The following is a 57,671-nucleotide window of genomic DNA, read 5'->3' as shown; positions in this document are numbered from 1 at the left end:
AACGTTTCTGTGTAATCTGATGTTTGCAGTTACTTTACCAGTTCTCTTAATAGTGTTCCCTGGGATTTTGATGTATTTCTTCTCTACAGAAACTCCAGCTTTAGCAAGAGCAGCAGAAAGATCTGCATTGTTGATAGATCCGAATAATTTATCACCAGAACCTACTTTTGCAGGAATAGTGATAGAAGTTTTCTTCAATTGATCTACTACAGCGTTAGCAGCAGCGATTAATTTAGCTTCTTCTTCTTTTCTAGCTTCCAAAGTTGCTTCAAGAGCTGCTTTGTTTTTAGGGGTAGCCAAAAGTGCAATTCCCTGAGGAAGTAAGAAGTTTCTAGCATAACCTGGCTTTACGCTTACTGTATCAAACTCAAGTCCTAAGTTTTCTACGTCTTGTTTTAGGATGATATCCATTGTTGTTGTCCTTTTTTAAGATTTTAGAGTTGTGTCTAAAATCAAGTTAGAATTAATTATTTATTCAGCAACAAAAGAAGAGATTGCTCTCTTCTTTTATTTATTTTTTGTCTTATTTCAATAAGTCAGCTACGTAAGGTAGTAAAGAAAGGTGTCTTGCTCTTTTGATAGCAGCAGAAACTTTTCTTTGGTATTTTAAAGAAGTTCCAGTGTATCTTCTTGGTAAGATTTTACCTTGCTCGTTTACAAACTGTAATAAGAAATCAGCATCTTTGTAATCAACGTGCTTAATTCCGTATTTTTTGAATCTACAATATTTCTTTTCAGATTTTGTGTTGATATCAAGTGGAGTAAGGAATTTTACTTCTGATTCTCCTCCAGCTGAGGCTTGTTTAGCCATTTCATCTATTGCCATGTCTTGTCTTTTTTAAAAAATAGGGTTAATTAATTAAGCTTTAGCTGCTTTTACTTTAGCTCTTCTTGTTACAGCGTACTCAATAGCATGCTTGTCAAGTTTTGTAGTAAGGTAACGGATTACTCTCTCGTCACGCTTGAATGCTAATTCTAAGTCAGCTACTACAGAACCTTCTCCTTTAAATTCGATTAAAGTATAGAACCCATTCTTTTTCAATTGGATTGGGTAAGCTAATTTTTTTAATCCCCAGTTTTCTTTAGCAACGATTTCGCAGTTCTTTTCTTTGATAAGATCTACATACTTGTTCACTGCTTCCTCTACCTGTGACTCAGATAGAACGGGAGTTAAAATGAAAACAGTTTCGTAATTGTTCATAATGTTAAAATATTTGTTAATTATTTCGAGGTGCAAAATTAGAGAATATATTTGTAATATGCAATAGTTTCTATCGAATAGTTAAAGGTTAAGTGGGATAGATTAAAAGTTGCCCGGTATTAATAAGGGATAATATTATTGAACTATAAAACATTTAAACCAAGGATAATAAATATTGAAATAGTGTAAACACTTATTATCATTGACTTTTTTTTTAAAAAAAAATATGATTTTTTTAATGCTGATTTGCAGGATTTTAAAAGCATACTTTTATTTCTAATTTAATATAGCCAGATTTGCGATTGCTTTTTGTTGTTGAGGACTGATTTTTGCATTCTGGTTTTGACTTTTAATCAGAAAAACAAATTTATCATACAATGAAAATTAATTATTACGTATTACCATTACTCCTGGCGGGAAGTTTATTTTATTCTCAGGACAAAATCACCAAAAAGAACGGAAATTCTGTAGATGTTAAACTTATAGAAATTGGCCCTTCTAATATTACTTATAAGGAATTGGATAATCCTGATGGTCCAAACCATTCTATGGATAAATCGGAAGTCTACGAAATAACCTATAGCAATGGAAAAACTGAAATTTTAGGAAAATATAAAACCGTAGATGAAGCCAAAAGCCTGATCATTGCGAAGATCAATGAGTACGGAATTGACCGTGACAGAAATGATTTGTCTCTGAATGCTGAGTTTGATGGAGAAAATATTAAGATCAATTCATTGAATGCTAAAGGTAAGATTATTCATGCAGGTGACTTTTGGGATCTTAGCAAAGTAGTGGCTTTTCATGACCCGTCAAAAAGAAAAGATAATATTGCATATTTAAATATTGTTACCTATAAAATTACAAAATCTAAAAGAGAATTGAGTAAGTTGGTGATTAAACTTACTGATTATGAAGTGGCAGCTGATGTTTTAGAGGCCATGAAAGATTTAAAGATAATGCTTAAAAAAGACCTGTAAAACAGGTCTTTTTTAATTAATATGTTTAGTCTTTCCGGAGTTCTGTTAGAAAATTTACTTTTAATACATCATATAAGGAATGTCTGCTTACCAAGATTGAAGCAATAGAAGAAACCATGCCGGCAAGCATTAAATGAAAAATTAAAGAATGCCTGTCAGTCATTTCTAGTACAATGATGGCTGATGTAAATGGGGCACGTGTAATTCCGGTAAGAAAAGCTACCATTCCACCTAAAATGACTACATTGGTTTCATTGGGAGTTAAATGAATAACCCCTGAAATAACAGAACCAATACTTGCTCCGGCAGTCAGGGCTGGTGCAAAAATACCACCGGCTCCTCCGGAAGTAAAAGATAGGGCAGGACCAAGCATTCTTAAAATGGGAACATACCAGTCTTCATGTTTATCTTTTGTAAAAAGTACCCGTTCCATAATTTCTTTTCCTGATCCTAGAATTTCCCTATTGATAAAATAGGCGATCGATGCAATGATTAAAGCACATACAATCAAAAATACAACATTCGCTTTATCTGTTTTCAGTGTTTTCTTTTTCCAGCCATTAATTTTTAGCATAATAACGGAAAGCTGGCTGGCCATAATTCCGGCTGTAGCTGCTACAAGTACGATGGGAAACATCACCATTAGAGAAACGTCATTGGTTTTTGGATAGCCTAAATATAAATAAGATCCAGCTAACGTTTGGGCCGTGAGACCAGCAATAATAACCGCTGTAAATAAAGCTGTTTTAAAGTAGTTGATGTGTGTTTTGGATAATTCCTCTACTGCAAATACAATTCCTCCAAGAGGAGTGTTAAAAGCTGCGGCAAGTCCGGCCGCGGCACCTGTCATGATCATGTTTTTCTTAGAGATCTTAGGCCACCAATCAGGAAGGTATTCATTAACCTTTCTGAAAACAGAACCCGCGATCTGAATTGTAGGTCCTTCACGACCTACAGCACCACCACCAATCACCAAAACAACAGAAGAAATAATTTTAAAGAAGATGATTTTTAAGCTTAAAAGGCTTCTGATTTTGTTATGTTCTTTAGGATTGGCAAGTTCCACAGCCGCCATCACCTGCGGAATACCGCTTCCTTTAGCATTGGGTGCAAATTCTTTAACCAACCACCAGGAAAGCACAAATCCAATAGGAGCAATAATGAAGATCATCCATGCATGCCAGTCAAAGATAAAATTCATAAGGTTTTCACCCCAGGCAAATATCTGAGCATATAATACTGCAAAAAAACCTGTAATCACAGACCCTATCCAGAAAGGAATAGCCTGAAGAAGGTTGTTTTTCAACTGTTCATTCCGGATATTATCAAATGATTTTTTCAGGGATGTTCGAATAAGGACAAGGATTTTCAGCATTTGTTGGTTTTGAGGGATGAAATTACGGCAAATAAACTAACATTTAGGGCTCTTCTAAAAAATTGAAACTATTAAAGCATTATCAATGTTCAACATCTTAGGTGTTCTTAAGTCCGCAATATTATTTTTAATCTCTATTTTGAAACCTAATTCCACTCCTAATAGTTTGTTTAAAGATAAAATTTTAAGACAGAAATCCAACAAAAAACCTTCGATTAAAAACCGAAGGATTGCTATTTTAAATATACTAACGGGTTCTAATCAGCTATTGTCAATGCAATACAATAATACTTAGACAAAGTTCTGATCGAGATAAAGCAGAAATTATTTCTTTTTTATCAGGTCTTCTATTGTATGAATCATTTTTTCAGCATTGGTATTTTCAGGATTTATTGCTAATGATTTTTTATAATTATCTAAAGCCAAAACGTAATTCTTAGCATAAAAATAGCCTTCACCCAAACTATCAAAAGCATTTGCCGACTGTGGATTTTCCTTAGCATTTAAAGCAAAAACCTTAACAGCCTCATCAATTCTTGAATTTCTCAGTAAAATATAACCTATATCATTCAGGGTGTTCTCAAAATTCCACTTTGGATTTTTTACTTTTATGGAATAATAGATTTTCTCCGCATCAGGATTATTCTTTTTAGAAAATTCAGAAATAATGGTTTCATCTGCCAATGAATAATCATCTGTTAGATTTTTATCAATCATAGAAGCAATATGATTAATGATCCTATACTGAATAGGGAATAAGTTATATCCGTTAGACATCATGATGATAGCCATATTATTCTGTGGGTAAATTTTATAGGCGCTTACATTTCCACCAGAAAAAGCGTAAGAAGTGATATTGTTTACCTTATTGATATCCCAGCCATAAGCAAAAACATCTTTTTTATTGCCAAAATCAAAGGGCTGCCACATCATTTCCTTTGTTTTTTGATTTAATAAATCATTTTTACTAAGATGAATGCTCCATTTTAAAAATGCAGGAAGTGTTATCGCTATTCCGTTGGCCGAATGAGCTCTTGTTCCGCTAATATCAGTAGATTTTTCGTATTGCTTCTTCTCGGGATTGTAATTGTATTTTACAACACGTTTAGGTATTTTTTCGATAGCGTTTGAAGAAAAAACAATTTCGTTTTTAGAATCGGAAAACTGATTGTTCAGGATGAAATTTTCAAAAGACTGTCCCGTTATTTTTTCAATAATCATGGTAAGAAGAAGGTAATTTGTCTGATTATACCTGAATTGATTTCCTGTTTTAAATTCCATTTTTTCTTTTGTCAGCCGTTCAAAAACTTTAGCATTAGAATCATCTGCTGAAAGATCATTAAAAGCAATAAGATTAGGAATTCCCGAAGAATGAGTCAATAAATTTTTTATCTTCACCTCCTGCCATTCTTTAGGTAAATTTTCAAGATGCTTTGAGAGGTTGTCTTCCAAAGATAACTGACCTTTTTCAATCAATTGAAAAATACCAATATTTGACATTAACTTTGATGTAGAATATATTCTGAACATTGAATTTGAATCAACCTTTTTGTTATTTTCAAGGGTCTCCGTACCATAATACTGTTGAAAAATGATCTTGTCATCTTTTATAATACCAATAGCCAAACCGGGAATCTGGTTGATTTTAATAACTTCTTTTACGTATTGATCTATTAATGCTGATGAAACAGCTTTCTGAGAATAGGCTGTCACCGAAATGCTTAAAGCGAATGTGACCAAAATGAATTGTTTCATAAGTAATTGTAATGGGTTCTGTTCTATATAAGACAATTCAACCTACAGTTGTATTACTCTTCAATTCAAAGATACTTAGTGAGAAATAAAAAAAACCTCCGATCAAAAATCGAAGGTTTTATATCTGGTATATAATCAGCATCAAGTAAACTACCCATTGCTGATTACTTATTACTTATATTTCCGTGTTCAGATCCCAGTTTTCAAGATAGTCGTGAACATGTTTCAACATCATTCCTCCTAAAGATCCATCTACCACTCTGTGGTCATAAGAATGAGACATAAACATTAAGTTTCTGATAGCAATTACATCACCATCTGCTGTTTCAAGAACCGCAGGCTTCTTAACGATAGCTCCAATGGCAAGGATCGCAACCTGTGGTTGAGGAATAATTGGAGTTCCCATAAGGTTCCCAAAGCTTCCTACGTTAGAAATAGTATACGTTGCTCCTTGAGTATCTTCTGGTCTTAATTTCTTATTTCTTGCTCTGTAAGCTAAATCATTGATGGCTTTAGCAAGACCCGAAAGAGATAACTGGTCTGCATTTTTGATTACAGGAACAATAAGGTTTCCGTCTGGCAGAGCGGTTGCCATACCGATGTTGATATTTTTCTTTTTGATGATATTTTCACCACTTACAGAAACATTGATCATTGGGAAATCCTGAATTGCTTTTACTACAGCTTTTACGAAAATAGGCATGAAAGTAAGTTTTTCACCTTCACGCTTTTCGAAGATCGCTTTGTTTTTGTTTCTCCATTTTACAACGTTGGTAACGTCTGTTTCAATGAAAGAAGTAACGTGGGGAGCAATTTGTTTTGCTTTTACCATGTTTTCAGCGATGATCTTTCTCATTCTGTCCATAGGAATGATCTCATCACCTGCGCCTGCAGAAATTGTCGCTGCCGGAGCAGAAACTGCAGGTTTTGGAGTAGAGGCTGCCTGTGCCGGAGCTGCTTGCTGAGCAGGCTGGCTTCCTCTGTTAGCAACATATGCTAATATATCTTCCTTAGTAATTCTTCCTTCTAAACCGTTTCCTTTGATGGATTTTAGTTCGGTTTCAGAAATATTTTCCTGTTGTGCAATTGATTTTACAAGTGGAGATAGATAAAGATCTCCTGAGAATTCTACATTGGATGTAGCAGTAGTTTGTAAAGGCTGCTCAATGGCTTTTAAAGTTTCAGTATCCGGAGTAGCTGCCGGTGTTTCAGTGGTTACTTCCTCAGAAGCAGACCCTTCTCCTTCAATTTCTAAAATAGCAATGGCCTCACCTACTTTTGCAACTTCATCTTTTTGCTTTAAAATTTTTACGATTTTCCCCGAAACTGGTGTCGGAACGTCTGAATCTACTTTATCTGTTGCAATTTCTACTACAGAGTCATCCTCTTTTACGTTATCACCTTCATTGAATAACCAAGTGATAATTGTCGCTTCCATAACCCCTTCTCCCATGGAAGGAAGCAATAATTTGTATTCTGCCATTTTTGATTTTTAGATTTTGACAAATATATAAAAAAAATCGGTTTTTTTATGAAATATATAATTTTACATGAATTCAATATAGATATTTTCACCTACATTCAATCCAAACAGGCTTTTAGCTCCGTTTTTCTTGCTTCCTTTATAGATTGTAAGTTCCAATAGCTGGCTGTCATTGAAGATTGCTGCAGACTGCCCATGGAATTCCGTCTCCCTTTCCCAGTCTGAAACTACTTCTGTATGGCTGGAAAATATTCTTGAAAGGCTTAGGTTTCTGAATTTTATAGTAAAACCACTGTATCCCTTGCTGATATTTTCAAAGAAATCTTGATTGATATTTGAGATTATATTTCCGAAATTATCAATGTAAGTTACTTCACCAATAATCATTCCTTCAGATTCATTATAAACAGCCCTTGGGAACATCAGTTGCTTAGCAGTATCTATCTTTCTTCCAATTACTTCAGGAAGACCTCCGTTGGCAAGATGTACAGCTGCCGGTACAAAAATATCCGTAGAAGTGAAATTAATAATATCATCAAAACGGTTATTCAGTGTGATTTCGTAGATTGCCTCCGGTTTAATATCAAAAAAGATCAGACTTAAGAGACCGTTGTCTGCAGCCAGAAAGTAAGAACCATCAGCTTTATAAAGAATATTTTTTCTTGATTTATGGTAAAAACTGTCCACAGAAAGGATATGAATACTTCCTTTTGGGAAATATTTATAAGCATTTCTTACAATATATGAGGTTTGTATAAGATTGAATGCCTGGATGTCGTGGGTTATATCAATAATATTAACCTCAGGATTTAGAGACAGAATTTTACCTTTCACAGCGGCAACTCTGTAATCTAAATTTCCGAAATCCGAAGTAAGGGTAATAATTGACATGAGCAATTTTATAGAATAGTGTAGTCTTGCAAAGTTATTTAAAATAAAAAGAAAGCCCGAAAGATTGTTGAAAAGAATTTGATATAAATTTGAAAAAAAGCTTTAATTTTAAAATCTAAAAATAAAAATACTGCATGTTTGAATTGACCTATGATCTGGAAGATATCGATGCGAAAATCTTCTATGGAGTTAATAACCAATATTTCAACTTATTAAAATCAAGCTTCCCTACGATTAAAATTACGGGAAGAGACCATTATATTTTTGCAATGGGAAATCAGGAAGCTTTAGATATACTGAAGCAAAAACTGGATGATATTGTAAAATTTATTTCGAAAAACAACTCAATAGGGTTGAAAGATGTTGAAAATCTTCTGAATATTAAAGATGAAAATGAAAAACAACTCATCTTTGACCAGGATATCATCGTAAAAGGAGTAAATGGAAAGGTGATTAAAGCAAAAACTACCAATCTTAAAAAATTGGTTAAAGAAACAGAGAAAAAAGATATGGTTTTTGCCATTGGGCCTGCCGGAACAGGAAAAACGTATACCAGTGTAGCATTGGCGGCAAGAGCTTTAAGAGATAAGGAAGTAAAACGGATTATCTTGACAAGACCCGCTGTAGAAGCAGGGGAGAGTCTTGGGTTTTTACCGGGAGACCTTAAAGAGAAGCTGGATCCGTATTTGCAGCCTTTATATGACGCACTTCGTGATATGATTCCGCATGAAAAGCTGGAAGGATTTATGGAGAAGAAAGTAATTGAAGTAGCTCCGCTAGCCTTTATGAGAGGGCGTACCCTTGATGATGCTTTTGTAATTCTTGATGAAGCTCAAAATACAACCCATGCTCAAATGAAAATGTTTCTGACAAGGATGGGAATGAATGCAAAGTTTATCATTACAGGAGATCCAAGCCAGATTGACCTTCCGAAGAATCAACAATCCGGATTGAAAGAAGCTATGAGGATTTTGAATGGAGTGAAAGAAATTGGTTTTGTGCATCTTACAGAAGAAGATGTGGTGAGGCATCCTGTTGTAAGAAAGATTATTCTGGCATATAATGATGAGGATAAAAGGCTGAGAAATGATTAATTCTCGATAGGTAAAAGTTCCGTTAACCTTTTGTTAACCTTCAAAAGTTGTCTTAAAATTTGTTAATTTGAAAAAAATAATTAGTTTTGCAAGCCTTAATTAAAAAAACTAATTAACTAATGAAAAAACTTTTACTTATTGCAGCCGTAGCTGTATTGGGAGTTAATGCAAGTGCACAGTCTCTAAAATTCGGTCCTAAAGCAGGATACTCTTATTCTACTCTAAAACTAAAAGCTGATGGTCATTCTGAAACTTCAGATCCTGTACATACATTTTATGTTGGGGGAATTGTAGAATATAAATTTAATGATAACTTTGGTATCCAAGGAGAGCTTTTATATTCTCCACTAGGAGGTAAAGTGAAAGTAGCTGAAACTGATCCGGATGATCCAACTACATTTTTAAACTTTAAATCAAAGCAAACTCTTCATACCCTATTGATTCCTGTTTCTGCTAAATACTTCATTACTGAAGGGTTATCTGTTTCTGCAGGAGCAAGTTTTGGGGTGATTCTTTCTGCTAAAGCAAAATATACTGCAGATTTCGGAATTGGCCTTCCGGGGTTTGAGATTAATGCTGATCAGGAAGTTGATATTAAAGACCAGACAAGTAGTTTAAATATTGCTCCTTTCTTAGGTGCTGAGTATGCTTTGGAAAATGGTTTATTCTTTGATGCAAGATATAACCTTGGAGTTTCTAACCTGGCAAAACACCCTGAAGGTAATGCGAAAACAACTAACAGCTTCATTCAGGTAGGTGTAGGTTTCAAATTTGGAGGGAACTAACCTAAAGATTTAAAACATTACAATCAAATATAAAGCAGGACAAATTTTGTCCTGCTTTTTTTGTGCCTTAATAAACATGATACATAGAAATAACGTTCTATAATGAAAATAATTAGTATTTTTGGAGCGTAAAATTTAAACTTATAAAATGAAAAAGCTATTATTAGTAGGTGCTTTTGCGCTTTTAGGAGGTGCTGCTCAAGCGCAGGAAGGTTTAAAATTAGGCGGACATATTGGGGTGCCTGTATCTGATGCAAGCAATGTATCTTCATTTACACTAGGGGTAGACGGAGCTTATATGTGGAATATTGCTAAAGGATTTGACCTTGGGGTAGCAACAGGATACTCTCATTTCTTTGGAAAAGATCATTTTGATGATTTTGGATTTATTCCTGTAGCAGTTTCCGGTAAATATAAATTTAAAGGAGCTCCTATCTTCGTAGGGTTAGACCTAGGATATGGCATTTCTACAAAAGATGGTATAGATGGTGGTTTTTATGCGCAACCTAAATTTGGATATCAGATGTCTAAAGGAGAATTGTACATAGGATATCAGTCTGTAAGCAACAGACGTGACTACGGTTGGTACAGAGACAGCTGGAACATTGGTGCTGTTAACTTAGGATACAACTTCTTTATTAAATAAGAACGTACTGAAATAAACATAAGAAACTCTGGTCAAAGGCCAGAGTTTTTTATTGGCCGTCATTTAAAGATCACAGAATCCTGACTATATGCATCTCTATTATATCACTTTGAAAGGCCGAAATTGGTTTTAAATTATAAACATTTGTTTGAGTTTTAAGAGTTAATTCCTTAAAAATTAACATTTTAACAAGAGTGTTTTAGCTGTGTTTTCCCAAATTATGATGATTTTAAGAAAATATATAAATTTCAAAACCTAAACATATTAAGCTCTGGTTAAGGAATTGTGAATTTTTTATTCATAATATTGTGAAAAACCCAAAAGACTCTCTTGGATATGATTTATTTTTATAATACCTTAAATTTTAACAATGATATTAATCACATTAACAAATTTTAATATTAGTGGATACGACTGTAAATTTGTCCTCAGAAAGTATTAAAAATTTTTAAAATGAAAAAAGTATTATTAGCGGGTGCTGTTGCACTTTTTGGTTTATCAAACGCTCAGATTGCTAAAGGAACTACATATTTATCAGGACAAGTTAGTTATTCTCAAACAGAAGATAATAACGATAACAGTAAAGTAGAAAGTATTAAGGTTCTTCCAACTGTAGGTTATTTCGTAAACACGAACTTGGCAGTAGGTTTAGGTTTAGGTTATAAAAACGGTAAAAATACTGACACAACTACAAGCCCAAGTGGAGCAACTGTAACTGAAATTGAAACATCTAAGCCAGCATTTGTTGTAGCTCCTTTCGTAAGAAAGTACTGGACTTTAGCTGACAAATTATATATCTTCGGTCAATTAGAAGTTCCTATGGAGTTTGGTCAAAATAAAGTAGAAGGTACTTCTACAACAACAAACGCGGGAAGCACAACTGTTACTTCTGTTTCTACTAAAAATAACTACACTTCAATTGGTGTTAACGTTAAGCCAGGTTTAGATTATTTCTTAAACAAAAACTGGACTATCGAAGCTACTATCGGTGAATTCGGATACAATACTTCTAAAGTAGATGTTGACGGAGCTAAGAGAGTTAACAATTATGACTTCGGTTTAAACTTGAAGGCTGTAACTTTCGGAGTTAAATATGTATTTGCAAAATAATAAACAAAGCATATAGCTATAGAGCCCTAGGATTATTATCTTAGGGCTTTTTTACCTTATACTATTAAAATATATAATAATCATGAAAAAAATCTTATTAGCATCTGCAATTGCTTTATTTGCAGGGCTTCATGCACAAACAAAATTTGGAGTAAAGGCAGGTTATGCTTTATCAACTTTGAATTCCAATGATGATAATTTTGAAATTGAAGGAATCAAAGCGAGTATGGAGTCAAAATCCGGCTTCTATGTGGGAGGATTGGTAGAACATAAATTCAATAATAAGTTTGCAATACAGGGAGAAGTTGAATATGCAAATTTGGGAGGTAAAGCAGTGGTTAAAGCGTATGGTGTTACGGTAACAGAAAAGCTTAACTTTAACAGAATTGTAATTCCTGTGTCTGCAAGATATTATGCTACACCGGAACTAGGGCTTTATGCGGGTCCATATGTGAGCTTCAGAACCAATACAAAAGTTAAAATGGAAGTTAGTGGAGCACCTTCTAATCAGGCTGCTTTAAATGAAGGAGAGAAATATCTTGAAAAAACCTTTGATGATGGTCTTAAATCTACTGAATTTGGTTTATTCTTAGGAGCAGATTATACCGTTTATAAAGGATTGTTTGTAGATGCTCGTTATAGTTTTGGTCTTACTAATATGATCAAAAACCCTATGGATGGTGAAAAACTAAAAATGAACTTCTTGCAATTAGGGGTAGGATATAAATTTTAATAATTCAATTAATAATCATGAAAAAGCTATTATTAGCAGGTGCTGTAGCACTTTTTGGACTTTCTAATGCTCAAATGACTAAAGGGGATTGGGTAATCAGTGGAAACACAGGAATGGGTTTTAATAACAATACAACTACTGTAAAAGTAGGAGGGAAGTCTACTGACGGTCCAAAAGTAAATACATTCTCAATTACTCCTTCTGTAGGATATTTCGTTATTGATAAATTAGCGGTTGGTATTGACTTAGGATATGTAAATACTACAACTAAATATCAAGGCCTTAAATCTGTAAATTCTACGTTTTCTGTAATGCCTACAGCTACTTATTATTTTACTAATTCTACTAAGTTTGTACCATTCTTAGGAGCAGGGATTGGATATGCATCCAATAAAACAAAGTACTCTTTTTATAAAGACATCAATAATGAAGGGCTTGATCCTTTATTAATGCGAGATACAGAGGTTACTACAGATGGTTTGGCATGGAAAGTAAAAGGAGGGGTAACTTATATGGCTACTTCGTCTTTAGGAGTCAATTTAGGTATTTCTTATGACCAGTTTTCTAATAAGGAAACTATTATGAATACCGATGTTAAAACGAATATTAAAACTTTCGGGGTTAACGTTGGTTTCTCTTATTTTATCAAAGGGAAAGCTCAGAAATCTGATAAATAATCAATTTGTTTAAAGATAAAAGAACAAAAAATCCGACTCAATTTTGAGTCGGATTTTATTTTGATAAGATTGTTCTTGAATTATTTCCCAAACATTCCACCCATTCCAGGCATATTCGGCATTTTGCTCATCATCTGCATCATTTGCTTTCCTTGAGGTCCCTGCATCATCTTCATCATTTTGCCCATCTGATCAAATTGCTTCATCAATTGGTTGACGTCCTCAATTTTTCTTCCTGCACCTCTTGCAATTCTATTTTTTCTCTGAGTATTGATGATAGACGGTTTTCTTCTTTCTTCCGGGGTCATAGAGTAGATGATCGCTTCAATGTGCTTAAATGCATCATCACTGATCTCTACATCCTTGATAGCCTTTCCAACCCCAGGAATCATTCCCATAAGGTCTTTCATATTACCCATCTTCTTGATCTGGTTGATCTGCTTTAAGAAATCATCAAAACCAAACTCATTTTTAGCGATTTTCTTGTGAAGTTTTTTAGCTTCTTCTTCATCAAACTGCTCCTGCGCTCTTTCTACTAAGGAAACAACGTCTCCCATTCCTAGGATTCTGTCGGCCATCCTTTCCGGGTAGAAAAGATCAAGGGCTTCCATTTTCTCTCCTGTAGAAATGAACTTGATAGGTTTTTCAACCACAGAACGGATCGTTAATGCAGCACCCCCTCTTGTATCACCATCTAATTTGGTTAGAACAACTCCGTCAAAGTTCAATGCATCGTTAAATGCTTTTGCAGTATTTACGGCATCCTGACCTGTCATGGAATCCACTACGAAAAGGGTTTCCTGTGGCTTGATGAAGTAATGTACAGACTTGATCTCGTTCATCATCTGCTCATCAATTGCTAAACGACCTGCGGTATCTACGATCACTACATCGTGATTGTTAGCCTTTGCAAAGTTGATTGCATTTTCAGCAATAGTAGAAGGGTTGGTAGCTCCTTCTTCAGTATAAACAGGAACATTGATCTGTCCTCCTAATACTTTTAGCTGGTCAATCGCGGCAGGACGGTAAACATCACATGCTACCAAAAGAGGCTTTTTATTTCTTTTTGTTTGTAAATAATTAGCAAGTTTTCCGGAGAAAGTAGTCTTACCAGAACCCTGGAGACCTGCAATAAGGATAACAGATGGTTTTCCTGAAAGATTAATTCCTTCCTGAGAACCTCCCATCAAATCCACAAGCTCATCATGAACGATTTTCGTCATCAACTGTCCCGGAGTAAGGGAAGTAAGAACATTTTCGCCTAAAGCTTTATCCTGAACTCTTTTAGTAAGATCCTTTGCAACTTTATAGTTAACGTCGGCATCCACCAATGCTCTACGGATTTCCTTTACGGTTTCCGCTACATTGATTTCGGTAATTTTTCCACGTCCGGAAATATTATGTAATGCCTTGTCTAATTTATCCTGTAAACTATTAAACATATTTATTGTAAATTATAGGTTTGCAAAAATAAGGAATTTTTAAGAAACCTGAGTATGATAGACTTAATATTATAAGGATTTGATTAAAGTTGGAAGCTGGAGGCGGGTAGAAGGGACGTTTTTGAGGCCGATAATATAAAAGAAGGCTGTTTTATGGGCTATTTAGATCATCTTAGATGTTTTATAAAAAGATCCAACGAAGGTGGGGAAGTAAGAGAAGAAAGTTTTCCTTAGATATTAAAATACAATATAACCTTCATCCTTTTTTTCTGCTTCCGGCCTCTAATGCATAGAAGAACTCAGAATAGTTTTGTTTCAAAAATTATAATCCTATTTTTGCAGCATGAATTTTCTTGATAGTTTCATTATTGTATTATTAATATCATTACTTAATATAATAGTATATATAATATTTAAAAAGTATTTGTACGGTAAACAGGATGCAGGAATGAAATTTCTTGTCATTAACCTGTCTAAGGATCTGATCTGGCTTATTGTGTCTTTAATAATTATAGACAAGACTAAAGCTAATTTTCTCTTTATAGTGATCTGTTTTCTCATCGCATCATTCCTTATTTATTTACCTATAATAAAACTCATTAATAAGTCTTGATTTTTTTGATGATAAAAATCAATTTTTAGTATTGGTAAAGTTTAATAAAATCGATATATTTGCACACGATTAAAAAAGAGATATGAACAGAAAAATTTCTTCATTATTTTTCGCATTTTTATTTGTGTTTATAAGCAGTTTAGCTGCAGCTCAACACGAATCAGAAGGAGAAGTATCAGCGGAAAAAGTAGAGAACAAAGAAGTGAAAGACGGCTTCAATGCGACCACTATGATCATGGAGCACATTGGTGATTCTAATGAATGGCATTTATGGACTACAAAAGATGAAAGTGGTGAAGAACATCACGTTTCTATCCCTTTGCCTGTTATTATTAAAGATAATGAAGGATGGCATACTTTTCTTTCTAGCAGTATTGCTCACGGACACGAACATGATGGGTATACTTTAGAGCACGGACAGGTAGTTTCTACTAAAGGAGTTGAAAAAGCTACATTATTTTCAATTATCAGTGGAAAGCAAAAATCAAACGAAGTGTTTTTTGATCTTTCAGTAACAAAAAACGCAGCTTCAATGTTCTTGTCAGTAATTTTTATGGCAGTAGTGTTCATAGGAATGGCAAGAAACTATAAAAAATCACAACTTCCAAAAGGTATTGGAAAATTAATGGAGCCGGTGATTGTATTTATCAGAGACGAGGTGGCTATTCCAAATATCGGGTCTGTTAAATATAAAAGATACATGCCTTATTTATTAACTGCATTTTTCTTTATCTGGATTAACAACCTATTTGGATTGATACCTTTCTTTCCTTTCGGGGCAAACCTTACAGGTAACATTGCAATCACAGCGGTATTAGCTATTATTACATTGTTAATTACATTATTCAGTGCGAATAAAGATTACTGGAAACACATCTTTATGCCACCAGTTCCAATCTTATTGTATCCAATTATGGTTCCAATCGAGATTATCGGAATCTTCACAAAGCCTTTCGCTTTAATGATGCGACTTTTCGCTAACGTTACGGCGGGACACATTATGATCTTGGCGATCGTTTCATTGATCTTCATTTTCAAAACTCCATTATTAGGATTTGCATCTGTACCATTAGCATTATTTGTTTCAGTATTGGAATTATTGGTAGCAGCATTGCAAGCATACATCTTCACTGTATTATCCGCATTATTTATCGGAATCGCAGTTGCAGAGCATGAACATGAGCACGGTCACGAAGAGCACGCTCACTAATTAAAAGAAAGAATTTAAAATAATTTTTTAACTAATATAATTTATTTATTATGGATTTATCAACAGGAGCAGGATTAATTTACGTAGGTATCGGTTTAGCAGTACTAGGTGTAGGTCTAGGTATCGGTAAAATCGGTGGTCACGCAATGGACGCTATCGCTAGACAACCAGAACAAGCTGGTAAGATTCAAGGAGCAATGCTTATCGCTGCTGGTCTTATTGAAGGAGCTGGTCTTATCGCGATCATCTTTGGTGCTTTCATCAAGTAATCTATCCTCAAAAAACATTCTTAGCAGTAAAGCGGTTGGCTGCTGCTAAGAATCTTTTAAAAAAACGATCCATAAAATAACATTTAAAAAAAGAATTTACAGATATGGGAATTATTGAACCTGGAATTGGACTTTTGTTTTGGATGACCCTTACTTTTGTTATCCTATTATTTCTTCTAGCTAAATTCGCTTGGAAACCAATTGTAAATGCTGTTAATGAAAGAGAAACTTCTATCATTGATGCATTAAACCAAGCTAAATTGGCTAAAAAAGAGATGGAAGATCTTAAAGCTGACAACGAAAGAATCATTCGTGAAGCTAAAATCGAAAGAGATGCTATCCTTAAAGAAGCCAGAGAAATTAAAGACAGAATCGTAGGTGAAGCTAAAGATGTTGCTAAAGCTGAAGGAGACAAACTTATCGAAGCTGCTAAGCAAACAATCAACGCTGAGAAAAATGCTGCAATGGCAGACATCAAAACTCAGATCGGTGCTTTATCTGTAAACATTGCAGAGTCTATCTTAAAACAAAAGTTAGATAATACAGAAGCTCAAAACGAATTAGTTCAAAATTATATCAACAAATCTAACCTTAACTAAGAATGCTTACATCTAAAGTAGCGAAAAGATACGCACAGGGTTTACTTGATTTCACGAATGAATCAGGTCAGACAGCTGCCGTGTTTTCTGAAATGAAAGATGTAGTGAAGATTATGATTGAATCTAAAGATTTAAACAAGTTCTTCCTTACACCTTACATTGATGCAAAAAAGAAAATAGAGGTAGCAAACGAAATTTTCAAAGGTTTATCAGCATCTTCCCAGAATTTGATCAGATTGGTTATTAAACATGGACGTGAGAACCAATTGAAAAATATCGCTCAGGAATTCATCAACAAAGTTGAAGATATCAACGGAGTACAGAGAGTAACGCTTACAACAGCAACTCAGCTTTCTAAAGAGAATATTGATCAGATCCTAAGATCTACCAACTTGGTGAATGCCAATTCAAACTTCGATTTGAAAGTAAATATCAACCAGGATATTTTAGGTGGATATATCCTAAGAGTGGGAGACCAGCAGGTAGACGCGTCTGTAAAGACCAAATTGAACCAAGTTAAAAAAGATTTCCAATTAAATTAAGAAAAACAACCATACAATGGCAGAAATAAATCCGGCAGAAGTATCTGCGATCTTAAAACAGCAATTGGCCAACTTCGATACTCAATCAAACGTTGAGGAAGTAGGTACAGTTTTAACCATCGGTGATGGTATTGCTCGTGTATACGGGTTAGAAAACGTACAATACGGAGAGTTGGTGAAATTTTCTAGTGATGTAGAAGGTATTGTACTTAACCTTGAAGAAGACAACGTAGGTGTTGCTCTATTGGGTGAAAGTAAATTAGTAAAAGAAGGGGATACAGTAAGAAGAACAAACAGAATCTCTTCTATCAAAGTAGGAGAAGGAATGTTAGGAAGAGTAGTAGATACTCTTGGTAACCCTATCGATGGTAAAGGTCCTATCACAGGAGATTTATACGAAATGCCATTAGAAAGAAAAGCTCCTGGAGTTATCTTCAGACAGCCGGTAACTGAACCTTTACAGTCAGGTATCGTAGCAATTGATGCGATGATTCCTGTAGGAAGAGGACAAAGAGAGCTTATCATTGGTGACAGACAAACAGGTAAAACTACTGTTGCGATTGATACGATCATCAACCAAAAAGAATTCTTTGATGCAGGTAAGCCTGTATATTGTATATATGTTGCAATCGGTCAGAAAGCTTCTACTGTAGCACAAATCGTTAAAACCCTTTCTGATAAAGGAGCTTTAGCTTATACTGTAATCGTTGCAGCTAATGCATCAGATCCAGTTCCAATGCAGGTATATTCTGCAATGGCAGGAGCTTCTATCGGTGAGTTCTTCAGAGACACTGGTAGACCAGCATTGATCGTTTATGATGATTTATCTAAACAAGCTGTTGCTTACCGTGAGCTTTCTCTACTATTAAGAAGACCACCGGGCCGTGAAGCTTACCCTGGAGACGTTTTCTATCTTCACTCAAGACTATTGGAAAGAGCTGCAAAAGTAATCGCTGATGATAACATTGCTAAGCAAATGAATGACTTACCAGAGTCTCTTAAGCCAATCGTGAAAGGAGGTGGTTCATTAACTGCTCTTCCAATCATTGAAACTCAGGCAGGTGACGTTTCTGCGTATATCCCAACTAACGTAATCTCTATTACTGACGGACAGATCTTCTTGGAGTCTGATCTATTCAACTCAGGGGTTCGTCCAGCGATCAACGTAGGTATCTCTGTATCGAGAGTAGGAGGTAACGCTCAGATCAAATCAATGAAAAAAGTATCTGGTACTCTAAAATTAGACCAGGCTCAATATAAAGAACTAGAAGCGTTTGCTAAATTTGGTTCTGACCTTGATGCTTCTACTTTAGCAGTAATCTCTAAAGGAGAAAGAAACGTAGAAATCCTTAAGCAGCCGGTAAATGCACCGCTTCCTGTAGACAGTCAGGTAGCAATCGTATATGCTGGAACAGAAAACTTAATGAGAAACGTTCCATTGAACAAGATTAAAGAATTCCAACACGAATATATCGAGTTCCTAAGATCTAAGCACCCTGATACAATGGCTGCAATTAAGGCTGGGAAAATCGATAACGATATTACAAGCGTTCTTAAGCAGGCAGCTAATGATTTAGCTTCTAAATACAACTAAAAAAATTCAATGTTTAAGGTTTAAAAACATAGCATTTTAAGCCTTAAACTTTAGACCTTAAACTTTGAACCCAAATTAATGGCAAACTTAAAAGAAATACGAGGCAGAATTACGTCAATTTCATCTACGATGCAGATTACACGTGCTATGAAAATGGTTTCCGCTGCGAAACTTAAAAAAGCACAGGACGCAATCGTAATGTTAAGACCTTATTCTGAAAAATTACAGGAGCTTATCCAGAATGTAAATTCTAGCTCAGATCCTGATCAGATTTCTGTATATGCTCAGAAAAGAGAGGTTAAAAGAATACTTTTCATCGCTGTTACTTCAAACAGAGGTCTTGCGGGGGCTTTTAACTCTTCAATTGTAAAAGAGCTTAATCTTCAGTTTCAGAACAATTCTCAGTACGAGATTGAAGTTCTTCCTGTAGGTAAAAAAGTATATGATGCTGTAAGAAGAAATCGTTCAGTATATACTAATGGAAGTTCTGTTTATGATAATTTGAGCTTTGATGCAGTTGCTCATATTACAGAAGGGGTAATGACAAGCTTCAAAGAAGGTAAATTTGACGAAGTTTACGTTATTTATAACAAATTCGTTAACGCTGCCACTCAAGAAGTAACTACAGAACAACTTCTTCCAATCTCAATGCCTGAAACTACAGAGCCACAGGTTGAAACAGATTATATCTTTGAACCTAATAGAGCAGAGATTCTTGATAATTTGATTCCAAAATCAATCAAGACTCAGGTTTTTAAAGCGATCTTAGATTCAGTAGCCTCTGAGCACGGAGCGAGAATGACTGCAATGCACAAAGCAACAGACAACGCAGAAGCGCTTAGAAATGATCTGAAGATCTTCTACAACAAAGCAAGACAGGCTGCAATTACCAACGAAATTTTGGAAATTGTTTCCGGAGCAGAAGCTTTGAAAAATTCATAAAGAATTATTTTAACATACTATCAAAAGCATCGATTAATCGATGCTTTTTTTATTTCTAAAGATTGAAAAAAGCAATTAAGTATCCAAAATTGATTCCTTTATATGAAAATGTAAAGTGTGTCCAATTATTTTTTTTGTTCCGAAATAGATAGGTTTTAAGAAGTTAAATTTTCTTTCAAAAATTCCCTTATTGAAATAATCTATCCTGGATTCAGGTTATTTTTATTTTGCATATCTTTGTACCTAATAAAATTTATACAACTTCTAAATGGACTCGGACATAGTCAGGCTTTTGCTGGCCTTATTTCTTGTTTTACTAAATGGCTTCTTCGTAGCCGCAGAATTTTCAATTGTTAAAGTTCGTTACTCACAAATCCAAATAAAAGCCGCAGAAGGTGATTCTATGGCTAAACAGGCAGAACATATCATCAAACATCTTGATGAATATCTTTCCGCTACACAATTAGGTATTACATTGGCATCGCTTGCCCTTGGATGGGTAGGAGAAAGCGCACTGCATCATATTTTTGAAAATATTTTTACGTCTTTGAACGTTAATTTAACTCAGACAACAATAACTACTATTTCGGTAGCGACCAGTTTTGTACTGATTACTGTTATGCATATTGTATTTGGTGAACTTATTCCTAAATCGATAGCCATCAGGAAATCAGAAGCAACTACTATGGCAACAGCAGTGCCACTGAGAGTTTTTTATACTATTTTCAAGCCATTTATCTGGTTAATGAATCTTATGTCAAACGGTTTCTTAAGACTAATCAAAATTCACCCGGCTTCGGAACAGGAAATCCACTCCACAGAAGAACTTCAGCTTTTGGTAAAGCAAAGTGCAGACAGTGGTGAAATTGAAGAGGAGAACTATGAGATCATTAAAAATGCCTTTGATTTTACAGATCACTCTGCGAAACAAATCATGGTTCCAAGACAGAATATTACTTCCATCGATTTTGAAGAAGATGTGAACGATATCATCAATAAGATTATGGATAGTGGGTATTCACGTATCCCTGTATATATTGATTCTATAGACAATGTAATCGGAATTTTCTATACCAAGGAAATTATAAGAGAATTTGTTAAAAGAAAAGGAGATCTGGATCATGAGGACCTTAAAGATTTAATGCGTGATGCCTTTTTCGTAGTAGGAAGTAAGAAAGTTTCAGACTTATTGAAAACTTTCCAATTGAAAAAACAACACATTGCCGTCGTTATTGACGAATTTGGTGGAACTGAAGGAATTATTACTCTGGAAGATATTCTAGAAGAGCTTGTGGGAGAAATCCAGGATGAAGAAGATGACGAAGAAAAGATTGTTGATAAAATAGCGGATAATACCTATTGGGTACAAGCTACTCAGCCTTTGGAAGAGATCAATGAATTTTTGCCTAAGAAACTCCCTCTTTCAGAAGAAAGTGAATACAACTCGCTGGCCGGGTTTATTCTTTATGAACTGGAAGAAATTCCTGAAGAAAATCAGGAGTTCAATTTAGATGATTATCACTTCAAAATCCTGAAAATGAATAATAAGAGTGTAGAACTTGTTGAATTGATATATCAGGAACCTAATGCTATTGATAGTTTAGCAGAAAAGATTGGTGAAGTTTAAAATAACTAAGAATGAATTTTTATAATACGATAAAGGATTATGAAGATCCGAAACGCCAGTATGAAGAAGAAGTTCTTGTACTGGATGATACGGATGATGTCTACAAATTAGTATTGCATAACGATGATGTTCACACTTTTGATTATGTAATCGACAGCCTGATTGAAATATGCAAACATACGTTAGAACAGGCAGAGCAATGTACAATTCTTGTCCATTATAAGGGCAAATGTACTGTAAAAACAGGCTCATTGGATCTTTTGAAGCCTATGCACGAAAAATTACTTTCACGCGAATTAACAAGTGAAATCGTATAAAATAAAAACCGACAAATAACTTGTCGGTTTTTTTTATTAAATCATGAGCTGAAAGACCTGCAACAATTATAAATGATAAAAGGGAAGAGCTTCATAAAAAACTTGTAATTTTTAAACGTTCTAATCTTTTAATTTCTCAATACTCTTACATTGCTACATTTTATCTAAAATAGTATATTTGTACCAACTATAAAGAAACAAAAAACAATGCTTGTAATAGGAATTGCCGGTGGAACAGGATCTGGCAAAACTACAGTTGTTGATAAGATACTTCAACAGCTTGATATCGAAGGAATGAATATCCTTTCTCAGGATAATTATTATCACGACAACCAAGGTCTTACATTGACAGAAAGAGAGGCTCTAAATTATGACCATCCGAAGTCAATAGATTTTGAACTATTGATAAAACACGTAAAAGCTTTAAAAAATAACGAGCCGATAGAACAGCCAATTTATAGCTTTGTAACGCATTCCAGAACAGGAGATCACGTAACTGTAGAACCTAAGAATGTATTGGTAGTAGAAGGAATTTTGGTTCTTACCAACAAAGAATTACTCAAAGAATTTGACCTGAAGGTTTTTGTTCATGCAGATTCTGATGAAAGGCTGATCAGGAGGATCAGGAGAGATACTCAGGAAAGAGGAAGAGATTTGAGCGAAGTATTACACCGCTATCAGACCACTTTAAAACCAATGCACCAGGAATTCATAGAGCCATCTAAAAATGATGCCGATCTTATTATCCCAAATATGAAGCAGAATTCCGTAGCAATTGATTTTTTAACTACCGTTATTAAGAACTCGTTGAAAAAACATTAAAAAAAATGGAAGAAAATAATCTTATCAAAGACATTCAGCCGAAATCTGAAACATTCAAACTTATCCAAAAATATGTGTTGAATAAGTATACCATTACGATCTGTCTGTTTTTGGTATGGATGATTTTCTTCGACAAAACCTCATTTCTCGTAATTAATGAACTGAATGGGGAGATTCATAAATATGAAGAGCAACTCGACTATTACAAAAAAGAATACGAAAAGAATGATGCTTTTTATAAAAAACTGATGAACAACAAATCAGAAAAAGAGAAATACGCAAGAGAAAATTATTTTATGAAGAAACCGAATGAAGAAATTTTCATTTTGGTGGTTGACAGTACAAAAGTCGCTAAGAAATAAAAGAATGGTAAAAGTGTCAATAGTGAATGGCCAATTAGGATTGTTTGATGGGCACCATTCACTGGCGGAGCAAAATTAATCATTGACGATTCACAATTTAAACAAAACTAATGTCAAATACAGCTACACTTCCAAACTGGGAAAATTTAGTAAAGAAACAACTTAAAACAGAGGATATTTATCCTATTCTGGAAAAGGAAAATCTGGAAGGAATAGAAGTAAGACCTTTTTATACACAGGTTAAAAAGCCTTTGGTAAACTTACCAAAAGTTGAAGAAAGTACCCATTTGGTAGCCAGATATCATGAAAGTCTGGAAGAAGAAGTATTTGCATTTCTACTTGATCAGAATGTGGAACATTTGGATGAGAAGACCATATTTGTTAACAATAAAGATCTTGCAGGGCACATTAGCCCAGAGGAAGAGGATCAATATTTTTCATTGATTGATGTTTTTAATGAAAAAAATGCAACCATTGACGATCAGCTGACAAAAGAATTATTAGCAAAAGGTTTCAAGAGAAGCATTTGTGTAGATATTTCATTGCATCAGAATGCAGGAGCAGCCATCTATCAACAATTAGGGATTGCTTTAGCCAAAACAAAAGAACTGGTAGAAGTATATGGAGCTGAAATTCTCAACCAATTAATCTTCAAAATTGCTGTAGGAGGGAATTATTTCTTCGAAATGGCAAAATTAAGAGCCTTTAAAATGGTTTTTAACCAGTTTTCCAAAGAATATGGATTGGATGAAGTTCCTTATATTTTTGCTGAGACCTCTCTTAGAAATAAGGCTGTTTCTGATAATGAAAACAATCTGATCCGCTCTACATTGGAGCTTGCTTCAGCAATGATTGGCGGAGCAGACGCTGTTTTTACAAACAATTATCTTGTTGACAGAAATACGGATAACTCTGAAGAGATCTCTTTCAAACAACAGATTGTATTGGCGTATGAAAGTATCATCAATGTATTTGAAGATGCTGCTAACGGAAGCTATTATGTTGAAGATATCACTCAACAGATTGCAGACAAGTCATGGGCTTTATTTGTTGAAATGGAAGAAGCAGGAGGCTATCTTGAGCTTTTAAAGCAGGGCGTAGTTCAGAAGAAGATTTATGACCACGCTATTGAAGAACAACAATGGATCGAAGAGGGGAAAATAAAGCTGATCGGAGTTAATTTGTATCCAAAATTAGACGTTAAAAAGTCAATTAATGATCTATATAACGAAAAAGAAATAAAAGCCGTTCGTTGGGCAGGAATGTTTGAATAACACTTAGATATTTCCCACAGATTTCTCAGATAACACAGATTTTACAGATAAAAACTGTGAAATTTAAACATAATACAAATGAATGAAAATGAGATTAGTTTTTATATCAGAAAATCTATTTTTTCTGTATATAATGAATTGGGACCCGGTCTGTTGGAGAAAGTTTATGAAAAAGTTTTGGCTTATGAACTTGAAAATAATGGCTTAAGTGTTAAAACACAAGTTTCTATTCCAATAAAATTTAAAGATATAATTATTGACTCAAGTTTTATAGCAGATATAATCGTAGAAGATAAGGTAATTATCGAAATAAAATCAATCCCAGAAATAGCTAGTGTTCATCACAAACAACTGCTAACTTATTTAAAATTGACTAATCTTAAATTAGGAATCTTAGTCAATTTTAATACAGATTATATTGATAAAAATATTATTCGAAAAATAAACGGAAATATTAACTAAAGTCAAAAAGAATCAGTGTAATTTGTGAGATCTGTGGGAAATATAATATTAAAACAGGACGTTCAAAACTATATCAATGCAAATCTAAAAACAGATCTGCACTCATTGTTATTGAAAAAATCTCCGTTTCCGGAGGTTTCTATGCAGGAGATTGTTCAGCAAATCAAAGGGAAACAAATAGCAGAAAAAAAGTTTCCATTCCTATTGAAAGAGGGTATTATCTTCCCTCCACAACTTAATATGGAGCAGTCATCCTCTGAAAAGACCGCTCTTTATAAATCCAAGATTTTAAAAGGCAAAAAATTTATTGATTTAACCAGCGGTTTTGGAATAGATGCTTATTATCTATCTCAAAACTTTGAAGATATTACTTTAATAGAGCAAAATACAGAGCTTTTAAAGATCGTTGAACACAATTGGACTGCTCTTGGAAAGAAAGCTAGGTTTATCAATCGGGAACTGGAAGATTTTTTGAACGAAAATCAGGAAAGATTTGACACAATTTATCTGGATCCGGCCCGAAGAGATCAAAATAAAAATAAAGTATTTCTCTTGGAGGATCTTTCCCCAAATATTCTTGAAATTCAGAAAAAATTATTGTCAATATCAGATCAGGTAATAATTAAATTATCTCCATTAATTGATCTGAAGTATCTTGTCTCTGTTTTGCCCAATATCTTCAGGATTGATATTATCGCACTTAAAAATGACGTAAAAGAGGTGGTGGTTTTCTTATCTGAGGAAAATAAAAATGAGATTATTTGCAACTGTATGAATCTTGAAAGTGAAGAATCTGCTTTTAGTTTCATGTTTGGGGCAGAAGAAATTGCCCAATCGGAGTATTCTGAACCTGAAAAATTCATTTATATTCCTAATAATACCATTTTAAAAGCTGGAATTTTTAATTTAATTACTGAAAAATTTGAGATTAAAAAACTGCATCCCAATACTCATATTTATACATCTCCTGAAAGGGTTTTAGATTTTCCTGGAAGAGTTTTTGAAATGGAAGCTATTGATTCTAAAAAGATTAAAAAGAAAGGTCAATATAATATCATTTCAAAAAACTACCCGTTAAAACCTGATGAAATCAAAAAGAAATATGGGCTGAAAGATGGTGGAAATGATTACCTTATTTTTACACAATCAAAAAAAGGGAAAATTATTTTAAAATCAGTGTAAAAATGTTGCCAAAAGAAACAGGATTTCTTAATTTTGGGCAATTAAAAATTAGAGCATGAAATCGCTCACTGTTTAGATATTCAAATAGAATGAAATAGTGCGGTTCCATATGACATTAAAAAAATAAATTTTACATATGAAAAAATTAGTTATATGTTTAGCCATTGCAACAGTAGCTGTAAGCTGTAAAAAAGTATCGGCTGGTGGAAATAAAGGTACTTTAAAGCTTGAAGAAGGAGTAGAAAGATATTCTGATGATGCACAGGGTGGAGAAGCTCATGGTACACATGAGGCTGCTGCTGAACACAAAGAAGAAACTGCAAAGCCTGAAGCTGCAGCCCCTAAAACAGATAGTACTGCTGCTACAAAGCCTGCTGAAACAAAAGAAGAGGCTCCAAAAGCTGGACACTAATTAATTAGTATACAATATAAAAATGCTCTGTCCCAAACAGGGCATTTTTTATTTTTAAAAATGACTGGTGGAGCAATCATCAGGAAATAATCTTTTTCTTTAGAAAATCCTGTGTTTTTACTTGGTCCAGCGGTGCATTTTTTTTAATTTTAACAAAATAAAATTTTACAATGCAAGAGACATTAAATTACATTAACGAAAACAAACAGCGTTTCGTGGATGAATTATTTGAGTTATTGAGAATCCCTTCTATTTCTGCAGATCCGGCATATAAAGATGATGTATTGAAGTGTGCGGATGTGTGCGCAGAATACCTTAGAAATGCAGGAGCAGATCATGTTGAAATATGTGAAACTAAAGGGTACCCTATCGTTTTCGGAGAAAAAATTATAGATGCAAACTTGCCAACGGTTTTAGTTTATGGTCATTATGACGTACAGCCGGCAGATCCACTAGAATTATGGAGAAAACCACCTTTCGAACCTTATATTGAGAAAACTGAACTTCACCCAGACGGAGCCATCTTCGCAAGAGGAGCTGCAGATGATAAAGGACAATTCTTTATGCACCTGAAAGCATTTGAAGCAATGATGAAAACAAATACGCTTCCTTGTAACGTTAAATTTATTCTGGAAGGTGAAGAAGAAGTAGGATCTGTAAGTTTAGGTGACTTTGTGAACGAAAACAAAGAAAAACTATCTTGTGATTGTATTTTGATTTCGGATACACATATCTATAGCAACGAGCAACCAACTGTAACCACAGGATTGAGAGGGTTAAGTTATGTAGAAGTAGAAGTGGAGGGACCAAACAGAGACCTGCACTCAGGGCTTTACGGTGGAGCAGTTCCAAACCCGATCCATGTATTGTCAAGAATGATTGCTAATCTTATCGATGAAGATGGTCATATTACAATTGATGGATTCTACGATAATGTTGAGATTGTATCTGATGCAGACAGAACAGAAATGAATAAACTGAAGGATAATCCTGAAGAATTCAAAAAGTCAATCGGATTAAGCAATATTGAAGGAGAGAAAGGATATACAACTCTAGAAAGAGCTTCTATTCGTCCTACTTTAGACTGTAATGGTATTTGGGGTGGATATACTGGAGAAGGAGCTAAAACAGTAATTCCTTCCAAAGCTTTTGCTAAAATTTCAATGCGTTTGGTTCCTTACCAGACTCCTGAAGAAATTACAGAAAAATTTACAAAATATTTCGAAAAAATTGCTCCTGATACGGTAAAGGTAAAAGTAACACCGCATCACGGAGGAATGCCTTACGTACTACAAAGCGATACCAAAGAGTTCTTAGCAGCTAAAAAAGCTATGGAAACTGCATTTGGTAAAGAAGTATTACCATATAGAAGTGGAGGAAGTATTCCAATTACCTCTATGTTTGAGAAGGTTTTAGGAGCTAAATCAGTATTGATGGGCTTCGGATTAGATTCTGATGCGATCCACTCTCCAAACGAGCACTATGGATTATTTAATTTCTATAAAGGAATTGAAAGTATTCCATTGTTTTTTGAAAATTATTCAAAATAAATATTGAACCCTATGATATTCAGATAAGGCACTTCTTGGAAGTGCCTTATTTCTTTTTATATGCTATTGGTCAATGAATTGAGATGAAAAATAATTCTTAAAAAAAGATTTTTTTGAAAAAACTTTATTTTGAATTTAATTAGAATAATAATAAAATACAGTTAATAATAAGTTAAATTCATTGATAATAAGAGCTTTATTTTTTATTTGTAGATAATTATTTCACTATTCAAGGAAAGTTTATATTTTTATTCCAAACTTGAAAACCAATGAAAAAAATTTACTCAATTGCATGCTCCTTATTGGCAGTATTCTTCTTTGCGCAACAAACGATTTCCTTTGAAGATAACGAAGGATTTATGATCGGAAATATTCACGGACAGGGCATGTGGATCAGTACTCCTACAGGAGGAAATCCTGAAAATGTTATCCATCAGACGATCAGTACGGATATTGCCACTGATGGAAGCAGCGCGCTGAAAATTGTCAGGGAATCTATGTATGGAGTCCAGACAGAACCTATTATTGGAGGATTTTATAATCTTGCAGCTCCACTTATCAGCTCCAACTTTTCAGTTTCATTTGATATTAATATGTCACAGTTCAGCGGATCAGTGTTTGGATTCCAGGGAGTAAATAATATGAATGAGCAAACGTTTGTAAGGGTTGATTTTGATAATACAGGAATAATAAACGTTTTAAATAAAGGAATTAATCCCCAGAATATGGTTGCTACTTCTGGATTATGGTCTCCCAATCAATGGTATAGAATAAAGGTTGTAGGGACAGCAATGGAAATCAGATATTATCTGAATGATATCTTGTTTTACACTGAAGCCAATACAAATTCTAATACAATGGATCAATTGCGGTTTGTACACAATAATGGGCTGGGAATGGCTTATTTTGATAATATTAAGATAAATGAAGAATTGGCACTGTCTGTAAAAGAAATAAAAGCGAATGTTAAAGCACTAACAGTATACCCCAACCCAGCGGTAGATATTATAAAAATAAATACTTCAGACCGTATAAAACGTATTGAAGTTTATGATCTCACAGGAAAAAAGATAAACATAACACTGAACGGGGATAAAATAGATGTAAGGGAGTTATCTTCTGGAACTTATTTGCTTAATATAGAGACAGAGGGACAAAATTTCACTAAAAAATTTATTAAAAAATAACTCTTAAGTGAATTTTAATTAGTAAAACGTCACTTTGGGGTGTTTTTTTGTTGATATGAAATCATATTTTTGAATTTTATTCATTGATTTTGTGCTTTTTTATGGGGGTATATTGAGATGTTAGTGTAAAAAAATAAAATTTATAAAAATGATACGTTTTACAATTACGAGTGTTTTTTTTATAACATTTTTTAAATTTTGTTTTAAATCGAATAATTTAAAGTATTAATCATTATGTTATTTTTATTGTGTTTTTGTTAGTTATTTGTTGAATTATCGTTTTTATTGTTGATTAATTGTTGGTTTTTGGTCTTATTTAGTATATTTAAGAAAAATAATTTAACATGAGAAGAATTTTACTATTGAGCGCATTTTTAGGATTAGCCTCTTTAAATGCACAAACAACAATTTTTGAAGACAGTTTTGAAACTTACACGGATTTTGCCTATACAACAGGAACAGTAGGTAACTGGACTTTAAGAGATTTAGATGGAAAACAATCCTATACTATTAATTTAGCAACTTTTCCAAATCAACAAATACCTAAAGCTTTTATAGTTTTTAACAAAGCTGGTATTGTGCCGGCTCCTGCTGCTACTGCAACTCAGTTTAATGCAAAAACAGGAAACAAAGTGATGGCTTGTTTTGATGTGTCAAGCCCAGCTCCTCTAGTGAATAATGACTGGTTAATTAGTCCTAAATTTACTTTAGGATCTAGCGGGAATAATGTAAGCTTTTGGGCTAAATCAATAAATGAATTATATGGTGCAGAAAAGTTTAATGTTTATGTTTCAACAACAGATACACAGACCACAAGTTTTACAAAACTTAATGCAAGTACGATAGTAACACCGTCTGTTGTAGAATGGAATCAGCATACTTTTAATTTAGATGCTTACTCTGGACAGGCTGTTTATTTTGCCATACAATGTGTATCAGATGACCAGTTTGCTCTGTTAATCGATGATTTTAAAGTAACTACAACAGGAACGTTAGCCACTTCTGAAGTATCCAAAAAAGCTTCTTCAGCGTCGTCTGTTTACCCAAATCCTGTATCTGATGTTCTTAATATTAAATCTAAAGAAAAAGTAAACGGAATTGAAATCTATGATATCAGCGGAAGAAAAGTATCAGCCGATCTAGATGGAGATAAAGTAAATACTAAAAACCTGAATCCGGGAAGTTATATTATCAACATTGAAACAAAAGAAGGTAAAACTACCGAGAAATTTATTAAAAAATAATACCTGATAAATGTTAGTATCAGTAAAACGCTCCAATTGGAGCGTTTTTGTTATTTTAGAGAAATAAATTTTAAACAGGATGTTAAAACATAAAACAGCATATATAACAGGAGGAACCAAAGGAGTAGGTTTTGGAATTGCTAAGATTTTGCTTGAAAATGGAATTTCAGTAGCATTTTCGGGAAGGCAGAAAGAAGATGTCATGAGAGCTGAAGATGAACTTAAGCAATATTCACCTAATGTTTTGGGAGTTGTTTCTGATGTGAGAAGCCTGGAAAGCGAAACCGAAGCAGTACAATGTGTTATTGAAAAATTTGGGAGATTAGATTATGTGATTGCCAACGCTGGACTGGGCATATTTAAGCCTGTAGATGAGCTGTCTGCAGAAGAATGGAATGATATGATAGAAACCAATCTTACCGGTGTTTTTTATACTTTAAAAGCTTCAGTAGAAGAACTAAAAAAAACAGAAGGATACTATATTACTATTTCAAGTCTTGCAGGCGCTAATTTCTTTGAAAACGGGACAGGTTATAATGCTTCAAAGTTTGGAGTGGTAGGGTTTACCCAGGCTGCTATGATCGATTTAAGAAAATACAATATCAAATCTACTGTAATTATGCCAGGGTCAGTGGCTACTTATTTTAATGGAAATAAACCTTCAGAAAAAGATAACTGGAAGATTCAACCTGAAGATATGGGGAATCTTGTATTGGATATTTTAAAGATGAATTCAAGAGTTTTGCCTAGTAAAATTGAGTTTAGAGCAACAAATCCAGGTAAATAAGTACTTCTGATGTATTGAATAATAATTTAATAAGTATTATGCATGCATAATATATTTTTTATTTATATTAGCAAAAATTAATTCAAACAAAATCTCTGCATAAACTGTCATGATTTTATGCCTAAAAGAGAAAAAATAAAATAGTACACATGAAAATATTAGTTTGTATTAGTAGTGTTCCGGATACTACTTCCAAAATTAACTTTACAGCAGATAAATCTGCTTTCGACAAAAACGGAATTCAGTGGGTAATCAACCCGCTAGATGAATTTGCGCTAACAAAAGCGGTTAAACTTCAGGAATCTCAGGGAGCAACTGTAACAGTAATCAACGTAGGGGATGCTGCTACAGAACCTGTAATCAGAAAAGCATTAGCAATTGGTGCTAATGATGCAGTAAGAGTAAACCTTGATCCAAAGGATAGCTATTCTACAGCAAAAGAAATTGCTGCTGTAGCACAAAACGGAGGATATGATTTGATCCTTTGTGGTAAAGAATCTATTGATTATAACGGGGGTTCTGTACCAGGAATGGTTGCTCAATTATTGAATCAGCCTTTCGTAAATGCATCTGTAGGATTAGATGTAAACGGAAGTGAAGCTACTGCAGTAAGAGAAATAGAAGGCGGTAAAGAAACTATTTCAGTTAAGTTACCGGCAATTATTGCAGGTCAGAAAGGGTTGGTAGACGAAAAAGATCTTATTATTCCAAATATGAGAGGAATTATGTCTGCAAGAACAAAACCTTTGCAGGTGGTAGAGCCTACTTCTTCAGAAGTTAAAGTTCAGGGAGTATCTTATGACAGCGTTCCACCAAGAGCTGCTGTGAAAATGGTTTCTCCGGACAATCTGGATGAATTGGTAAGATTACTTCACGAAGAAGCTAAAGTGATCTAATCCTAATCCTTTAATTTTTAATCTTTAAATTTAAGAAAATGGCAGTATTCGTATACGCAGAAAATATAAATGGAGTTTACAAAAAAGCAGCTTTTGAAGCAGTTTCTTATGCTAAAGCTGTTGCAGATAAAGCAGGAGATACCGTTACGGCAATCTCTGTAAACCCTACTGATTCTTCAGATTTATTATACAAATATGGAGCATCAAACGTTATCAATATCAAAGACGAAGGTCTTAAAAACTTCTCAGCAAAAGCATTTGCACAGGCTGTAAGTGAAGTAGCTGACGGAAATATTATCGTTTTTCCTCACACTACAGATGCTTCTTCAGTAGCACCAATGTTAGCCGTAATGAAGAATTACTCTTTAATTACTAATGTATTGGAAGCTCCGGAAAGCCTTTCTCCATTCCAGGTGAAGAGAAGAGCTTTCTCAGGAAAAGGTTTTATGCATGCAAAAGCTGAAGGAAACGGAGTCATTGTTACTGTTTCTCAAAATGCTTTTGGTGTTAAAGAAAACGCTGTTTCAGGTTCAGAAGAAGTGAAGAACTTATCAGTAGCTAATGAAGATACTAAAGTAATTTCTCACGAACAAAGTTCAGGTAAACTGGATCTTAAGGAAGCTGAAGTTGTTGTTTCTGCAGGTAGAGGGATGAAAGGTCCTGAAAACTGGGGAATGATCGAAGATTTAGCCAATGTGTTAGGAGCTGCTACAGCTTGTTCTAAGCCGGTTTCTGACATTGGATGGAGACCTCACACAGAACACGTAGGGCAAACTGGGAAAGCAATTTCTCCGAACCTTTACATTGCTGTGGGTATTTCTGGAGCAATTCAGCATTTAGCTGGAGTAAACTCTTCAAAAACGATTGTAGTAATCAATAGTGATCCTGAAGCACCATTCTTCAAGTCTGCTGATTATGGAGTAGTAGGAGATGCTTTCCAGATTATTCCTGCTCTAACAGAGAAAATTAAGGCAATTAAAGGATAAAATTTAATGGTGAATAGTCAATTCGCTTTGTTAGTTAATTTTTAATCATTCACTTGCAACGCAAAATTCACGATTGACCATTGACAATCACATACAGTACAATAAAAGCTCGGCTTTCCGGGCTTTTATTTTTGTCTAAAAAAGTGAAATCACAACAAAAAATTAATCTATATTTGTAGCTATGGATTATAAGCAGCTAATTATTCGCGGAATATCGTACAGTCAGACCCAATCTGGGGCGTACGCATTGTTACTGGAGCATGAGGAAACACACATAAAATTACCTGTTGTTATAGGAAATTTCGAAGCTCAATCTATCTCTCTTGGACTGGAAAAAGACATCCATCCACCGCGGCCACTTACCCACGACTTATTCTCAAAATTTATCGTTTCAACCAATTATGAGTTGGTTTCTGTAATCATTTACCAGATTGTAGATGGGGTATTCTTTTCAAATATCAACTTTAAAAATAAAGCAACTGAAGAAGAACTGATCCTTGATGCAAGAACTTCTGATGCTGTGGCTATGGCTGTAAGATTCGATGCACCTATCTTTACCACACAGCAGGTTTTAAATGAGGCCGGAATCTTATTGGAGCTGGAAGATGTATCAAGAGAAGAGCAGACTTTTTCAGAAACAGTCCAGACTGAAGATAACTTAAAATCCCTTTCTATGGAAGAACTTCAGAAGTTGCTGGATGATGCCGTTAAAGAAGAAGATTATGATACCGCCCTTGAAATTCAAGAAGAAATCAAGAGGAGGAAAAAGAAAATTGACTAAAAGAGATACTTTATATAAAAATGAATTTAAAATTACGACTGACCATCCTCAGTTTTCTCCAGTTTTTTGTGTGGGGAGCATGGCTGATTACGATGGCGAACTTCTGGTTTGGTACTAAACATTGGGAAGGAACACAGTTTGGAGCTGTTTTCGGAACAATGGGAATTGCTTCTATTTTTATGCCAACCATTACTGGGATTATTGCTGACCGTTGGGTAAATGCCGAGCGTATATTTTCAGTATTACATATTCTTTACGGGGCTATGCTTTTCATATTGCCGCATTCTGCAGATCCTAATTCTTTCTTTTCGGTGATGCTTGTTGCAATGTGTTTCTATATGCCTACTATTGCTTTGGCTAATTCAATTTCCTACACTATTCTAAAGAATAATAATATGGATGTAGTGAAAGATTTCCCGCCAATCCGAGTATGGGGTACTATTGGCTTTATTGTAGCCATGTGGATCACTAACCTTAGTGGAAACAAAGCAACAGAAGGACAATTTTATATTGGAGGAGCAGTAGCTATATTCTTAGGAATTTACGCCCTTACTTTACCAAAATGTCCACCACAAAAGCTGATTGATAAAAGTTCACCTTTATCAGAACAATTAGGTTTAAATGCCTTCAAGCTTTTTGGAAACTATAAAATGGCATTATTCTTCTTATTTTCCATGCTTTTGGGAGCGGCTCTTCAGTTAACAAATGCTTACGGAGATGTTTTCTTAAGTGAATTTGCTCACTTCCCGAAATACGCTGATTCATTTGTAGTACAAAGATCTACAATCATTATGTCTATTTCCCAGGTTTCTGAAACCCTGTTTATTTTGGCAATTCCTTTCTTTTTGAAGAAATTTGGGATCAAAAAAGTAATGTTGATGTCCATGCTGGCATGGGTTTTAAGATTCGGTTTCTTTGCTTATGGAGTGCCGGATGGTTTCGGTTTATCCTTAATTATCCTTTCATGTATTGTATACGGAATGGCCTTTGACTTCTTTAATATTTCAGGTTCCCTTTTCGTAGAGACTACGACAGATAAAAATATCCGTTCTTCCGCGCAGGGATTGTTTATGATGATGACCAATGGCTTTGGGGCTGTTTTTGGAAGTTATATCGCAGGATGGGCTATAGATAAGTTCTTTACCTATAAGTTTACAACAGCTACAGATTTATCTACTTATTTGGAGACAACTCCTGATAACCCTACGTTTTTGGAGATTTTGAAAAACAGCTTCAATGCGGCAGTAAACTCTGATGGTACGCTTTCCTCTGTTGTTATGGTCAAAGACTGGCAGCAGATATGGTTATCATTTGCCATCTATTCATTGGTTCTTGCTATATTTTTTGCTGTATTATTCAAGCATAAACATAAGCCTGAAGATGTCTCTTCCGTGAGCCACTAATTCAAATAATAATAAAACAATATAAAATTGCACTTTCCATAAGAAAGTGCAATTTTTTTATTTTAAATCAATTCATTAGTAAGCTAAACCGTTGATAAGCATAAAAGGTGATTTGGAAATTACTATAACGTTCATATGTTGTTTTTAATTCGTTAATATAATTGATGTATTATTGAGAAATATGTAATATTAAAAGTAATTTATTGTAACTAATGACTGTTAGGGAATGAAAATGGATGTTTGATGCCAGATGATTTGAAAATGTGTTTTTTTTTGTATTTTGGCACTTTAGTAAATATGAAAAATATTCAATTATTAGGATTGTTATTAGTGGTGGTAGGGAGTTTTCTGCCTTTGGTACATGTACCTATTATAGGAAACTGGAATTATTGGAAACTAGACCATTATTTAGCCATTACATGCTGGATTTTTGCTGCATGTGCCGTTTTTGGAATTGTCAATAACAGTGCGAAAATCGTAAGGTTTTTTGGATTTCTGCTTATTCTTTTATTTGCATTCACTTTAGTTGCCGTTAAATTACAGTCCTTAGATTACTTCAGTTTTTTACCTTTTAAATCCTGGAGAGAGACTTTTGCAGGAATTGTAAAGATAAAATGGGGGTGGGTAGTAGAATTTTTAGGAGCCTTTCTGATGGTTTTTGCAGGAAATAATAAACAAGTAAATCAACGAACTCAAATATAATATGAACTTTTTAAAAGTATTTTTAGCTGGGATGTTGTTGATGGCTATACAGGTCAAGTCTCAGCAGGCAGTACAGAAAAAACCGGATAACCCGACTAAATGTGTGAATATAAAAGAGGGTAAATTTCTGAGAGCTAATTATCCGGAAGGTATATGGCATATGATAATAAAGGATAATATTCAGACCGAATATTCTAATAATGGGAAAGACTATATAAAATCTACATTGGTTTTCCTGGACGATTGCAATTATAAATCGATTGTTATGGAAAAGTCGGATAAGAATGATCCTATACAGGTTGGAGATGTTTTCAGCAATAAAGTGTTGGCAACTCAGGGCAACCTTTTGAAGATCAATACAAAGATTTCAGGGTCGGAATTTAATGTTGTCTATATAAAAACAAAATAAATTTAATTATAAATATGAAACTTAGGTTTCATTTTAGCTAAAATAAAAATTATATACATGAAAGAAGTATTCATTGTTTCTGCAGTAAGAACACCTATGGGTAGTTTTATGGGTAGTTTATCAACAGTTCCGGCTACTAAATTAGGAGCTACTGCTGTAAAAGGAGCATTAGATAAAATTGGTTTAGATCCTGCTAATGTTCAGGAGATTTATATGGGGAATGTGCTACAGGCAGGAGAAGGACAAGCGCCGGCTCGTCAGGTAGCTTTAGGAGCTGGTCTTTCTATTAATACTCCTTCCACTACTGTCAATAAAGTATGTGCTTCAGGAATGAAGGCTGTAACAATGGCTGCACAAGCAATCAAAGCTGGTGATGCGGAAGTAATTGTTGCAGGGGGTATGGAAAATATGTCTTTGGTTCCTCACTATTATAACGCAAGAGTAGCTACAAAGCTGGGAGATATTAAAATGCAGGATGGTATGGTGTTGGACGGTCTTACAGACGTATACAACAAAGTACATATGGGAGTATGCGCAGAAAAATGTGCAGCTGACTACAGCATTAAAAGAGAAGATCAGGATAACTTCGCTATAGAATCTTATAAAAGATCTGCAAAAGCTTGGAGCGAAGGAAAATTCAACGATGAAATCGTACCGGTTTCTATTCCTCAGAGAAAAGGAGAGCCTGTAATCTTTGCTGAAGACGAAGAGTACAAAGCGGTAAATTTCGACAGAATTACAACACTTCCTACAGTTTTCAAAAAAGAAGAAGGAACGGTAACAGCAGCTAATGCATCTACATTGAATGATGGAGCTTCTGCACTAATCCTTGTTTCTAAAGAGAAAATGGAAGAATTAGGCTTGAAACCATTAGCAAAGATCGTTTCTTACGCTGATGCGGCACAAGAACCTGAAAACTTTACAACTGCTCCGGCTAAGGCATTACCTATTGCCCTTAAAAAAGCAGGATTAGAAGTATCAGATATCGATTTCTTTGAGTTTAATGAAGCTTTTTCAGTAGTAGGATTAGCTAACAATAAAATCTTAGGATTAGACGCTTCTAAAGTAAATGTAAACGGTGGAGCAGTAGCATTAGGACATCCGCTTGGAAGTTCAGGTTCAAGAATCATTGTTACTTTGATCAATGTATTGAAGCAAAATAATGCTAAATACGGTGCTGCAGCAATCTGCAACGGCGGTGGTGGAGCTTCTGCAATCGTGATTGAAAATATCTAATATTCTGTTTCAGAATACATTACCATTAAGGAATCGATAATTTTTTTAAAATCTTATCCATTTCTTAATGGTTTTTCTATTTTTGTGCTACTAATATTTATTTGAAATGTCTGAAACTGAGAATCGACAACCCAACAACATAAAGAATAATCCAAAGATTATGAAAGCCTGGGCAGTATACGACTGGGCAAACTCTGTGTATTCCCTGGTGATTACTTCCACCATTTTTCCCATTTATTACTCTATTCTTACCACAGCGTATGAGAAGAAGGAATATGTGACGGAAACAAAAAGATGGATTGATGTCCCGGTAAGGCACGCCATTAAAATTTTCGGAAACGAATATCAGCCGGATGCAGTATATGGATACTCACTAACAATATCATTCTTTATTGTTGTATTACTGTCTCCATTTTTATCTTCATTGGCGGATACTATTGGAAATAAAAAATCATTCCTGCAGTTTTTCTGTTATCTGGGAGCAACATCATGTATGGGATTAGCAATGTTTACGGGAATGCATAATGTATTTCTGGGGCTTTTATTCAGTATTACAGCGAGTGTCGGTTTCTGGGGGAGTTTGGTGTTTTATAACTCATTCCTTCCGGATATTGCAACACCGGACAGGCAAGATGCACTTTCTGCAAAAGGATATGTGTATGGATATATCGGCTCTGTAGTTTTAGTGGTATTGTGTTTGGTGCTGATTCAGGTTTTTGCTAAAGGAGCAGCACAACAGTTGCTATTTACAAGAATCAGCTTCCTGTTGACTGGAGCATGGTGGTTTGGGTTTTCTCAATATACCTTCAAGCACCTTCCTCAATTTGGAGATGTTAAAGATAAACTTCCTAAAGATCTTGTGTTATTAAATTATAAAAATATCTTCAAAAAGCACGAAGAACAAGGCGGGTTCTTTGAAGTATTAAAAGATAATATGAGCTTTTACAAGGATATTGCCAAAGAAAGCTTTCATGAATTGTTTAAAGTAGGAGGCGAGCTATTCAAAGACAGAAATCTGAAGTTTTTCTTATCAAGTTTCTTCTTTTACAGTGTAGGAATGCAGACGATTTTCCTTATGGCAACCTTATTTGGAAAAAGTGAAATCAATTTAGCTCAGGATAAACTTATCGGAACTCTTTTGGTGATCCAGATTGAAGCTATTATCGGAGCCGTAATTTTCTCAAGATTATCCAAAAGAATAGGAAACAAAAACGTTATTTCAATTGCTATCTTCCTATGGATTGTAGCTTGTTTATGGGCTTATTTCTTAAATAAAGAAAATCCAACCGTAGAATATCAATTCTATGGAGTAGCAGCAGTAGTAGGATTGGTAATGGGAGGTCTTCAGGCAATGTCCAGATCTACATATTCAAAATTACTTCCGGAAAATTCCATGGAAAATACAACGTATTTCAGTTTCTATGATGTATTGGAAAAGATTGCCATTATCATTGGTACATTTATTTTTGCAACGTTAATTGAGCATTTTAATAATATGCGAATTGCAGCCTTGTCCATGACCTTATTCTTCGGTGCAGGATTGATATTGATCCGATTTCTGAAGGTGAAAATGAGAAAAGACAGAGAAACATTATAAAAAGTAAAAGGCGTTATTTTTAACGTCTTTTTTTATTTTTTAACTTAATATTAATTGCCATTCAAAAAATAGGATTGATTATAAATTAAAGAGGAAATGTTACAAATCTCAAGCTTTTTTCGTATTTTTATATAACAATAGTGAGAGGCAGAACTAAAAAACGGAGAATTCGGTCCGGGTTTTGCTTATATTCAGCGGAATAATTTTTAACTTTGCAAAAAGATTTATTGTCAATATGACCAACCCTTTATTTTATGCAAAAATAATCCTGTTTGGAGAATACGGAATGATTGAAGATTCCCAGGGGCTTGTAGTACCTTACAGCTTCTACAAAGGAACTTTAAAATTTTCAGATCTGGCTTCAGAATTTGAACTTAATTCAAACAGACATCTGCAGAAATACTCAGACTTTCTTACAACGCTTGATCTTTCTGATGATTTTACATTGGATATTGAAAGCTTCAAAAAAGATATTGCAGACGGACTTTTCTTTGATTCCAATATTCCACAGGGATATGGTGTAGGAAGTTCAGGCGCTTTAGTGGCTGCTATTTTTGAAAAATATTCGATTAGCAAACTGAATCCAGATAATATATCAAAAGATAATCTTAAAAAACTAAAGGCGGTTTTTGGTGAAATGGAAAGTTATTTCCATGGGAAAAGTTCAGGAATGGATCCGTTGATCTGTTACATGAACCTGCCAATTCTCATCGAGAACAAAGAAAATTTAGACAGGGTATCAATTCCTGAAGGACAAGAAGGGAAAGGAGCTATTTTTCTGATTGATTCCGGAATTACAGGAGAGACAGGACCTATGATTCAGATTTTCTTTGAAAAAATGAAGACAGAAGGGTTCCGTAAAACATTGAAAGAAGAATTCATCCGTTACAACAATGCTTGTATAGAAGCTTTCCTTAAAAAAGACATGAATCCATTCTTCAGAAATCTTAAAAAGCTTTCTCACTGGGCGTATGAACATTTCCGTCCAATGATCCCTGAAAGCATTTTTAATATCTGGAAAAAAGGTCTGGATTCCAACGCTTATTACTTAAAACTCTGCGGAAGTGGTGGTGGTGGCTACATTTTAGGTTTTACTCAGGATTATGAGAAAGCTGAAAAAATGCTTGACGGCTTCCAAAAAGAAGTGATTTACAGATTTTAAACAGGTTGGAAATGAATTCTGAAAAAGAAACTTTCCAATCCAAAAAATATATCTCAAAATCTTTATATTATAGATTTTCACAATTCGTGGGCTTTTTGCTCGGCGCTCGCTTTTTTGTTGCGGCACTCTTAACATTTGCCCTCTATGTTTCCACTTTTTTCCTGTTCAATCAGGAAGAATCGTTCAGAAATTTTGTCTTTGATTTTAAAGTACACGGTATTATTTTCTGTACAGTTCTGACAATTTTAGCAGGGGGAATTATCAATCAATTTTACGATCTGGAGAAAGATCATATTGTAAAGCCTTTCAGAACCAGAATCCAGAGCTTTATCAAACAGAGGTATTTTCTATATGCTTATCTGGGATTAAGTGCTATTTCATTAGGAGTTGCCTGGATGATTTCTCATAATGTTTTCATTTTTTTTGTGGTCTATCAGTTTTTTATGTGGTTTTACAGTCATAAATTAAGCAGAATATTAATACTGAATAACCTCACATTTGTAAGTCTTACCCTGTATCCGTTCTTCGGAATGATGGTGTATTACGAAACCTTTTCCAAAAAGGTTTTCCTGATGGCTGTTTTTCTTTTCCTGATTCTTTTATGTATTGATATTGTAAAAGATACCCTTACCAGAAGTGTAGACAAAGCTTTTGGATATATTACCATCCCTAATTATTTTAAAAGCCGAAATACAAAAATTATCCTCATTTCTCTACTCTTGATAACGATGGGGGTTTCGATGAAAATTATTGCCAAAACCGGAGTCTCAGGATTTATGGCTTACTATTTCGCAGGAGGTTTATTTGTAATGATTCTTTGTATCTACCTTTTTTTAAACTCCACTAGAAAGAGTAACTTTCTCACTCTTAATATCTTACGTTTATGGGTTTTTGTAGGAATTATAGCCATGCTTTTAAATGGAATTGAACATAAATTATAATAAAAATTCTTTAAATAAACTAAGGTTATTATTACCTTTGCGTAACAAAATTTAATAAATAGGAATGCCCATTTTTAATGATACTAAAGTTGCATTTGCAGACAAGACAGATGCGCAGTTGAGAAAGGCTTACTGGATGTTTAAAATGATTGAACAGCCCGCTCTTACCAGCCTTGGAACATCCGTTCTTAATTTTACAGTACACAACAACTTTCCATTCGTTACCGGAATTGTAAAAAGCACTTTGTTTGCACAGTTCTGTGGAGGAGAAACCCGTGAAGAAAGTATGAAGGTTGTAAAACAGCTTTTCAAGAGAGGAGTTGGGAGTATTTTCGATTATTCCATTGAGGGAAAGGAAGATGAAGAAACTTTTGATGCAGTGTGTAAAGAGATCAAAGATATTGTAAGGTTTTCAGTAGGAAATCCGGCGATTCCTTTTATTGTATTCAAACCTACGGCATTCGGAAGAATTGATCTTTATGAAGCTGTTGGAAAGGGAGCAGAACTTACTACGAGTCAGAAGGAAGAATGGGCGAGAGTAGTCAAAAGATTTGATGAAGTGTGTGCTCTTTGTCATGAAAATGACAAAAAAGTGATGGTAGATGCTGAAGAAACCTGGATGCAGGACTCAGCAGATCAACTTTGTGAAGAGATGATGGAGAAATATAACCAGGAAAAACCTATCGTTTGGAACACCATTCAAATGTACAGAACGGGAAGACTGGAATATATGGAGGCTAACCTTCAGAGAGCAAGAGAGAAAAACTATTTTATCGGTTATAAGATCGTTCGTGGGGCTTATATGGAGAAGGAAAGAGCCAGAGCAGCAGAAAAAGGATACGCAGATCCGATTCAGCCTACGAAGGAAGCTTCTGATAAGAATTATAATGCAGGAATTGATTTTGTGATGAATCACCTGGATAAAGTATCTGCATTCTTTGGAACGCACAACGAGATCTCTTCTGAATTGATTATGGATAAAATGAAAGCCAAATCTCTGGAAAATGGAAATCCACACGTTTATTTTGGACAGCTTTACGGTATGAGTGATAATATTACCTTTACCTTGTCTGATAAAGGCTATAATGTGGCTAAATATCTTCCATATGGACCTGTAAAGGATGTTGTTCCCTATCTTACAAGAAGAGCCCAGGAAAACACCTCTGTAGCCGGACAAACAGGAAGAGAACTTGGATTGATCAAAAAAGAGCTTGAAAGAAGAAAAAAACAATAATAATTGTTATCAAAATAAAGATACGACCCGCATATTCTGCGGGTCTTTTTATTTGAGTTATTTTAATTAAAAAATCATATTTGTTATAAATTCTGTAAATTATATAAAATATTAAACATTGTTAATTAAATATTAATCAATCTTAAGTATTAATTATTTGTTAAAATAAATTAATTTTTATTGTTGATTTAATTTTTAATTTCTATATTTGATATAACAGTAAAAAACTAATACATGAAAAAAATCAACGGACGTAATTGCACTACAATGTGACAGGATCTTCCGGTTTCGAAAAAAATCATATTTCTAAAATAGATTCGTAAAGTTCCTGATGTTTATTAATAAATGAATCGTAAAAAGGATAAACGTATCTCAGGAATTCACTAAAATTTAAAAACAAATAAGGCAAATAGCTTTAGTTTTCTTCTTCAAATATTTTTTAGCCTGGCCACTTTTTGTGGTCAGGTTTTTTATGAATGAAGAGAGCTGCATTCAAATAGAAATAGTGAATTAACTTTGTTTTTGTTCTATTAAAAATACTTCAATTCTACTATAAAATCTTTGAATTTAAAAGAAGTTCAATTGGCATTTTTCATAAAGATTTGGCTTCTATTTTCGTATAAATTATAGAGATTTATAGAGTTCAAAGTAGTAGACGGCATCACTGAAAAAGCTAGATTTTTATACGTTCGCTTAGAAAAAATCAATAAAATTGATTCCTTTTTGTTTCCTAAAATGAGCATATATTTTATAAAAACTTTGCGTCAAAGAAAATATTTTTTCGCAGATTAAAAATCCACATAATTGTACAATTAAGTTGAAATTAAACACGAAGAAAAATGATTTTTTATATCCTATATTAGAGGCCAAAGTAGGTTACTTCGTAGCTAAAGAAGCTACATTTTTATACGTTCGATTAGGAAAAATTAATGAAATTGATGAGCTATTTTTAACCTTAAAAAGAGTATAATTTTTCATAAAAACTTTGCGTTCAAAAAATATTAGTTGTGTTTTTCACTAAGAATTAATTTATATTTTCTTGCAAATTCAAGAGATGGAAAAAAGTATATTTGAGATTTATCCAATTGCTTTTGGCCACTAATGCACGAATAAAAATCATTCATGCATTAGTAGCCAACAAAAATATAGCCAGTAGTACTATTTAAAATTTAAGGCTCGAAACTCTCGAATTTTCCGTTTTCATAGAACAAAACAATGCGTTTTATTTTATTGTTTTGATTTCCAATCACTTGGCTTAATATTTCTTCAGGTGAATTTTCTAATCGCTGAGAATCCGATATTTTTTCAGGAGCTTTATCTTTGGTCGATATAACCGATTCTCCAGGAGCTGCCATAGGAATCTCTGTTTCGGTTTCATCCACTCCGAATTCGTCATCTTCATTTATCATGGTAAAAAGATCGGGTAGAGGTGTTGTTCTTACCTGATCTTCTTCAGGCTGCTGTTCCGGAATTGTGGTTTCCGGTAATTCTGATTTTAGCATTTCACCTTCACCGGTAACCAACCAGTCCCAAAGAAGTTCAGGAAAGCGGGATTTTATTTTTATGATAAACTCAAGTGATGGTTTATTTCTTCCTGATGTAATATGCGAAATTGAAGAACGCTGTACGTCGATCTCATCTGCAAATTCAGATGGGGTAAGTTGGGAGTACTCTATAACTTTTGAAATTCTTTCGTTTAAACTCATAAAAATAAGCTTTTAATTATGTTACAAATGTAACTTATAAAATTTACAAAAGCAAAATACAAATGTAAATAATTAAAATAATTATGAATATACAAATGTAACAAGCAGGTAAAATACTGATAGATAGATATTTTATATTGAATTACAAATGTATTTTAATATTGTAATAACGATGTTTAATCAATACTAGGATACAGTTTTTAGGCTATTTTTCTATTAAACAACTTCAAAAACCAGACTAAATAGGTGATTTTTCCATCATAAAGATCCTTTTTTAACCTCAAAATTTTAATACATATCTATTTTACAATGTTAATCGACTAGAAATTGAGAAATAATCACTAATCTTTAAAAATCATAGCCAGAATAGTATACATAGCAGTTTAATACAGCTTTACATAGGTAAGTTACTATTGTAAATCGATTTTATTTAGTATTTTCAACAGATTTTAACAGTAAATTTCTATGAATTGATGAAATTAATTTTCTGTTATCTTTTAAAGCCTTCTCAAAAATAAAATTCATATCAAATTTCGATATTTCTCAGATTTGTATCCGGTTTACATTTATATAAAGCGGTAAATTTCTATTTTAGCCACAACTTATTTGTTTAAAAAAAATATACATATTTGTCCTGTAATAAGCTTTTGAATACTTCAAGTATTCTTATAAATATCATTTAGATGAATTTCGTAACTTATTGAATTTAAATATATTAAATATAGTTAATTAAATTATTCGCAATCCACAATTTTATCAACAGACAATTTGTCAACATAAGCTGTTTAACAATGTTACGTATGTTAATACTCTAATAACAGATAAAATACTGAATTTAACTTTTGTAAACTAAATTTTGTTTACAATAATTTTCGCAATTTTCATTATATTTACAGTGTTTACAAATGTTAATATTTATTGTATGCCTTAAAATGGTTAAATTTGATTCCAGTAAATTATTTTTCCAGCAATGAACTTTGAATCTATTTATTCTCCCAGCCCTGATTTCTCAAATCGCTATATTTCCCCTGAAAAATTATTTTCTTACCTACAGACAAATCTCAGCGATTATATTCAGGAGATCGGAACTTCTTATTTAGAGAAGCCTATTTATCAATTAAGCATAGGAACCGGAAACATTCAGGTGTTGGCTTGGTCACAAATGCACGGAAATGAATCCAATGCTACGCATGCCATGCTTGATCTTTTAACAAGCCTTGATAAGGTTCCCAAAATGAAGGATGACTTATTTAGTAAAATCAGACTAGATTTTATTTTTATGCTCAATCCCGATGGATCTGAAAGATGGACAAGGCTTAATGCAGCAGATATTGATCTTAACCGTGATTTTCATAATGAAGCAAGCAAGGAGATTAAGTTTCTGAAAAAAGCAGCGGCTTCAAAGAAATATGATTATGCCTTAAACCTCCATGAGCAGAGAACCATTTTTACAACAGACGGTATTCATCCGGCTACACTTTCTTTTCTTGCTCCTTCTGAAAATGTAGAACGTACTGTTACTGAAAACAGAAAAAAATGTATGGCTGTAATCGGAAATGTTTATACCCATTTAAAGGAAATGATCCCTAATCAGATCGGAAGATATTCTGATGAATTTTATCCAACTTCAACCGGTGATAATTTTATAAAAGCAGGAATGCCTACCATCTTATTTGAAGGCGGACATTTTATAGATGACTATACCAGAAAAGGAACCAGAAAATATTATACTATTGCTCTATATTATGCATTGAAAGCAATCAGTGAACTGAACTCAGACAGTACCGGATGGGAAGCTTATTTGGACATTCCTGAAAACAAAGAAACCCACTATGATATTATCTATAGAAATGTAAGATTGAATACAGAACATGAATGTATTTTAGATATTGCTGTTCAGTATAGAGAGATGAAAGAAGATGGGAAAGATGAGATTTCTTTTGTCCCTTTTGTGATGGAAGCAGGAGATGTGAAAAAAAGAAAAGGCTGGCTGGAAATAGATTGCACAGGAAAGAAATTTGTTTCGTCTAATAAATATCCGAAGCTGGATGCAGTAGTAGATTTTACAATAGAAGATTAAACAATTTCGGCAACCCAAAGGGTTGCCGAAATTGCTTTTTATATTTTCTACGAATAAAAAATCAGATACATATTGTAATAGGAAAACTATGATTCAGATCCTTAAAAATGAGAAATTATAGATTATCTTTTTCTCAATTTTTTAAATTTATATAATCTGTAAAATCTATGAGGGATTTTAATCTTTTATTCAATTAATAGAAATCTCTAGTTTACCACTTTAATGCCACTAGCCAGGAACCTGATTTCTTCCTTAGGTTGTGTAATGGCATCAATTTCCGATTGAGGTTTCTTAGCATCCTCGGCATAATGTTTTTGTTCATCTACAGAAATTACTTTTCTTTCGGCATTTCCTTCTAAAACTACATTTTTACCTTTTAAAGCTGTAGGTACAAAGAAAGCATAGTCTTTCATTTTTACAAAAAACTGCGAGTTGTCATCAGTTTGAATAGTCAGCCAACATCCTTTTTTCTCACATACATCGGTAACCTTTCCTTTGATGGCTACATTTTCCAACTTCTTATTTTCCTTTTTAAGTTTCTTTCCCAGTTTGTCTACTGTAATCGCTTTAGACTCTGTATTGGCAGCAACTCCCGCTCCGTAAGTGTCACCTAATAAGGCATTCCCAGCAGGTGGTGAAAATTTCTTTTGTGATGTCTCCTGTGCAAACGCCAGGGTAGAAGCGCTTACAGCAACTGCAAATAGAATAGCTCTAAATTTCATGTTTAATATTTTTTTCAAAAATACTAATTAATATTGAATCATAAATCCATAAAAATTAATAATAAATAGGTGCTCATGCAAATTTTTAATAAAATTCAAAATGAAAGGCAGATTTGTTTATATTTGAGGCCTATACTTGACTATGCATAAAAAACTGAAACTATGGGATGCCATCATGCTTGTAATGGGATCTATGATCGGAAGCGGGATCTTTATTGTAAGCGCTGACATGATGCGTAATCTAGGCTCCGGTTATTGGTTAATTGTTGTCTGGATTATAACAGGAGTAATGACTGTTGCCGCAGCGATAAGCTATGGAGAACTTTCCGCTCTGTATCCAAAGGCTGGTGGACAATATACTTATCTGAAAGAGATCTTCGGTAAAAGAATGGGGTTTCTTTATGGTTGGGGACTGTTCACTGTGATACAAACCGGAACAATTGCTGCCGTGGCAATGGCTTTCGGGAAGTTTACAGCGTACCTGATTCCCTCACTTAATGATGCTGCCCCTATCTTCCAAAGTGGAGAATTCAAGATTACATGGATACAAATTTTAGCCATTGCAGTTATCCTTTTGCTTACTTACATCAATACAAGAGGGGTTGAAAGTGGAAAATTTTTGCAGAATATATTTACAGGATCTAAAATTTTAGCTTTATTAGGACTGATTGCTACAGGATTTATCCTGGTTGATTTTTCTCATTTATCTGAAAACTTCAATCTGGGAATGGACTCCTTTAATAATCTGAAAAAAGATCTGAGCGGTAATTTCCTGAAAGAAGGCTGGGAGCCTATTGGCGGAATGACATTAATGGGGGGGATTGCTGCAGCAATGGTAGGTTCAGTTTTCAGTTCTGTAGCTTGGGAAAGCGTAACATTTGTTTCCGGAGAAATTGAAAACCCAAAGAAAAATGTTGTAAAATCAATGATTTACGGAACTTCTGCCGTGATGCTTTTATATATAGCCGTTAATTTTGTGTATTTAAATGCTTTGGACAGAGACAGTATTGCCTTTGCAACCAATGATAGAGTGGCTGTAGCAGCATCACAGAATATTTTTGGAAGTGCAGGAACTATAATCATTGCGGTATTGGTGATGATTTCCACTTTCGGATGTGATAATGGTCTGATCTTAGCCGGAGCAAGGGTATTTCAAACCATGGCAAAAGATGGTATGTTCTTTAAATCTGCAGAAAAAAACAATAAAAATGATGTACCTGAAAATGCATTATGGATGCAGGGAATCTGGGCTTCTTTACTATGCCTGAGCGGACAGTACGGAAACCTGTTGGATATGATTTCGTTTGTAATTGTTCTGTTCTATATGATTACGGTTTTCGGAGTCATTTATTTAAGAATTAAACAGCCAGCTTTGGAAAGACCTTATAAAACATGGCTGTATCCGGTTACTCCAATCATATACCTTATTATAGGAACTGTTTTCTGTATCCTATTATTAATATATAAGCAGCAATATACATGGCCAGGATTCTTACTGGTAATATTAGGACTTCCGGTGTACTATTTCATCAACCGTAAAAAGATAGATCAATAGATTAATATAATATAGATAATGGTTTCAGGGCTTTCAATTCAGTTTGAAGGCCCTCACTTTTGAATAATATTTTAATTTATTATAACAATTATTTAGTGAAAATGTGTATTTTGGTATTTCGTTTTTAAGTAAACGGGACCATGAAGTAAAAAACAAGAAGCTATGGATACACCAAATTACAGAATGCCCTTTGTACCGTCCACTCTAATGACAGAAGGGGGAAGTATCGATACCTGCGATATGGGAGAAAGTATTGCCCACAATATTATGTTGCTGATCACCACCAAAAAAGGAGAGAACAGATATGATGAAAACTATGGAAACGATGTTTGGAACCTGGAATTCGATAATGGAGTAACAAGTGCCATCTGGGAAAATGTTTTTGTCAAAAGCCTTAGAAGACAAATTCTTGAGTATGAACCAAGAATTGTACAGCCACAGATTGATGCCAATATCCAATTTGTAGAACACAGTTACGATACCAAAGAACACACCGAAATTAAAAAGAAAGTAAGAATTGCCATCAATGCGAAGATGGAGGAAACAGGAGAACGTTTCAGTTTTTCAACAGAATTGTTCCTGAGCCCGATGTCTATTGATTAATATTTTTAACAGCGAAAAAAAAATTATGAACCTAGATCAAAATATTTATTCCAAAGAATCTGTAAAAGCAAGAATGCTGCAGAATGCAACCAAAGTATGGGGATTGAAAAGTCCGCAGTCTTTAGATCCATTTGTAAAACTATTGATTGATGCATTCAGTACAGAAGTTTTTAAAGCGAATAATGAAATACAGACAGTAAATGCCCGGATTCTTGAAAAACTGGCTAAGCTGTTAACTCCATCCATTTATACCCATCCCATTCCGGCCCATGCGGTTGCTTTCACACAGCCTTATGATTCTACTGAAGTTTTATTGGAACACACGGAGTTTTTCTTCCGAAAGCAAATGACTTCTACAGTAAAATCGGAATCAGATAAACAGCTGAATATTCCTTTTACCCCGGTGGGAAACGTAAGAATTAATAAAGTTCACACTTCCATAATGTTTGTAGGAAATACTTGTTACAGTATTGATGACAGATTCAATAAAATTCCTATTGCAAGATTTAACGGAAGACCTGAAGATTATAGAAAGGTTACAGTGGGGGTTGATGTAAGCAAATATGTGAGCGAATATTTTCCTAAATATATGAGTATATTCTGCTCTAATCCTGCTTTCGAACATTTGGATTTTGTATATAAATTATTACCATATATTACGGTTTCAAGTAATGGAAACCCTTTGTTTGTAAGAGAAGGTTTAAGCTATCTTACAGAAAGTACTCCGGATGGCTATGAGCAGATGTTTAAAGAACAGTCTATCCGAAGCAAGGTTATTGAAGATATTAAAAGTATCTACCGTCATAAATTTATAGAGATTACAGGACTTTCCAGTAGCTTGTTCTCAGAGCCGGGACAACTTCCACAAAATCTTGACTTCCTTGCCGGAAAAGAAGAGATTGTAAAATATCTGGATAATAAGCGTTATTTATGGCTAACATTTGAATTCCCACCACAGTTTTCCGCAGAAATCCTTGATAACTTCTCATTTGTTCTGAATGCATTTCCAATTTATAACAGAGGTTGGAAAAAAACGGAATACAGCCTTGATATTATGGGAAACAATATTCCTTTAGTAACAGATGAAGGAGAGCATTTTCTATATGTAGATGAAGTACAGGATGGAGACGGAAGAAAATATACCGAAATACCGTTTACCCCTGCGGATAATCTTAAAAAAGGATTGTATACGGTGAGAAAAGGAGGAATGGAACGCTTCACAAGCAGAAATGCTGTGGATATGATTGCCAATGTTCTGGAACTGACAAGAGATGAGATCGCTGCATTTTCCCTTCTAAACAGAGATAATGTAAAAGGTGTTCTCAGCGAAATGTCTGATAAGATGAAGTCTATGGTACAGAAAGTAAATAATGCCAAGAGAAATGTCAGGCAAGAGCTTAACTACGTAATCATGGAACCTGTAGAAAAAACAGATCATACCTATGCGTCTTTCTGGATTACCCATTGTACATTAGCCAATCACATGCGTCCAGGCACAGAACTATCCAATCAATTGAAATCGCAAACAGTAGTTCTGCTTACAGAAACTTTAGGTGGTGCTGAAGAGCAAAAAGGAACGGATAGTATTCAAGCATATAAATATGCATTAACGACAAGAGATAAGATTATTTCCCTTGAGGATGTCAAAAATTATTGCCGAATGATTCTGAAGGATGAATTAAGGGAAGTAAGGGTAAGAAGAGGAACAATGATTAGTAACAAACCTAAAGAAGGTTTCGTAAGAACCGTTGAGGTTGAAATTGTTCCGCAGAACTATTCTTTCTACGGAAGAGCATATTGGGAAAATATGGCAAACATCACCAGAAACCAAATCATTGCCAAAGCAATAGATGGAATTGAATATTTGGTGAAAGTAACCAATGAGGATGTTGAATTCCAGGATATGTAGTTTTAAAATATTAAAAACAAAAAATATGAAGAAGATTATTGTACTTGCAATGGCCCTGTCTTTAACTGCTACAGTGGTAAGTTGTAAAAAAGGTGCCGGAAAACTTGGTAATGCAGTTTTAAATATGGGAGGTGAAGCAGACGCAAATGCTATTATTGATTTTAATAACAATTTTATAGATTCTTATAAAAATACATCCAAACATATTGAAAGGATCTTAAAATATGCAGATGAGGCAGTTGCTAAATCAAAGGGAGAAAATGTGTTGATTATGCCCATTGTTTTGAGCTCAATGGATTACTCTTTTTCAAAAATTAAGGAGGTTCCATCAGGTTTTGATAAAGAGAAGGCAGCTATTGAAAAAGAATTCAATATTTATAAGGATAAAAAAGAAAATATAGATAAAAAGGTTGAAGAGCTTAAGTCTTATATGACTTCTGAAGACTATAAAGATGATAAAGGAGCAAAAGCAGAGGCCATCAGAAAAGAAATTGAAGGTGATGCAAATGCTTTTTATGCAGCTGGGGAGAATATTATGATGAAGATCAAACCCGCTACAGATGCAGCAGAAGAAATTATTTTGAAGGATCATCCAATGAAAGAGTATATTATCTCTTCTAAAAACGTAATGAATTCTTTAGATTCGGTAATTGATCTTTTAGGTAGACAATATTCCGGGCAATTCAATGAAGCGGAAGCTCAGAAAAAATACGATGAATATGCCAAAGCACTAGAAGCTAATACTAAGCTAAACTTTGATGTGAAGGATCAGCAATATTCTTATAAAAAATCTCAGTTTGAAAGTTTCAATAAAAATGCTTCTAACTTTTTAGATTTGTACAGAAAGCTAATCAGAGACGCTAAAGAGAAAGGGAAAATTCAGGATAATGATATCCAGCAAGTCGATTCTTCCTATGAAAGTGTATTGGGAGCGTACAATAGCTTTGTGAAATAACCTTTTTTGATTCGTTATAAAATTAACAACCAATTTTAAAATATGAAATGCCGTAGGATATGCGGCATTTTTTATATTTATAGTACAAATTTAATGTATTAAAACCAGGTGTTTATTAATTGTAATCTCCACAAATGTCTTTGAAAATCAGTGTATCTGTGGTCAAATAAATTCTAAAGAAACGTGCTAAAGTCCATTTTTTCAATAATAACACATCTATTGACTTTAGCCCACATCTATATAAGCATTGGTACAGGATCCAGTTTAAAATAAAGTCTTATTATAAAAATTTTAACCCTTTCAGATTAAAAAAAATTCCATAAAATTCCGTAATTTTGCACGTTGTGATTTTCAGGCAAAGTCATTCCAAATTATGAGCAAATCAACAGAATATATAGAAGTTTACGGAGCACGTGAACACAATCTAAAGAATATTAATGTTAAAATTCCGCGCAATGAACTGGTAGTGATTACCGGGCTTTCCGGAAGTGGAAAATCTTCATTGGCTTTTGATACTATTTTTGCAGAAGGCCAGCGTCGTTATATAGAGACATTCTCTGCTTATGCCCGTCAGTTTTTGGGTGGATTGGAACGTCCGGATGTAGATAAAATTGAAGGACTTTCACCCGTTATTGCCATTGAGCAGAAAACAACCAATAAAAACCCTCGTTCTACCGTAGGTACTGTTACAGAACTGTATGATTTTCTTCGTCTTTTGTATGCAAGAGTTTCAGATGCTTATTCATTGTCTACAGGACAGAAGCTGGTAAGTTATACCGAAGATCAAATCCTTGATACCATTAAGGAAAACTATAAAGGAGAAAAAATCATGTTGTTGGCTCCTGTTGTACGCTCCAGAAAAGGACATTATCATGAACTTTTCGTTCAAATGGCCAAAAAAGGGTATGGACAGGCAAGAATTGATGGTGAGCTACAGGATATTGAATATGATTTAAAGCTGGATCGTTATAAAACCCACGATATTGATATTGTGATCGATCGTTGGATCATAGGGGAAAACGCTTCAGAAGGAAGAATGGAAAAATCCCTGCGTACTGCGATGGAAATGGGAGAAGGAATCATCGGAATTCAGAAACTGGGAGGTACAGATATTGAGTATTTCTCTAAAAACCTGATGGATGCTGAAACAGGTCATTCCTTAGCATTACCGGAACCTAATACTTTCTCATTCAACTCTCCAAAAGGTAGCTGCCCAAATTGTAAAGGGTTGGGAACAATCAAAAAAATCAACACAGATTATTTTATTGATAATCCTAAATTATCCATTAACCAGGGAGGTTTGCTGCCATTGGAAGATATTAAGTCTAATAAATGGATTCTGGCACAGATCAAGAATATTCTTGAAATCTTCGGACTAGGAATGACAACTCCATTACAGGATATTCCGGCAGAAGCTTTGGATTATATCTATAACGGATGTCATAAGGAATTCAATAAAGATCTTAAATATGCGGGAATTACCAAGAAGATCAAGATCAGCTTTGATGGTTTGATCGCCTTTATGGAGGAAATTATTGATGAAAGAGAATCCTACGAAGCTATTTTACTGGAAAGACACTTCACTACAGAAGAAACATGTCCGGAATGTGGTGGAACCCGTCTTCAACCTTCCAGCTTAAGCTTTAAAATTGATGGAAAAAATATTGCTGAGGTCAATGGATTAAGCTTGGCAGATTTAAAAGAATGGCTGGCCGATGTTAAAGATAAATTCTCTGAGAAAAATAAAATCATCGCCCACGAAATATTAAAAGAGATTGAAACCAGACTTCAGTTTTTGTTGGATGTTGGTTTAGACTATCTAAGTTTAAGCAGAAGTTCAAAAACCCTTTCGGGGGGAGAATCACAAAGGATTCGTCTGGCAACACAAATTGGATCTCAACTGGTGAATGTTTTGTATATTCTTGATGAACCAAGTATTGGTCTTCACCAAAGAGATAACGAAAGATTGATTCATTCTTTAAAGAACCTTAGAGATATTGGAAATTCTGTTTTAGTAGTAGAACATGATAAAGACATGATCTTGGAGGCCGATGAGGTATTGGATATTGGTCCAAGAGCCGGAAAGTTCGGTGGAGAAATACTTTGGCAGGGAAAACCAAAAGATCTTCTAAAAGCAGATACTATCACTGCTCAGTATATCAACGGAAAAAGAAAGATCGAAATTCCAGCAGAAAGAAGAGCAGGAAGCGGAAAAAATATTGTTCTGAAAGGAGCAACAGGAAATAACCTTAAAAATGTTACGCTGGATGTTCCACTTGGAAAACTGGTTGTAGTCACCGGAATTTCAGGAAGTGGAAAATCTTCTTTAATTAATGGAACGTTGTACCCAATCCTTAATAAGCATTTTTATAGAGCTGTTCAAGAACCTTTGCCATACAAGAAGATCGAAGGACTTGATAATATTGATAAAATTGTAGACGTAGACCAGACACCGATCGGAAGAACTCCACGTTCAAATCCGGCAACTTATACGGGAATGTTTACAGACATCAGAAACCTTTTTGCAGAATTGCCTGAAAGTAAAATCCGTGGGTATAAACCAGGTAGATTCTCTTTCAATGTAAAAGGGGGGAGATGTGAAACCTGCCAGGGGGGAGGATTAAAAGTAATTGAAATGAACTTCCTTCCGGATGTATATGTTCACTGTGAAACCTGCAACGGAAAGCGTTTCAACAGAGAAACCCTTGAAGTTCGTTACAAAGGAAAATCCATTTCCGACGTATTGGATATGACAATTGATGAAGCAGTAGAATTCTTCCAGCCGATTCCAAAAATCTTTGCTAAAGTGAAAACTCTTCAGGATGTAGGTTTGGGATACATTACATTAGGGCAGCAGTCTACAACTCTTTCAGGAGGAGAAGCACAGCGTATTAAGCTTGCAACCGAACTGGCAAAAAGACAAACCGGAAATACATTATATATCCTTGATGAACCTACCACAGGATTGCATTTTGAGGATGTAAAAATCCTGATGGACGCAATCAATCAATTGGTAGAACTAGGAAACTCATTCATCATTATTGAACATAATATGGATGTGATTAAACTGGCAGACCATATCATTGACGTAGGGCCGGAAGGAGGAAAATACGGTGGACAGATTGTAGCTCAAGGGACTCCGGAAGAGATTGTGAAGTCTAAGAAGAGTTTGACCGGGAAGTTTTTGAAGAGGGAATTGGAATAAGAATATATTAACCTAAGTATACAAAAGAATTTGCGGAAGCAGATTCTTTTTTTATTTTTAACTACTCACGCTCTGAAGTCAATTGCAGAGGAAAAGTAACTGCTTTATTGACCTGAATTTAGTTTTTTTATTTTAACCTGCTTATTGTAGCCGGTTTTTTGGTAACAATATCATTCATTTACAGTGAAAATAGGAATTAAAAGTCTCAAATTTTAAATATTTCAGGATATAAATAACATTCCAATATTAATTTTTTAATTATTTATTAAATTTAATCAACTGTAAATCAGTTGTTTATAATTTAATGTTAACTCAATGTTAACTGAAAGTGAATTTAATATGAATTATTTTTAATAACTTTGGTTAAGAGATAAGGATAAACTTATTATAATATTTAAAACCAGTTAGTTATGAAAAATAAAATTCAAATATTGATGGCTTCACTTTTCGTTATCGGATTAGCTGCTGTAATGAATCAAACTAAAGCACAAACCACAGATAAGAATACAATCCAGGAAATTCAGTTAAGTAAAAGCGAAACTTTTAGTGATATAAGAAATAAATTAATCGCCAATTTTGATCTGGATAATCCTGAATATAAACAAGGAACGGTCAATTCAGTGGTAAAATTTGATATTGCTAAAAACGGAAAAATTGTAAATGTTCATTCTAATGGTGATTGTAAGACGGTAAGCAAAGAAATTGAAACTGTTTTGAGCGAACTGGATTATAGAGTAGATCGCAATAGATTGACAGACAATATGGTGGCATATACCTATGTGATGCCTGTTACTGTAGAAATCCATAACAGATAATATGTATAGGAATCTATATTTAGTTAGAAAGTGTGAATAATGAAATTTACAAGCATTAAATTGTAATAATAGATAATAATATTCGTTTTAATTTTACAAAACCATAAAATTAGAGCTATATGAAAAATTTAAAAAAGCTGACTAAAGTAGATTTGAAGTCAGTGTACGGAGGAGAGCCAAAAAAATATTGTACCTATTGCGAATGGGCAAATAAAGTATTTTGCAGCGAAATTCCAATCGTTCAGTGCCCATAAAAAATCAAGCCGCTTTTTAAAGCGGCTTTTTTTATTGTTGAGCATATTGGATAAAATCATTCAGACTCGTTTCAAGATCCTTGGAACTTCCTATTGAATCAAAAACAATATTATCAATTTTCCATCCTTTTTCAGTGTCAATCAGTTGCAATGTATCAGTCCATAATACCTTTGGAGAGGTCATATCATATTCAAACTGAACAAGTGCTTTTGCCGTTTTATCATGAATAATAATATTTTTGATGGTATAATGGGTATATCCTTCATAAAGGCTGGAAAAGATTGCACCTTCAAATATCAACGGTTTTTCATCCGGATGACTACTGTTTTTCACTTTTTCAATATCTGTTTTTGAAGTATTGATTGCTTTTTCTAATGCCTTTTTTAATTCCGGAGAAAATAATTCATCAGGTATCGGTTGATTGTAAATCATATCATTAGATTTTCCATATTGGCTGTAAAGTTGATTTACTTTTTCAGTAATCAGTTTTTTTTCAGTTGATGGAGATTGTGTTTTGCTGCAAGCTGTAAAGCATATAAGAAAACTTGCATATAGGAAAAGGAGTCGCATCATAATAGAGTATTGGTTTTTTCATCCAAAAGATATACCAAGCCATCAGTTGTTGAGTAACTTCTGATCAAGAGCTTAAATTTCTATGACAATATATTCAAATTTAAATTATTTCCTATATTTGTGATAATTAGATCCTAATTACACAAAAAACACAGCATGAAAAAAAACACGACTTCAGAACGTGTATCCTTTACTGGAGGATACCGTGCTCCTGATAATGCCCAGGCAGTGAAAGAAAATAATACAGCAGGAATTAACCGTATTGTTAAACTTTCCGCAATAATCAATGGCGAAATTATTTCAAGTTTTAAACATTTCAAATTAAAGCAAAGTGCAATAACACATCACGAGTTTGAATTAACACTGGCTCATGATGCCTTATCCGAAAAACAAGGGCATCAATTGGAACAGGCCAATACATTTTTGGGAAAACGCCTTACGATAAAAATTGCTTACAAAGATTTCGAAACGAAAAATAGCCCTAAGAGGGTTTTTGTAGGAATTATTACCAAGGTAGGTTTCAGTCAGGAAGCTCACAGCTTGGGAAATATTGTTTTAAAAGGTTTCAGCCCTACTATTCTTCTGGATGGTGCAGCCCATACCCAGAGTTTTGGAGGTGCACAACCTGTGAATACCGGAATTATAGCTGATGAGGTAATCAAGCAGGGAATAGATCCGTTTTGGTATGACTTCAGAGTGAATGCCAAAGCCTCGTCACAAATTGTCTACAGTACACAATATAACGAAACCCATTACAATTACTTGTGTAGAATTGCCGA

56 protein-coding genes (2 of these 56 running past the window's edge) are annotated in these 57,671 nt (G+C 34.2%); 45 read left to right on the top strand and 11 right to left on the bottom strand.

What is annotated here, in order from left to right; genetic code table 11:
* The 3 genes from rplI to rpsF all read right to left on the bottom strand — a co-directional run.
* On the bottom strand, positions 1–411 hold the 5' portion of the coding sequence (gene rplI, locus EL260_RS14865; protein WP_123856089.1) for a 50S ribosomal protein L9. It extends 93 nt beyond the left edge of the window; the window shows 411 of its 504 coding nt (coding positions 1–411); its start codon is at positions 409–411; its stop codon lies beyond the left edge, outside the window.
* A 112-nt stretch (positions 412–523) separates the two neighbouring features.
* Positions 524–826 (bottom strand): 30S ribosomal protein S18, encoded by a 303-nt coding sequence (gene rpsR, locus EL260_RS14860; RefSeq protein ID WP_034706728.1) that lies wholly within the window; start codon positions 824–826, stop codon positions 524–526.
* Positions 827–859: 33 nt separating this feature from the next.
* Complete coding sequence (gene rpsF, locus EL260_RS14855) at positions 860–1,201, bottom strand: 30S ribosomal protein S6 (RefSeq protein WP_068943529.1); 342 nt, start codon at positions 1,199–1,201, stop codon at positions 860–862.
* Positions 1,202–1,578: 377 nt separating this feature from the next.
* Here rpsF and EL260_RS14850 point away from each other — a divergent pair, with 377 nt between their 5' ends.
* A complete protein-coding gene (locus EL260_RS14850; RefSeq protein WP_123856088.1) occupies positions 1,579–2,181 on the top strand; it encodes a hypothetical protein in 603 nt (200 codons plus the stop codon).
* Between the two features lie 25 nt (positions 2,182–2,206).
* On the opposite strand, the gene EL260_RS14845 is transcribed toward EL260_RS14850, so the two are convergent.
* The 4 genes from EL260_RS14845 to EL260_RS14830 all read right to left on the bottom strand — a co-directional run bounded on the left by EL260_RS14845 (position 2,207) and on the right by EL260_RS14830 (position 7,685).
* Complete coding sequence (locus EL260_RS14845; protein WP_123856087.1) at positions 2,207–3,556, bottom strand: chloride channel protein; 1,350 nt, start codon at positions 3,554–3,556, stop codon at positions 2,207–2,209.
* Between the two features lie 324 nt (positions 3,557–3,880).
* Positions 3,881–5,311, bottom strand: coding sequence for a serine hydrolase domain-containing protein (locus tag EL260_RS14840; protein ID WP_123856086.1), 1,431 nt, complete (start codon positions 5,309–5,311; stop codon positions 3,881–3,883).
* Positions 5,312–5,486: 175 nt separating this feature from the next.
* Positions 5,487–6,794, bottom strand: a complete 1,308-nt coding sequence (locus EL260_RS14835; protein ID WP_123856085.1) for a dihydrolipoamide acetyltransferase family protein — start codon at positions 6,792–6,794, stop codon at positions 5,487–5,489.
* A gap of 63 nt (positions 6,795–6,857) precedes the next feature.
* Positions 6,858–7,685 (bottom strand): SAM hydrolase/SAM-dependent halogenase family protein, encoded by an 828-nt coding sequence (locus EL260_RS14830; RefSeq protein ID WP_123856084.1) that lies wholly within the window; start codon positions 7,683–7,685, stop codon positions 6,858–6,860.
* 134 nt (positions 7,686–7,819) lie between these two features.
* On the opposite strand from EL260_RS14830, the gene EL260_RS14825 reads away from it, so the two are divergent.
* The 6 genes from EL260_RS14825 to EL260_RS14800 all read left to right on the top strand — a co-directional run bounded on the left by EL260_RS14825 (position 7,820) and on the right by EL260_RS14800 (position 12,730).
* Positions 7,820–8,779 (top strand): PhoH family protein, encoded by a 960-nt coding sequence (locus tag EL260_RS14825; protein ID WP_123856083.1) that lies wholly within the window; start codon positions 7,820–7,822, stop codon positions 8,777–8,779.
* A gap of 119 nt (positions 8,780–8,898) precedes the next feature.
* Entirely contained in the window at positions 8,899–9,564 is a 666-nt protein-coding gene (locus tag EL260_RS14820) for a porin family protein (protein WP_123856082.1), read from the top strand.
* Between the two features lie 148 nt (positions 9,565–9,712).
* Complete coding sequence (locus tag EL260_RS14815; protein ID WP_123856081.1) at positions 9,713–10,210, top strand: hypothetical protein; 498 nt, start codon at positions 9,713–9,715, stop codon at positions 10,208–10,210.
* Between the two features lie 453 nt (positions 10,211–10,663).
* On the top strand, positions 10,664–11,320 hold the full coding sequence (locus EL260_RS14810; protein WP_123856080.1) for an outer membrane beta-barrel protein: 657 nt from the start codon (positions 10,664–10,666) through the stop codon (positions 11,318–11,320).
* A gap of 82 nt (positions 11,321–11,402) precedes the next feature.
* Complete coding sequence (locus EL260_RS14805; protein ID WP_123856079.1) at positions 11,403–12,053, top strand: porin family protein; 651 nt, start codon at positions 11,403–11,405, stop codon at positions 12,051–12,053.
* 17 nt (positions 12,054–12,070) lie between these two features.
* Positions 12,071–12,730 (top strand): OmpW family outer membrane protein, encoded by a 660-nt coding sequence (locus tag EL260_RS14800; RefSeq protein WP_123856078.1) that lies wholly within the window; start codon positions 12,071–12,073, stop codon positions 12,728–12,730.
* 80 nt (positions 12,731–12,810) lie between these two features.
* On the opposite strand, the gene ffh is transcribed toward EL260_RS14800, so the two are convergent.
* Positions 12,811–14,172, bottom strand: a complete 1,362-nt coding sequence (gene ffh, locus EL260_RS14795) for a signal recognition particle protein (RefSeq protein WP_123856077.1) — start codon at positions 14,170–14,172, stop codon at positions 12,811–12,813.
* Positions 14,173–14,867: 695 nt separating this feature from the next.
* Here ffh and atpB point away from each other — a divergent pair.
* From atpB to EL260_RS14650, 29 genes are all read left to right on the top strand, one after another.
* A complete protein-coding gene (atpB, locus tag EL260_RS14790; RefSeq protein WP_123856076.1) occupies positions 14,868–15,995 on the top strand; it encodes a F0F1 ATP synthase subunit A in 1,128 nt (375 codons plus the stop codon).
* Positions 15,996–16,045: 50 nt separating this feature from the next.
* A complete protein-coding gene (locus tag EL260_RS14785; protein ID WP_007844726.1) occupies positions 16,046–16,264 on the top strand; it encodes an ATP synthase F0 subunit C in 219 nt (72 codons plus the stop codon).
* Between the two features lie 104 nt (positions 16,265–16,368).
* On the top strand, positions 16,369–16,863 hold the full coding sequence (locus EL260_RS14780; RefSeq protein ID WP_115973782.1) for a F0F1 ATP synthase subunit B: 495 nt from the start codon (positions 16,369–16,371) through the stop codon (positions 16,861–16,863).
* 2 nt (positions 16,864–16,865) lie between these two features.
* Positions 16,866–17,405: an ATP synthase F1 subunit delta gene (gene atpH / locus EL260_RS14775; protein ID WP_065394237.1), complete on the top strand. Its 540-nt coding sequence runs from the start codon at positions 16,866–16,868 to the stop codon at positions 17,403–17,405.
* Positions 17,406–17,421: 16 nt separating this feature from the next.
* Complete coding sequence (atpA, locus tag EL260_RS14770; RefSeq protein WP_123856075.1) at positions 17,422–18,999, top strand: F0F1 ATP synthase subunit alpha; 1,578 nt, start codon at positions 17,422–17,424, stop codon at positions 18,997–18,999.
* A 78-nt stretch (positions 19,000–19,077) separates the two neighbouring features.
* Entirely contained in the window at positions 19,078–19,941 is an 864-nt protein-coding gene (atpG, locus tag EL260_RS14765; RefSeq protein ID WP_123856074.1) for an ATP synthase F1 subunit gamma, read from the top strand.
* Between the two features lie 268 nt (positions 19,942–20,209).
* Positions 20,210–21,568: a hemolysin family protein gene (locus EL260_RS14760; RefSeq protein ID WP_123856073.1), complete on the top strand. Its 1,359-nt coding sequence runs from the start codon at positions 20,210–20,212 to the stop codon at positions 21,566–21,568.
* Positions 21,569–21,579: 11 nt separating this feature from the next.
* Positions 21,580–21,885: an ATP-dependent Clp protease adaptor ClpS gene (locus EL260_RS14755; protein ID WP_123856072.1), complete on the top strand. Its 306-nt coding sequence runs from the start codon at positions 21,580–21,582 to the stop codon at positions 21,883–21,885.
* Positions 21,886–22,092: 207 nt separating this feature from the next.
* On the top strand, positions 22,093–22,707 hold the full coding sequence (udk, locus tag EL260_RS14750) for a uridine kinase (RefSeq protein WP_045497309.1): 615 nt from the start codon (positions 22,093–22,095) through the stop codon (positions 22,705–22,707).
* 5 nt (positions 22,708–22,712) lie between these two features.
* Positions 22,713–23,069, top strand: a complete 357-nt coding sequence (locus tag EL260_RS14745; RefSeq protein WP_002979124.1) for an FtsB family cell division protein — start codon at positions 22,713–22,715, stop codon at positions 23,067–23,069.
* Positions 23,070–23,179: 110 nt separating this feature from the next.
* Positions 23,180–24,343 carry a methylmalonyl-CoA mutase family protein gene (locus EL260_RS14740; protein WP_123856071.1) on the top strand — a complete coding sequence of 388 codons (1,164 nt, stop codon included), beginning with the start codon at positions 23,180–23,182 and terminating at the stop codon, positions 24,341–24,343.
* Positions 24,344–24,421: 78 nt separating this feature from the next.
* On the top strand, positions 24,422–24,805 hold the full coding sequence (locus EL260_RS14735; RefSeq protein ID WP_123856070.1) for a GxxExxY protein: 384 nt from the start codon (positions 24,422–24,424) through the stop codon (positions 24,803–24,805).
* 33 nt (positions 24,806–24,838) lie between these two features.
* The gene (locus EL260_RS14730; protein ID WP_123856069.1) at positions 24,839–25,987 is read left to right on the top strand and encodes a class I SAM-dependent methyltransferase; all 1,149 of its coding nucleotides are present in this window, start codon (positions 24,839–24,841) and stop codon (positions 25,985–25,987) included.
* A gap of 136 nt (positions 25,988–26,123) precedes the next feature.
* The gene (locus EL260_RS14725) at positions 26,124–26,399 is read left to right on the top strand and encodes a hypothetical protein (RefSeq protein ID WP_123856068.1); all 276 of its coding nucleotides are present in this window, start codon (positions 26,124–26,126) and stop codon (positions 26,397–26,399) included.
* A 170-nt stretch (positions 26,400–26,569) separates the two neighbouring features.
* A complete protein-coding gene (locus EL260_RS14720) occupies positions 26,570–27,949 on the top strand; it encodes a dipeptidase (RefSeq protein WP_123856067.1) in 1,380 nt (459 codons plus the stop codon).
* A 269-nt stretch (positions 27,950–28,218) separates the two neighbouring features.
* Positions 28,219–29,136 carry a T9SS type A sorting domain-containing protein gene (locus EL260_RS14715; RefSeq protein ID WP_123856066.1) on the top strand — a complete coding sequence of 306 codons (918 nt, stop codon included), beginning with the start codon at positions 28,219–28,221 and terminating at the stop codon, positions 29,134–29,136.
* Between the two features lie 344 nt (positions 29,137–29,480).
* Positions 29,481–30,380 carry a T9SS-dependent choice-of-anchor J family protein gene (locus tag EL260_RS14710; protein ID WP_123856065.1) on the top strand — a complete coding sequence of 300 codons (900 nt, stop codon included), beginning with the start codon at positions 29,481–29,483 and terminating at the stop codon, positions 30,378–30,380.
* A gap of 79 nt (positions 30,381–30,459) precedes the next feature.
* Positions 30,460–31,167, top strand: a complete 708-nt coding sequence (locus EL260_RS14705; protein WP_123856064.1) for an SDR family oxidoreductase — start codon at positions 30,460–30,462, stop codon at positions 31,165–31,167.
* 149 nt (positions 31,168–31,316) lie between these two features.
* Positions 31,317–32,063: an electron transfer flavoprotein subunit beta/FixA family protein gene (locus tag EL260_RS14700; protein WP_065398045.1), complete on the top strand. Its 747-nt coding sequence runs from the start codon at positions 31,317–31,319 to the stop codon at positions 32,061–32,063.
* A 38-nt stretch (positions 32,064–32,101) separates the two neighbouring features.
* On the top strand, positions 32,102–33,049 hold the full coding sequence (locus tag EL260_RS14695) for an electron transfer flavoprotein subunit alpha/FixB family protein (RefSeq protein ID WP_123856063.1): 948 nt from the start codon (positions 32,102–32,104) through the stop codon (positions 33,047–33,049).
* Between the two features lie 181 nt (positions 33,050–33,230).
* On the top strand, positions 33,231–33,830 hold the full coding sequence (locus EL260_RS14690; RefSeq protein ID WP_123856062.1) for a bifunctional nuclease family protein: 600 nt from the start codon (positions 33,231–33,233) through the stop codon (positions 33,828–33,830).
* A 20-nt stretch (positions 33,831–33,850) separates the two neighbouring features.
* Complete coding sequence (locus tag EL260_RS14685) at positions 33,851–35,233, top strand: nucleoside permease (RefSeq protein WP_123856061.1); 1,383 nt, start codon at positions 33,851–33,853, stop codon at positions 35,231–35,233.
* A 297-nt stretch (positions 35,234–35,530) separates the two neighbouring features.
* Positions 35,531–35,935 (top strand): hypothetical protein, encoded by a 405-nt coding sequence (locus EL260_RS14680; RefSeq protein WP_123856060.1) that lies wholly within the window; start codon positions 35,531–35,533, stop codon positions 35,933–35,935.
* A 1-nt stretch (position 35,936) separates the two neighbouring features.
* Positions 35,937–36,344 (top strand): hypothetical protein, encoded by a 408-nt coding sequence (locus EL260_RS14675; RefSeq protein WP_123856059.1) that lies wholly within the window; start codon positions 35,937–35,939, stop codon positions 36,342–36,344.
* Positions 36,345–36,401: 57 nt separating this feature from the next.
* Positions 36,402–37,580, top strand: coding sequence for an acetyl-CoA C-acyltransferase (locus EL260_RS14670; RefSeq protein ID WP_123856058.1), 1,179 nt, complete (start codon positions 36,402–36,404; stop codon positions 37,578–37,580).
* Between the two features lie 106 nt (positions 37,581–37,686).
* Positions 37,687–39,177 carry an MFS transporter gene (locus tag EL260_RS14665; protein WP_123856057.1) on the top strand — a complete coding sequence of 497 codons (1,491 nt, stop codon included), beginning with the start codon at positions 37,687–37,689 and terminating at the stop codon, positions 39,175–39,177.
* Between the two features lie 235 nt (positions 39,178–39,412).
* Positions 39,413–40,339, top strand: a complete 927-nt coding sequence (locus tag EL260_RS14660) for a mevalonate kinase family protein (RefSeq protein WP_123856056.1) — start codon at positions 39,413–39,415, stop codon at positions 40,337–40,339.
* Positions 40,340–40,350: 11 nt separating this feature from the next.
* A complete protein-coding gene (locus EL260_RS14655; RefSeq protein WP_123856055.1) occupies positions 40,351–41,280 on the top strand; it encodes a UbiA family prenyltransferase in 930 nt (309 codons plus the stop codon).
* A gap of 64 nt (positions 41,281–41,344) precedes the next feature.
* Positions 41,345–42,514 (top strand): proline dehydrogenase family protein, encoded by a 1,170-nt coding sequence (locus EL260_RS14650; protein ID WP_123856054.1) that lies wholly within the window; start codon positions 41,345–41,347, stop codon positions 42,512–42,514.
* A gap of 1,169 nt (positions 42,515–43,683) precedes the next feature.
* On the opposite strand, the gene EL260_RS14645 is transcribed toward EL260_RS14650, so the two are convergent.
* Positions 43,684–44,220: a helix-turn-helix domain-containing protein gene (locus EL260_RS14645; RefSeq protein ID WP_123856053.1), complete on the bottom strand. Its 537-nt coding sequence runs from the start codon at positions 44,218–44,220 to the stop codon at positions 43,684–43,686.
* A gap of 970 nt (positions 44,221–45,190) precedes the next feature.
* Here EL260_RS14645 and EL260_RS14640 point away from each other — a divergent pair.
* On the top strand, positions 45,191–46,300 hold the full coding sequence (locus EL260_RS14640; protein ID WP_123856052.1) for a M14 family zinc carboxypeptidase: 1,110 nt from the start codon (positions 45,191–45,193) through the stop codon (positions 46,298–46,300).
* Positions 46,301–46,506: 206 nt separating this feature from the next.
* On the opposite strand, the gene EL260_RS14635 is transcribed toward EL260_RS14640, so the two are convergent.
* The gene (locus EL260_RS14635) at positions 46,507–47,022 is read right to left on the bottom strand and encodes a DUF4920 domain-containing protein (protein ID WP_123856051.1); all 516 of its coding nucleotides are present in this window, start codon (positions 47,020–47,022) and stop codon (positions 46,507–46,509) included.
* A gap of 142 nt (positions 47,023–47,164) precedes the next feature.
* Here EL260_RS14635 and EL260_RS14630 point away from each other — a divergent pair, with 142 nt between their 5' ends.
* The 7 genes from EL260_RS14630 (at position 47,165) to EL260_RS26280 (ending at position 56,318) form a co-directional block, all read left to right on the top strand.
* Positions 47,165–48,577: an APC family permease gene (locus EL260_RS14630; RefSeq protein ID WP_123856050.1), complete on the top strand. Its 1,413-nt coding sequence runs from the start codon at positions 47,165–47,167 to the stop codon at positions 48,575–48,577.
* Positions 48,578–48,739: 162 nt separating this feature from the next.
* Positions 48,740–49,180 carry a GPW/gp25 family protein gene (locus tag EL260_RS14625; RefSeq protein WP_089736402.1) on the top strand — a complete coding sequence of 147 codons (441 nt, stop codon included), beginning with the start codon at positions 48,740–48,742 and terminating at the stop codon, positions 49,178–49,180.
* A 25-nt stretch (positions 49,181–49,205) separates the two neighbouring features.
* A complete protein-coding gene (locus EL260_RS14620) occupies positions 49,206–51,089 on the top strand; it encodes a type VI secretion system baseplate subunit TssF (RefSeq protein WP_123856049.1) in 1,884 nt (627 codons plus the stop codon).
* A 25-nt stretch (positions 51,090–51,114) separates the two neighbouring features.
* The gene (locus EL260_RS14615) at positions 51,115–52,044 is read left to right on the top strand and encodes a DUF3829 domain-containing protein (RefSeq protein ID WP_164466523.1); all 930 of its coding nucleotides are present in this window, start codon (positions 51,115–51,117) and stop codon (positions 52,042–52,044) included.
* A 373-nt stretch (positions 52,045–52,417) separates the two neighbouring features.
* The gene (gene uvrA, locus EL260_RS14610) at positions 52,418–55,249 is read left to right on the top strand and encodes an excinuclease ABC subunit UvrA (protein WP_123856047.1); all 2,832 of its coding nucleotides are present in this window, start codon (positions 52,418–52,420) and stop codon (positions 55,247–55,249) included.
* 410 nt (positions 55,250–55,659) lie between these two features.
* Entirely contained in the window at positions 55,660–56,064 is a 405-nt protein-coding gene (locus EL260_RS14605; protein WP_123856046.1) for a hypothetical protein, read from the top strand.
* A gap of 119 nt (positions 56,065–56,183) precedes the next feature.
* Positions 56,184–56,318, top strand: a complete 135-nt coding sequence (locus tag EL260_RS26280; RefSeq protein ID WP_123856045.1) for a bacteriocin-like protein — start codon at positions 56,184–56,186, stop codon at positions 56,316–56,318.
* 31 nt (positions 56,319–56,349) lie between these two features.
* Here EL260_RS26280 and EL260_RS14595 read toward each other — a convergent pair whose 3' ends face one another.
* A complete protein-coding gene (locus tag EL260_RS14595) occupies positions 56,350–56,892 on the bottom strand; it encodes a DUF3828 domain-containing protein (protein WP_123856044.1) in 543 nt (180 codons plus the stop codon).
* A gap of 156 nt (positions 56,893–57,048) precedes the next feature.
* On the opposite strand from EL260_RS14595, the gene EL260_RS14590 reads away from it, so the two are divergent.
* A protein-coding gene (locus tag EL260_RS14590) for a type VI secretion system Vgr family protein (RefSeq protein WP_123856043.1) crosses the window boundary here: on the top strand, positions 57,049–57,671 show its 5' portion. The gene runs 1,330 nt beyond the window's last position; 623 of the gene's 1,953 nt are visible here — the first part of the coding sequence; it begins with the start codon at positions 57,049–57,051; its stop codon lies beyond the right edge, outside the window.

Source organism: Chryseobacterium nakagawai (assembly GCF_900637665.1).
GTDB classification, from domain to species: Bacteria; Bacteroidota; Bacteroidia; order Flavobacteriales; family Weeksellaceae; genus Chryseobacterium; species Chryseobacterium nakagawai.
This window is presented reverse-complemented; position numbering and strand designations above follow the sequence as displayed.

Coding starts and splice junctions, on each gene's coding strand:
- rpsR (WP_034706728.1), bottom strand. CDS start 826: ATGGCAATAGATGAAATGGCTAAACAAGCCTCAGCTGGAGGAGAATCA.
- rpsF (WP_068943529.1), bottom strand. CDS start 1,201: ATGAACAATTACGAAACTGTTTTCATTTTAACTCCCGTTCTATCTGAG.
- EL260_RS14850 (WP_123856088.1), top strand. CDS start 1,579: ATGAAAATTAATTATTACGTATTACCATTACTCCTGGCGGGAAGTTTA.
- EL260_RS14845 (WP_123856087.1), bottom strand. CDS start 3,556: ATGCTGAAAATCCTTGTCCTTATTCGAACATCCCTGAAAAAATCATTT.
- EL260_RS14840 (WP_123856086.1), bottom strand. CDS start 5,311: ATGAAACAATTCATTTTGGTCACATTCGCTTTAAGCATTTCGGTGACA.
- EL260_RS14835 (WP_123856085.1), bottom strand. CDS start 6,794: ATGGCAGAATACAAATTATTGCTTCCTTCCATGGGAGAAGGGGTTATG.
- EL260_RS14830 (WP_123856084.1), bottom strand. CDS start 7,685: ATGTCAATTATTACCCTTACTTCGGATTTCGGAAATTTAGATTACAGA.
- EL260_RS14825 (WP_123856083.1), top strand. CDS start 7,820: ATGTTTGAATTGACCTATGATCTGGAAGATATCGATGCGAAAATCTTC.
- EL260_RS14820 (WP_123856082.1), top strand. CDS start 8,899: ATGAAAAAACTTTTACTTATTGCAGCCGTAGCTGTATTGGGAGTTAAT.
- EL260_RS14815 (WP_123856081.1), top strand. CDS start 9,713: ATGAAAAAGCTATTATTAGTAGGTGCTTTTGCGCTTTTAGGAGGTGCT.
- EL260_RS14810 (WP_123856080.1), top strand. CDS start 10,664: ATGAAAAAAGTATTATTAGCGGGTGCTGTTGCACTTTTTGGTTTATCA.
- EL260_RS14805 (WP_123856079.1), top strand. CDS start 11,403: ATGAAAAAAATCTTATTAGCATCTGCAATTGCTTTATTTGCAGGGCTT.
- EL260_RS14800 (WP_123856078.1), top strand. CDS start 12,071: ATGAAAAAGCTATTATTAGCAGGTGCTGTAGCACTTTTTGGACTTTCT.
- ffh (WP_123856077.1), bottom strand. CDS start 14,172: ATGTTTAATAGTTTACAGGATAAATTAGACAAGGCATTACATAATATT.
- atpB (WP_123856076.1), top strand. CDS start 14,868: ATGAACAGAAAAATTTCTTCATTATTTTTCGCATTTTTATTTGTGTTT.
- EL260_RS14785 (WP_007844726.1), top strand. CDS start 16,046: ATGGATTTATCAACAGGAGCAGGATTAATTTACGTAGGTATCGGTTTA.
- EL260_RS14780 (WP_115973782.1), top strand. CDS start 16,369: ATGGGAATTATTGAACCTGGAATTGGACTTTTGTTTTGGATGACCCTT.
- atpH (WP_065394237.1), top strand. CDS start 16,866: ATGCTTACATCTAAAGTAGCGAAAAGATACGCACAGGGTTTACTTGAT.
- atpA (WP_123856075.1), top strand. CDS start 17,422: ATGGCAGAAATAAATCCGGCAGAAGTATCTGCGATCTTAAAACAGCAA.
- atpG (WP_123856074.1), top strand. CDS start 19,078: ATGGCAAACTTAAAAGAAATACGAGGCAGAATTACGTCAATTTCATCT.
- EL260_RS14760 (WP_123856073.1), top strand. CDS start 20,210: ATGGACTCGGACATAGTCAGGCTTTTGCTGGCCTTATTTCTTGTTTTA.
- EL260_RS14755 (WP_123856072.1), top strand. CDS start 21,580: ATGAATTTTTATAATACGATAAAGGATTATGAAGATCCGAAACGCCAG.
- udk (WP_045497309.1), top strand. CDS start 22,093: ATGCTTGTAATAGGAATTGCCGGTGGAACAGGATCTGGCAAAACTACA.
- EL260_RS14745 (WP_002979124.1), top strand. CDS start 22,713: ATGGAAGAAAATAATCTTATCAAAGACATTCAGCCGAAATCTGAAACA.
- EL260_RS14740 (WP_123856071.1), top strand. CDS start 23,180: ATGTCAAATACAGCTACACTTCCAAACTGGGAAAATTTAGTAAAGAAA.
- EL260_RS14735 (WP_123856070.1), top strand. CDS start 24,422: ATGAATGAAAATGAGATTAGTTTTTATATCAGAAAATCTATTTTTTCT.
- EL260_RS14725 (WP_123856068.1), top strand. CDS start 26,124: ATGAAAAAATTAGTTATATGTTTAGCCATTGCAACAGTAGCTGTAAGC.
- EL260_RS14720 (WP_123856067.1), top strand. CDS start 26,570: ATGCAAGAGACATTAAATTACATTAACGAAAACAAACAGCGTTTCGTG.
- EL260_RS14715 (WP_123856066.1), top strand. CDS start 28,219: ATGAAAAAAATTTACTCAATTGCATGCTCCTTATTGGCAGTATTCTTC.
- EL260_RS14710 (WP_123856065.1), top strand. CDS start 29,481: ATGAGAAGAATTTTACTATTGAGCGCATTTTTAGGATTAGCCTCTTTA.
- EL260_RS14705 (WP_123856064.1), top strand. CDS start 30,460: ATGTTAAAACATAAAACAGCATATATAACAGGAGGAACCAAAGGAGTA.
- EL260_RS14700 (WP_065398045.1), top strand. CDS start 31,317: ATGAAAATATTAGTTTGTATTAGTAGTGTTCCGGATACTACTTCCAAA.
- EL260_RS14695 (WP_123856063.1), top strand. CDS start 32,102: ATGGCAGTATTCGTATACGCAGAAAATATAAATGGAGTTTACAAAAAA.
- EL260_RS14690 (WP_123856062.1), top strand. CDS start 33,231: ATGGATTATAAGCAGCTAATTATTCGCGGAATATCGTACAGTCAGACC.
- EL260_RS14685 (WP_123856061.1), top strand. CDS start 33,851: ATGAATTTAAAATTACGACTGACCATCCTCAGTTTTCTCCAGTTTTTT.
- EL260_RS14680 (WP_123856060.1), top strand. CDS start 35,531: ATGAAAAATATTCAATTATTAGGATTGTTATTAGTGGTGGTAGGGAGT.
- EL260_RS14675 (WP_123856059.1), top strand. CDS start 35,937: ATGAACTTTTTAAAAGTATTTTTAGCTGGGATGTTGTTGATGGCTATA.
- EL260_RS14670 (WP_123856058.1), top strand. CDS start 36,402: ATGAAAGAAGTATTCATTGTTTCTGCAGTAAGAACACCTATGGGTAGT.
- EL260_RS14665 (WP_123856057.1), top strand. CDS start 37,687: ATGTCTGAAACTGAGAATCGACAACCCAACAACATAAAGAATAATCCA.
- EL260_RS14660 (WP_123856056.1), top strand. CDS start 39,413: ATGACCAACCCTTTATTTTATGCAAAAATAATCCTGTTTGGAGAATAC.
- EL260_RS14655 (WP_123856055.1), top strand. CDS start 40,351: ATGAATTCTGAAAAAGAAACTTTCCAATCCAAAAAATATATCTCAAAA.
- EL260_RS14650 (WP_123856054.1), top strand. CDS start 41,345: ATGCCCATTTTTAATGATACTAAAGTTGCATTTGCAGACAAGACAGAT.
- EL260_RS14645 (WP_123856053.1), bottom strand. CDS start 44,220: ATGAGTTTAAACGAAAGAATTTCAAAAGTTATAGAGTACTCCCAACTT.
- EL260_RS14640 (WP_123856052.1), top strand. CDS start 45,191: ATGAACTTTGAATCTATTTATTCTCCCAGCCCTGATTTCTCAAATCGC.
- EL260_RS14635 (WP_123856051.1), bottom strand. CDS start 47,022: ATGAAATTTAGAGCTATTCTATTTGCAGTTGCTGTAAGCGCTTCTACC.
- EL260_RS14630 (WP_123856050.1), top strand. CDS start 47,165: ATGCATAAAAAACTGAAACTATGGGATGCCATCATGCTTGTAATGGGA.
- EL260_RS14625 (WP_089736402.1), top strand. CDS start 48,740: ATGGATACACCAAATTACAGAATGCCCTTTGTACCGTCCACTCTAATG.
- EL260_RS14620 (WP_123856049.1), top strand. CDS start 49,206: ATGAACCTAGATCAAAATATTTATTCCAAAGAATCTGTAAAAGCAAGA.
- EL260_RS14615 (WP_164466523.1), top strand. CDS start 51,115: ATGAAGAAGATTATTGTACTTGCAATGGCCCTGTCTTTAACTGCTACA.
- uvrA (WP_123856047.1), top strand. CDS start 52,418: ATGAGCAAATCAACAGAATATATAGAAGTTTACGGAGCACGTGAACAC.
- EL260_RS14605 (WP_123856046.1), top strand. CDS start 55,660: ATGAAAAATAAAATTCAAATATTGATGGCTTCACTTTTCGTTATCGGA.
- EL260_RS26280 (WP_123856045.1), top strand. CDS start 56,184: ATGAAAAATTTAAAAAAGCTGACTAAAGTAGATTTGAAGTCAGTGTAC.
- EL260_RS14595 (WP_123856044.1), bottom strand. CDS start 56,892: ATGATGCGACTCCTTTTCCTATATGCAAGTTTTCTTATATGCTTTACA.